General features: G+C 60.4%; 46 protein-coding genes and 1 pseudogene (1 of these 47 cut by a window edge). 23 read left to right on the forward strand and 24 right to left on the reverse strand.

The annotated features are described in order from the left end of the window. On the forward strand, positions 1–47 hold the final stretch of the coding sequence (locus tag GA0061102_RS09125) for an HD domain-containing protein (protein ID WP_092846113.1). It extends 604 nt beyond the left edge of the window; the window shows 47 of its 651 coding nt (coding positions 605–651); the start codon falls outside the window, past its left edge; its stop codon occupies positions 45–47. Between the two features lie 52 nt (positions 48–99). Here GA0061102_RS09125 and GA0061102_RS09130 read toward each other — a convergent pair whose 3' ends face one another. From GA0061102_RS09130 to GA0061102_RS33865, 3 genes are all read right to left on the reverse strand, one after another. Beyond that, positions 100–1,059 carry a GlxA family transcriptional regulator gene (locus tag GA0061102_RS09130; RefSeq protein WP_092846115.1) on the reverse strand — a complete coding sequence of 320 codons (960 nt, stop codon included), beginning with the start codon at positions 1,057–1,059 and terminating at the stop codon, positions 100–102. Between the two features lie 277 nt (positions 1,060–1,336). Beyond that, entirely contained in the window at positions 1,337–1,603 is a 267-nt protein-coding gene (locus GA0061102_RS33860; RefSeq protein ID WP_208858624.1) for an alpha/beta hydrolase, read from the reverse strand. Then, positions 1,600–1,836: an alpha/beta hydrolase fold domain-containing protein gene (locus GA0061102_RS33865; RefSeq protein WP_208858625.1), complete on the reverse strand. Its 237-nt coding sequence runs from the start codon at positions 1,834–1,836 to the stop codon at positions 1,600–1,602. Before GA0061102_RS33865 ends, GA0061102_RS33860 begins: the two co-directional genes overlap by 4 nt. Positions 1,837–2,048: 212 nt before the next feature. On the opposite strand from GA0061102_RS33865, the gene GA0061102_RS09140 reads away from it, so the two are divergent. Together GA0061102_RS09140 and GA0061102_RS09145 are read left to right on the forward strand one after the other, a co-directional pair. Next, positions 2,049–4,469: a glucan 1,4-alpha-glucosidase gene (locus GA0061102_RS09140; protein ID WP_092846117.1), complete on the forward strand. Its 2,421-nt coding sequence runs from the start codon at positions 2,049–2,051 to the stop codon at positions 4,467–4,469. Positions 4,470–4,542: 73 nt separating this feature from the next. Continuing rightward, complete coding sequence (locus GA0061102_RS09145; RefSeq protein ID WP_092846119.1) at positions 4,543–5,229, forward strand: ROK family protein; 687 nt, start codon at positions 4,543–4,545, stop codon at positions 5,227–5,229. A 1-nt stretch (position 5,230) separates the two neighbouring features. Here the strand turns inward: GA0061102_RS09145 and GA0061102_RS09150 are convergent, their stop codons facing one another. The 9 genes from GA0061102_RS09150 to GA0061102_RS09190 form a co-directional block, all read right to left on the reverse strand. After that, positions 5,231–5,704 (reverse strand): hypothetical protein, encoded by a 474-nt coding sequence (locus GA0061102_RS09150; protein WP_092846121.1) that lies wholly within the window; start codon positions 5,702–5,704, stop codon positions 5,231–5,233. Positions 5,705–5,730: 26 nt separating this feature from the next. Further along, a complete protein-coding gene (locus GA0061102_RS09155) occupies positions 5,731–6,333 on the reverse strand; it encodes an alkylhydroperoxidase domain protein (protein WP_092846123.1) in 603 nt (200 codons plus the stop codon). Between the two features lie 19 nt (positions 6,334–6,352). Continuing rightward, positions 6,353–6,976, reverse strand: a complete 624-nt coding sequence (locus GA0061102_RS09160) for a CMD domain protein (protein ID WP_092846125.1) — start codon at positions 6,974–6,976, stop codon at positions 6,353–6,355. 30 nt (positions 6,977–7,006) lie between these two features. Then, positions 7,007–8,056, reverse strand: a complete 1,050-nt coding sequence (locus tag GA0061102_RS09165) for a putative FMN-dependent luciferase-like monooxygenase (protein WP_092846127.1) — start codon at positions 8,054–8,056, stop codon at positions 7,007–7,009. A gap of 4 nt (positions 8,057–8,060) precedes the next feature. Further along, positions 8,061–9,746 carry a dipeptide ABC transporter ATP-binding protein gene (locus GA0061102_RS09170; protein ID WP_092846129.1) on the reverse strand — a complete coding sequence of 562 codons (1,686 nt, stop codon included), beginning with the start codon at positions 9,744–9,746 and terminating at the stop codon, positions 8,061–8,063. Beyond that, positions 9,743–10,654 carry an ABC transporter permease gene (locus tag GA0061102_RS09175; RefSeq protein ID WP_208858626.1) on the reverse strand — a complete coding sequence of 304 codons (912 nt, stop codon included), beginning with the start codon at positions 10,652–10,654 and terminating at the stop codon, positions 9,743–9,745. Before GA0061102_RS09175 ends, GA0061102_RS09170 begins: the two co-directional genes overlap by 4 nt. Then, the gene (locus GA0061102_RS09180; RefSeq protein WP_092846131.1) at positions 10,654–11,595 is read right to left on the reverse strand and encodes an ABC transporter permease; all 942 of its coding nucleotides are present in this window, start codon (positions 11,593–11,595) and stop codon (positions 10,654–10,656) included. The genes GA0061102_RS09175 and GA0061102_RS09180 overlap by 1 nt, the downstream gene beginning before the upstream one ends. A gap of 60 nt (positions 11,596–11,655) precedes the next feature. Continuing rightward, positions 11,656–13,290, reverse strand: coding sequence for a TIGR04028 family ABC transporter substrate-binding protein (locus tag GA0061102_RS09185; RefSeq protein ID WP_092846133.1), 1,635 nt, complete (start codon positions 13,288–13,290; stop codon positions 11,656–11,658). Between the two features lie 380 nt (positions 13,291–13,670). Further along, the gene (locus GA0061102_RS09190; RefSeq protein WP_092846135.1) at positions 13,671–14,438 is read right to left on the reverse strand and encodes a helix-turn-helix domain-containing protein; all 768 of its coding nucleotides are present in this window, start codon (positions 14,436–14,438) and stop codon (positions 13,671–13,673) included. 170 nt (positions 14,439–14,608) lie between these two features. Between GA0061102_RS09190 and GA0061102_RS09195 the strand changes: the two genes are divergently transcribed. After that, entirely contained in the window at positions 14,609–16,873 is a 2,265-nt protein-coding gene (locus tag GA0061102_RS09195; protein WP_092846137.1) for a marine proteobacterial sortase target protein, read from the forward strand. After that, the gene (locus tag GA0061102_RS09200; RefSeq protein WP_092846139.1) at positions 16,870–17,490 is read left to right on the forward strand and encodes a class GN sortase; all 621 of its coding nucleotides are present in this window, start codon (positions 16,870–16,872) and stop codon (positions 17,488–17,490) included. Before GA0061102_RS09195 ends, GA0061102_RS09200 begins: the two co-directional genes overlap by 4 nt. A gap of 86 nt (positions 17,491–17,576) precedes the next feature. On the opposite strand, the gene GA0061102_RS09205 is transcribed toward GA0061102_RS09200, so the two are convergent. Then, a complete protein-coding gene (locus GA0061102_RS09205) occupies positions 17,577–25,205 on the reverse strand; it encodes a beta strand repeat-containing protein (RefSeq protein WP_092846141.1) in 7,629 nt (2,542 codons plus the stop codon). 261 nt (positions 25,206–25,466) lie between these two features. On the opposite strand from GA0061102_RS09205, the gene GA0061102_RS09210 reads away from it, so the two are divergent. Together GA0061102_RS09210 and GA0061102_RS09215 are read left to right on the forward strand one after the other, a co-directional pair. Then, positions 25,467–27,125 (forward strand): winged helix-turn-helix domain-containing tetratricopeptide repeat protein, encoded by a 1,659-nt coding sequence (locus GA0061102_RS09210; protein ID WP_092846143.1) that lies wholly within the window; start codon positions 25,467–25,469, stop codon positions 27,123–27,125. A gap of 552 nt (positions 27,126–27,677) precedes the next feature. Next, positions 27,678–28,204 (forward strand): annotated as a pseudogene (locus GA0061102_RS09215) (dihydrofolate reductase family protein). Positions 28,205–28,293: 89 nt separating this feature from the next. On the opposite strand, the gene GA0061102_RS09220 reads toward GA0061102_RS09215, so the two are convergent. Then, the gene (locus tag GA0061102_RS09220) at positions 28,294–29,286 is read right to left on the reverse strand and encodes a GlxA family transcriptional regulator (RefSeq protein ID WP_092846145.1); all 993 of its coding nucleotides are present in this window, start codon (positions 29,284–29,286) and stop codon (positions 28,294–28,296) included. Between the two features lie 106 nt (positions 29,287–29,392). On the opposite strand from GA0061102_RS09220, the gene bcoG reads away from it, so the two are divergent. From bcoG to GA0061102_RS09265, 9 genes are all read left to right on the forward strand, one after another. Further along, positions 29,393–30,295 (forward strand): 3-dehydrocarnitine:acetyl-CoA trimethylamine transferase BcoG, encoded by a 903-nt coding sequence (gene bcoG / locus GA0061102_RS09225; RefSeq protein ID WP_092846147.1) that lies wholly within the window; start codon positions 29,393–29,395, stop codon positions 30,293–30,295. Between the two features lie 7 nt (positions 30,296–30,302). Then, entirely contained in the window at positions 30,303–31,793 is a 1,491-nt protein-coding gene (locus GA0061102_RS09230) for a carnitine 3-dehydrogenase (protein WP_092846149.1), read from the forward strand. Between the two features lie 12 nt (positions 31,794–31,805). After that, on the forward strand, positions 31,806–32,966 hold the full coding sequence (locus GA0061102_RS09235; RefSeq protein ID WP_092846151.1) for an acyl-CoA dehydrogenase family protein: 1,161 nt from the start codon (positions 31,806–31,808) through the stop codon (positions 32,964–32,966). A gap of 4 nt (positions 32,967–32,970) precedes the next feature. Further along, complete coding sequence (locus tag GA0061102_RS09240) at positions 32,971–35,028, forward strand: acetate--CoA ligase family protein (RefSeq protein ID WP_092846153.1); 2,058 nt, start codon at positions 32,971–32,973, stop codon at positions 35,026–35,028. A 6-nt stretch (positions 35,029–35,034) separates the two neighbouring features. Continuing rightward, positions 35,035–35,817 (forward strand): carnitinyl-CoA dehydratase, encoded by a 783-nt coding sequence (locus GA0061102_RS09245; RefSeq protein WP_092846155.1) that lies wholly within the window; start codon positions 35,035–35,037, stop codon positions 35,815–35,817. Between the two features lie 130 nt (positions 35,818–35,947). Next, a complete protein-coding gene (locus GA0061102_RS09250; RefSeq protein ID WP_092846157.1) occupies positions 35,948–37,537 on the forward strand; it encodes an ABC transporter substrate-binding protein in 1,590 nt (529 codons plus the stop codon). A gap of 96 nt (positions 37,538–37,633) precedes the next feature. Continuing rightward, positions 37,634–38,641 (forward strand): ABC transporter permease, encoded by a 1,008-nt coding sequence (locus GA0061102_RS09255; protein WP_092846294.1) that lies wholly within the window; start codon positions 37,634–37,636, stop codon positions 38,639–38,641. Continuing rightward, positions 38,638–39,465 (forward strand): ABC transporter permease, encoded by an 828-nt coding sequence (locus GA0061102_RS09260; RefSeq protein ID WP_092846159.1) that lies wholly within the window; start codon positions 38,638–38,640, stop codon positions 39,463–39,465. The genes GA0061102_RS09255 and GA0061102_RS09260 overlap by 4 nt, the downstream gene beginning before the upstream one ends. Next, a complete protein-coding gene (locus GA0061102_RS09265) occupies positions 39,458–41,089 on the forward strand; it encodes an ABC transporter ATP-binding protein (RefSeq protein ID WP_092846161.1) in 1,632 nt (543 codons plus the stop codon). The genes GA0061102_RS09260 and GA0061102_RS09265 overlap by 8 nt, the downstream gene beginning before the upstream one ends. 163 nt (positions 41,090–41,252) lie before the next feature. Here the strand turns inward: GA0061102_RS09265 and GA0061102_RS09270 are convergent, their stop codons facing one another. Continuing rightward, entirely contained in the window at positions 41,253–42,362 is a 1,110-nt protein-coding gene (locus GA0061102_RS09270) for a thioesterase domain-containing protein (protein ID WP_092846163.1), read from the reverse strand. Positions 42,363–42,647: 285 nt separating this feature from the next. After that, positions 42,648–43,433, reverse strand: coding sequence for a helix-turn-helix domain-containing protein (locus GA0061102_RS09275; protein ID WP_092846296.1), 786 nt, complete (start codon positions 43,431–43,433; stop codon positions 42,648–42,650). A gap of 123 nt (positions 43,434–43,556) precedes the next feature. Between GA0061102_RS09275 and GA0061102_RS09280 the strand changes: the two genes are divergently transcribed. Both GA0061102_RS09280 and GA0061102_RS09285 read left to right on the forward strand, forming a co-directional pair. Then, entirely contained in the window at positions 43,557–45,137 is a 1,581-nt protein-coding gene (locus GA0061102_RS09280; protein WP_092846165.1) for an ABC transporter substrate-binding protein, read from the forward strand. Positions 45,138–45,158: 21 nt separating this feature from the next. Continuing rightward, complete coding sequence (locus tag GA0061102_RS09285) at positions 45,159–47,162, forward strand: CocE/NonD family hydrolase (RefSeq protein WP_092846298.1); 2,004 nt, start codon at positions 45,159–45,161, stop codon at positions 47,160–47,162. A 1-nt stretch (position 47,163) separates the two neighbouring features. Here the strand turns inward: GA0061102_RS09285 and GA0061102_RS09290 are convergent, their stop codons facing one another. After that, positions 47,164–48,084 carry an alpha/beta hydrolase gene (locus GA0061102_RS09290; RefSeq protein ID WP_092846167.1) on the reverse strand — a complete coding sequence of 307 codons (921 nt, stop codon included), beginning with the start codon at positions 48,082–48,084 and terminating at the stop codon, positions 47,164–47,166. 305 nt (positions 48,085–48,389) lie between these two features. Further along, positions 48,390–49,286, reverse strand: coding sequence for a LysR family transcriptional regulator (locus GA0061102_RS09295; RefSeq protein WP_092846169.1), 897 nt, complete (start codon positions 49,284–49,286; stop codon positions 48,390–48,392). A 156-nt stretch (positions 49,287–49,442) separates the two neighbouring features. Here GA0061102_RS09295 and GA0061102_RS09300 point away from each other — a divergent pair, with 156 nt between their 5' ends. Next, entirely contained in the window at positions 49,443–50,291 is an 849-nt protein-coding gene (locus tag GA0061102_RS09300; protein ID WP_092846171.1) for an alpha/beta fold hydrolase, read from the forward strand. 135 nt (positions 50,292–50,426) lie between these two features. Here the strand turns inward: GA0061102_RS09300 and GA0061102_RS09305 are convergent, their stop codons facing one another. From GA0061102_RS09305 to GA0061102_RS09315, 3 genes are all read right to left on the reverse strand, one after another. Then, a complete protein-coding gene (locus GA0061102_RS09305) occupies positions 50,427–51,011 on the reverse strand; it encodes a DUF4337 domain-containing protein (RefSeq protein WP_092846173.1) in 585 nt (194 codons plus the stop codon). Between the two features lie 284 nt (positions 51,012–51,295). Beyond that, positions 51,296–51,604, reverse strand: coding sequence for a PepSY domain-containing protein (locus GA0061102_RS09310; RefSeq protein ID WP_092846175.1), 309 nt, complete (start codon positions 51,602–51,604; stop codon positions 51,296–51,298). A 127-nt stretch (positions 51,605–51,731) separates the two neighbouring features. Continuing rightward, a complete protein-coding gene (locus GA0061102_RS09315) occupies positions 51,732–52,013 on the reverse strand; it encodes a hypothetical protein (protein WP_092846177.1) in 282 nt (93 codons plus the stop codon). A gap of 714 nt (positions 52,014–52,727) precedes the next feature. Between GA0061102_RS09315 and GA0061102_RS32915 the strand changes: the two genes are divergently transcribed. Beyond that, a complete protein-coding gene (locus tag GA0061102_RS32915) occupies positions 52,728–52,877 on the forward strand; it encodes a hypothetical protein (RefSeq protein WP_159432152.1) in 150 nt (49 codons plus the stop codon). Continuing rightward, entirely contained in the window at positions 52,874–53,212 is a 339-nt protein-coding gene (locus tag GA0061102_RS09320; protein WP_092846179.1) for a hypothetical protein, read from the forward strand. The genes GA0061102_RS32915 and GA0061102_RS09320 overlap by 4 nt, the downstream gene beginning before the upstream one ends. Positions 53,213–53,436: 224 nt before the next feature. On the opposite strand, the gene GA0061102_RS09325 is transcribed toward GA0061102_RS09320, so the two are convergent. From GA0061102_RS09325 to GA0061102_RS09335, 3 genes are all read right to left on the reverse strand, one after another. After that, the gene (locus tag GA0061102_RS09325) at positions 53,437–53,853 is read right to left on the reverse strand and encodes a curlin (RefSeq protein WP_092846181.1); all 417 of its coding nucleotides are present in this window, start codon (positions 53,851–53,853) and stop codon (positions 53,437–53,439) included. Between the two features lie 263 nt (positions 53,854–54,116). Beyond that, entirely contained in the window at positions 54,117–54,521 is a 405-nt protein-coding gene (csgH, locus tag GA0061102_RS09330; protein ID WP_092846183.1) for a curli-like amyloid fiber formation chaperone CsgH, read from the reverse strand. A gap of 69 nt (positions 54,522–54,590) precedes the next feature. Further along, complete coding sequence (locus GA0061102_RS09335; protein WP_092846185.1) at positions 54,591–55,028, reverse strand: curlin; 438 nt, start codon at positions 55,026–55,028, stop codon at positions 54,591–54,593. 268 nt (positions 55,029–55,296) lie between these two features. On the opposite strand from GA0061102_RS09335, the gene GA0061102_RS09340 reads away from it, so the two are divergent. Both GA0061102_RS09340 and GA0061102_RS09345 read left to right on the forward strand, forming a co-directional pair. Next, positions 55,297–56,508 (forward strand): MFS transporter, encoded by a 1,212-nt coding sequence (locus GA0061102_RS09340; protein ID WP_092846300.1) that lies wholly within the window; start codon positions 55,297–55,299, stop codon positions 56,506–56,508. After that, positions 56,501–57,472 carry a GlxA family transcriptional regulator gene (locus GA0061102_RS09345; RefSeq protein ID WP_245297953.1) on the forward strand — a complete coding sequence of 324 codons (972 nt, stop codon included), beginning with the start codon at positions 56,501–56,503 and terminating at the stop codon, positions 57,470–57,472. The genes GA0061102_RS09340 and GA0061102_RS09345 overlap by 8 nt, the downstream gene beginning before the upstream one ends. The last annotated feature ends 199 nt before the right edge of the window (positions 57,473–57,671 follow it).

Below are 57,671 nucleotides of genomic sequence, written 5' to 3' on the forward strand. Positions count from 1 at the left end.
GAGTGGACTTTGCAGAAATGATCATGGGTTCGAAGTGGGATAGCTGAGAACAGCTGCGTCCTGAACGGCGGTCGGAGGCAACACTCCGATCGCCATTTTCTATAAAGGTCTTCTGAAGCTTGCCCGATATTGGCCGGGTGTCACTCCGAGCCTCTTAGCGAAGACCTGCCGCATGCGGTGCGGCGTTCCGAAGCCGCATTGGTAGGCGATCTCCTTCAACGCCAGAGGACTTCCTTCCAGCAAGTTCCTGGCCGCATCCACCCTTGCCTGCTCCACGAAATCGCCGGGCGTCGTCTTTGCCTCCTGCAGAAAGAACCGCGCAAAGTTGCGTCTGCTCATGCCCGCATGGTCCGCCAGCTCGCTGACCGACAGCTTTCCGTTCAGGTTCGACATGACGAACCTATAGATGAGCGCGAGCGGAGAACTATCGTCCGGAGGTGCGGCTATATAAGGGCTGAACTGCGACTGGCCGCCTTGCCGCTGGGCAACCACCACAAGACGCTTGGCGACTGCCAGAGCGACAGCGCTGCCGTGATCCCCGTTGACGATAGCCAGAGCCAGGTCAATCCCGGCCGTGACCCCCGCCGATGTCAGCAGAGCGCCATCTCGAATGTAAATTCGGTCGCGATCGACCTCGGCGAGAGGAAATTGCTGCGCCAGCGCATCGGCATTTTGCCAGTGGGTAGTCACATGTTTTCCATCCAGAAGGCCAGCATGGCCGAGAATGAACGCGCCCGTGCAAATAGAACCGTAGCAAGTCGCAAGCGCAGCCAGCCGCCGCACGCAGGACAAGACTACATCATCAGGCGCTTCACTCGGAAGCGCCGGCCCGCCGGCAACGAGAACCAGATCGAATTTCCGGGTCGCAGCCTCGTAGCTCGTATGCGCGGCCATCGGCATGCCGTTGGATGCGCGGAAAAGCTCCGGTGGTCCTATCAAGGTCACGTCGTAACGACGCTCGGAGGAGACGAACGCATTCGTTTCCTCAAACACATCCATCGGGCCTGACACATCGAGTGCCTGAACATTGGGAAAAACCAAGATCGCGACCGAGGGCATCCGCTACTCCATACGCCAGCCGCCGCCGAACGATTGATATAGGGATGGCACGGGTGACCGCGGATACTAGGGAACGGCCTATGTCTGGTCAAAGCTTTAGATAACCGGAGGCTGACGAACCCCTCTCCGGCAGGTGAACGCGGCACTAAATCTGTCCGCGGACGATCCGCCTGGACGGCATGATCGGCTCTCCCGCTTCCTGACGAGCAAGCCAATATTCGAATAGATCAGGCGCCTCACATTTTGTAAGCTACAACTAACCTAATCCGAGCTGTATCTACATTTTGAGTGAGCGGCGAAGAGCCGCCAGACTGTCCACACGGAATTGCCCCGTCACATCCGCATCCTTCTGGAAATCGAAAGCGTGAAATGCTCCGGGGTAGATATGCAACTCGGTCGGCACTCCCGCCCGGATAAGGCGTCGCGCATATTCCAGATCCTCCTCAAGGAAGAGATCCAGCGTACCGGACATCATGAAGCAGGGTGGAAGCCCTGCCAAATCGCTGGCGAGGGCCGGTGATGCATGGGGCGAAATCTCATTCATCCCGGGGCATGACCCAGAAGAGACGTCCATCCGAAGCGGTTCATCTTTGCCGTCCAGACGAATTCGCCGGTATAGGGATGTGGGTCGGCGGCACCGCAGGTGCGATCGTCGAGCATCGGATAGGCGAGATGCTGAAAAGCAACGGGAACCTGCTTGCGATCGCGGGCGAGCAATGCCAGAGCAGCGGCCAGCCCGCCGCCCGTACCGCCTTGCCTGCCGCAGTTACCTAACATGTTTAATAACATATTATTCTGCCGGCTTGGCTACCGGCTTTATTGGATTGCACCGATGGGAAAGCGGCCTCGAAGTCCTATGCCAGCTACATAAATCAATGGGGCGTCCGCGCCCTTGAACACCGTTGACGCGTAATATCAGCATCGCCGCAGGCAACACTTGCCGAAGCAACTTTGTCGGGGCAGATTGCAACGACAACGGAGATGGACGCATGACACGGGACGATAATTCGGACTTTGGTGCGGGGGGTATCTCTCCGCGTTGGACATCCAGCGCGAAAAGCGGCGTTGGCACGGCACTCTCGCCGGCGTGCCGCATCTGGTTCACGCTAAGCCACGGCATCCTCAACGAAGTCTATTTTCCGCGTGTCGACTGCGCCTGCACGCGCGACATCGGCCTGATCGTCACCGGTCCGGACGGCTACTTCTCCGAAGAAAAGCGCGATACCGAAAGCGTCGTCACGACAATCGAAGATGGCGTTCCGGCCTATCGGCTCATCAATACCGCACTCGACGGACGCTACCGCATCGTCAAGCGCATCATCGTTGACCCAGTGCGCAACAGCTTGCTTCAGCAAATATCGTTCGAAGCCCTGCAAGGGTCTGTTCACGACTATCGGCTCCACATGCTTGCCGCTCCACATCTGGTCAACGCCGGCCGTGGCAATACCGGCTGGGTAGGAGATTACAAGGGCACGCCGATGCTGTTTGCCACGGGATCGCATGGCGTTTCGCTGGCGCTTGCAGTCAGCGGCGGATGGCGGACAGCATCCGCTGGCCATGTCGGCATTTCCGACGGCTGGCGCCAGTTGCAGGATGCCGGCCAGTTGGATCCGCAAGTCTGTCATGCCGCCAACGGTAATGTCGCACTGACGGGCGAAATCGATCTGGCGTCCGGCAGCGACACCGTTCTTCTCTCGCTCGGCTTCGGTAACCGTCCCCAGGAGGCAGGTTACAACGCGCTTGCCAGCCTGCAGGCGGGTTATGAGGAGGCGGAGCGCAGTTATATCAGAGACTGGCAGGCATGGCAGAGTACGCTATTGCCGCTGGACGAACCGAGAGCCCCGCCACCCGAACTCAATCGCTACCGGATATCGACCGCCGTGCTGGCAACGCACCGGCCTCTGTCCTTCGAAGGACCGGCAGTCGCCTCGCTATCCATTCCCTGGGGGTTTGCCAAGGGTGATGAGGATCTTGGAGGCTATCATCTGGTCTGGCCGCGCGATCTTGTCGAGACCGCCGGCGGCTTCCTGGCAGCAGGCGCTCCACAGGATGCGCTGCGCATTCTTGCCTATCTTCGTGCGATCCAGGAGGCGGACGGACACTGGCCGCAGAACGCCTGGCTCGATGGCGAGCCTTACTGGACCGGCATACAGATGGACGAATGCGCCTTTCCGATCCTGCTCGCCGACGCGCTGCGCCGTGAGGGAGCGCTCACCGGCGATGCGCTCCTAGCCTATGTTTCGATGGTCGAGAGAGCGGCGTGCTATGTGGTCGTCAACGGCCCGGTAACGGGTGAGGACCGCTGGGAGGAGGACGGAGGCTTTTCTCCCTTCACCCTCGCCGTGGAGATCGCCGCACTGCTTGCCGCCGCCGATATTCTGGAAATTGCCGGTCACGATCACAACGCCGATTACCTCAGGCAGACGGCCGATGCCTGGAACGATCAGGTCGAGCGCTGGACCTATGTCGACGCCGATGCCGCCACCGCCGATCTTGGTGTGAAAGGCTATTATGTGCGCATCGCACCGCCCGACATCGCCGACGGCGCTTCACCGGCCGATGGCTTCGTGCCGATCAAGAACCGCCCGCCTGCCGACTCATATCTGCCGACGGCCCGCGTCGTCAGCCCGGATGCCCTGGCTCTGGTTCGGTTCGGACTGCGGGCCGCCAATGATCCACGCATCGTCGACACGGTTAGGGTTATCGACGCACAGCTCAAATGCGAGCTGCCGCAAGGCCCGCTCTGGTATCGCTATACGGGTGACGGCTATGGCGAACAGGCCGATGGCGGGCCGTTCGACGGCACCGGCATCGGCCGGCCGTGGCCACTGCTCGCCGGCGAACGAGCCCATTATGAACTCGCTGCCGGAAGGCCGAACATGGCCAACATGTTGCTTGGAGCCCTTGAGGGATCGGCCGGACCAGGCGGGCTGTTGCCGGAACAGGTCTGGGATCAGCCCGATATGCCCGAACGCGGCCTAGTTTTCGGCGAGCCCTCCGGCAGTGCGATGCCGCTCGTCTGGGCGCATGCCGAGCACATCAAACTGCTGCGTTCGCTGCGAGACAATGCCGTTTTCGACATGCCCCCGCAGGGCGTCGAACGCTATGTCAAAAACAAGACCACAGCGCCCTTCCTGCTTTGGCGTTTTAACAACAAGACATTGCAGGTTCCCGCGGGCAAGCGCCTAAGGATCGAAGTAATGGCGAAAGCGATCGTTCGCTGGAGCTCCGATGGCTGGGAAAGCGAAAGCGACGTCGAAACCCGCCAGAACGGCTTCGGCATCGACGTCGTGGAGCTTGCGACGGAGCGGCTGCCCAAGGGCACTGTCATCGCCTTCACCTTCTATTGGCCTGATACCGACCATTGGGAGGGCGTGGACTTCGCGGTAACAGTGACCGACGGCGAGTAGGCGCCATCGGCAGCAGACCTTTCTGGAGGGGAGACGCATCGTGAACGTAAAACCTAAATCTCCTAAGCAGTCGATGTCCACCGCGCGGAAGGATCTCGTCGTAATGGCGATCGATCTTGGCGGCTCGCGCGTCAAAGCGCGTCTGAGTTCGGGCGGCGAGCGGCGAGCGGCTCCGTCCGGCATGACGATGTCGGCGCAGAAGATGGGCGAGACAGTCAAGGAGCTTACCGCCGACTGGCAGTATGACGTCATCGGCATGGGATATCCCGGCCCGGTCATGGACAACAAGCCGGCGGTGGAGCCGCACAATCTGGGACCCGGCTGGAAGGACTTCGATTTTTCAGCCGCCTTCGGCAAGCCGGTCAGGCTCGTTAATGATGCCGTGATGCAGGCGATCGGCAGCTATAAGGGCGGCAATATGCTGTTTCTGGGGCTTGGCACCGGGCTGGGTTCGACAATGATCGTCCATCACGTCTGCTTGCCCATGGAACTTGCACACCTGCCCTACAAGAAGGATGGCACGTTCGAGGATTACGTCGGTGAACGTGGCCTCGAAAAATATGGCAAGAAGAAATGGCGCAAGTCGGTCGAGAAGGTCGTCGACAAATTGCAGGCGGCGCTGCTGCCGCATGAAATTGTCATTGGCGGAGGCAATGTCGACAAGCTGGAAAAGCTCCCCGATGGCTGCCGCGCCGGCGACAACGAGAATGCTTTTCTCGGTGGCTTTCGCCTTTGGAAAGACGAAGACTTGCGGTTCTAGGTCAGTAACGGAAAAGGCGGCCCTCGACGGCCCATCCCGGCCCGCCAGCTATTTTTGATTCAGATAACACGCCGGGGGAAAGTCCCGTCGGCGGGCCTACCGCCGACGGAAAGCCCATAACTGATGTTGATTGGACTTTCGCCTGTAGGTCGACGCCAGCGACGAAGCAGGGAACGTGATAGGCCGCCAAACACGGTTGATGCCAAGCGGGCAAGGCTTGACGCCAGCGGGGGATGAAGATCGAGCCGAAGCTGGTGATCGTACGGCATTCCCCCTCGATGTCGATATAGATTTCCGCGCCCAGATCGCGCGGATTGTCGAGGTCGCTGCCGGTCCAGATCAGGATCTCGTCATAATCGTGGATGTGTTCGGAAACCCAATGGATCGGCTGTTCGGTTTCCGCGATCCAGATATGCGTCATATGGATCGGAGACTTCGGCTGCACGAGGCTGCCGACAAGTTCGAACTTGCACACCGGCATTTCAGGCGAACGTAACCGGCTCATTGGGCCGGCAGCGGCTCGCCGAGCGACAGCATGAGCCGGTTCGCCCAGTTGAAGAAGGCGGCCCCATGGATGACGTCGGCGATCTCCAGATCGCTCAAGCCTTCGTCCCGCAGCTTTCCGATCTCTTCCACTCCGAATTTAGACGGCGTCTCCGTCAGCGCGACGGAAGACGATACGATCGCATTCCAGCGACTGCCGAGATCCGTGCCGGTGCCCTCATCGAGCAGACGCTGGACATCGTCGCTGCGCTTCGAATGATGCGAGGCAAAGCGGGAATGAACGGAAGCGCAGAATATGCAGCCGTTGGTGCGTGACGCGGCGGTTGCGGCAAGCTCGCGTTCGGCGCGCGGCAGCCCGGCCTCGACACTGTAGAAGATATCCTTGTCGGTTTTCGTCCGCGCCTCGAGAATCTCCGGATCGCGGGCCAGAAGCATGAAGTAGGGCGACTTGGCGCGCGACGCATCGACGAGCCCTCGCCAGTGACGCTCGGTCAGTTCTTCCTCGGGAAGCGGGCTCAGCCAGGGTGTCCAGCCGATTTCCTTCTGGGTGAAAACATTGGGCCGGTCTTCGATGGCGGGATGAATGACGGTGTCGGTCATAAGAACTATCCTTCTACAATTAGGCCGAAACAGCCTGCTCGATGCTGGCGGTGCTCAATGCGCTCAGACCGGCGACCACCCGAATTTGGAACGAAAGAAAGGCAACGATTTGCGATAGCGTCACGACGCCCGTCGTCGTCCAGCCGGCATTCAAAAGCCGCTGCAACGCCTCAGCACTCGCTTCGCGTGGGCGATAGACGAGAAGATGGGCATGTTCGAATGCTGCGGAGAGTTTGCTGCCGAGAGCCAAGCGCGTCGCTTCCGACACATGGTAGACAAGCCCCTCACGATCCTCTGCAGAAAGCGGTCCCGCAGGATAGTGCCCATAGGGGCCGACAGTGCGGCCACCATCCGCTTCCGCCTTGACGGCATCGATCAGCGCGCGCGAGCTTTCCGCCTTCTCCAACGCAGCCAGATAAAACCGGCTCACATTATCAGCCACATGCAGACCGGCGACGAACGATGCCAGAGCAAAGCGTTCGCTGCGACTTACATCGCCCTCATGGGCAGGCTCGAAGAGAGCTTCGTAGCTCTTTTGAGCATTATCCCGCGTTTGCGGCCTTGCCGTTCTCAAGGCATGTAGCGAGGATCCCTCGCGGATGCCTGCCAGCAGATCGATGACGTCAGTTGTCGACGAGGTCATGGATATACCTTCTCTTTATTGGTTCGTGTTTCACGCGGAGGCCGCAAGTTGCGGACCTTTGTTGGCGAATATCTGCGGCAACCAGCCGAGGGCGGGCGCAACCTTCTGCGAAATCAGCTCGAGGGAGCGAAGGATGTAATCGTGCGGCGGATCGATGGAATGCACCTGGAAGACCAGATCCGTGACGCGTTCAAGGGCAGTATCTGCACGCAAGGAGGCGATAACATCCTCGGGCGTGCCGACATGCACATCGAATGCCTTGATGAGATCAGCCGTCGTTTCGCCGCGAACCTTGAAACCGCTGGCGGCAAAGCGCTCGGCACTCCGGCGCAGGCCGATATCGGCAAGGCGAAGCGCTTCCTTGCGATCATCGGCGACGAAGAGGCTGCGTGATCCCAGTATCCGCGGTGCTCGACCCTTCGGCAGAGCCGCGAAATAGGCATCGATAATGGGATTTTGCAGATCCCAAAGCTCGGCATCCGGCGTCTCGTCCGGGCGCGGCTGCGTGCGAGACAGCATCAGGCCGTCACCATCTTTGCCAGCCCGCTCGCCGCCGCCGACGGAAAAGGTTGCCTGCCAAACCCTGTCTATGAGATGCGGCGCAACCGGATAGAGATGGTTGCCACCGGCAAGCTCCTGCCCGGCCCACGCATCGCGAATGAGCGTCAGATACTTGCCGTAGATCGGCCCGCGATCAGCGCTTTCGATTCCAAAGGGGAGAAATGCCTGTGGCGTGCCACCCGTGCCAAAGCCGACCTCCAGACGCCCTTGCAGCAGAAGGTCGAGCACGGCGGTGTCTTCCGCAACGCGGACGGGATTTTCCATCGGCAGCGTGATGACGCCCGTCCCCAACCGGATGCGCGACGTGCGCGAGGCAAGACCGGCCAGGAAAACCAGCGGCGCCGGTAGACCGCCCTCTTCGCCATTGAAGTGATGCTGCGCCACCCAGGCACTGTCAAAGCCCTGCGCTTCCGCATGAATGATCTGCTCGCTCACGAGCCGATAGCGCTCGGCAGCATCAGCCTGATCGAGGACGCGGCTGAAAAAGCCCAGTCGTTTGGGAGAAACTGGCGTGCTCATGACATTATCCTGCATTGCTTTGGGGCTGGTGAAGAGCGATCGAGTATTTCTTGCCGGGAATGGCCTCGATCAGCTCGCGGGTATAGTCGCTACGAGGATTGCCGAAGACCTCTTCTACAAGGCCGTCTTCGACCAGCTTACCGTTGTGAAGAACCGAGACCGTGTCGGCGATCTGACGCACCACGGCGAGATCGTGCGAAACGAAGAGATAGGTCAGACCAAGCTCGCGCTGAAGACCATCGAGCAGTGAAAGGATCTGCGCCTGAACCGTCACGTCGAGCGCGGAGACCGCTTCGTCCAGCACCAGGATCTGCGGATCCAGCACCAGCGCGCGGGCGATGGCGACACGCTGACGCTGACCGCCGGAAAGCGCATGCGGCCGCCGCTGCAAGACATCCGCCGGCAAGCCGACCTTCTCGATGACGGCCGCGACCTTTTCCAATCGCTGCGCCCTCGGCAGCGGGTCGAAGTTCAACAACGGCTCTTCGACAATTGCGGAAATCGTCTGGCGTGGATCAAGCGAGCCGAAAGGATTTTGATAAACGAGCTGGATCTTCTTGCGGAAGAGCCGCAATGTTTCGCCGCGCAACGACGCCAGATCAAGCCCGTCGATAATGACCCTTCCGGCCGTCGGGCGCTGGAATGCGGAAACGATGCGAATGGTCGTCGTCTTGCCGGAACCGGACTCTCCGACGATCGCATGGGTCGTGCCGCACTTGACGCGAAAAGATAAATCATCGACCGCCTTTAGGCCGCCATCCTTGCCGCCGATGCCGAACTCCTGCACCAGCCCTTCGACCACGACGATGTCATCGCCCCGCCCGGCCTTCGCCTCGACGGAATTCGCGGGAGAATGTGATTGAGCGACATTCAGCGAAGGTGCATCGGCCAGCAGCCGACGCGTATAGGCGCTTTGCGGGTTCTTCAGAAGCTCGGCGGTCGGCCCCTGCTCCTGAATACGGCCATTCTGCAGGACAACGAGCCTGTCGGAGCGATCGGCTGCGACGCCGAGATCGTGCGTGACCAGCAGAACGGCTGCCCCATATTCACGTCTGAGATCGTCGATCAGGTCGAGGATGTGCCTCTGCACAGTCACGTCAAGCGCGCTGGTCGGCTCGTCGGCGATGATCAGCGACGGCTTGAGGGCAATGGCGATGGCGATCAGCACGCGCTGCCGCATTCCGCCCGAGAGTTCATGCGGATATTGGCGCGCACGAAGCTCAGGGTGGCTGAGGCCGACACGATCCAGCAGCTCGATAGCCTGCAGATAGGCAGCGACGCGAGGCGCCCTGCGATGAATGACCAGAACTTCGGCAACCTGCTCGCCGATCGTCCTGACGGGATTGAGGGAATTGCCGGGGTCCTGCGGCACCAGGCTGATGACGGAACCGCGGATCGCATCGAGCCGCTTTTGCGGCCAGCCGGCAATATCCTGGCCATTGAGCCTGATCCGACCGCCCTCGAGATGGCCGTTCTGCGGCAGCAAGCCAATGATGGCTTGAGCCGTCGAGCTCTTGCCTGAACCGGATTCACCGACCAGCGCAACGACCTCGCCGGCATTCACGGTGAAGTCGATGCCATGAACCGCCGTGCGAGAGCCGCTGCGATCGCGATAGGCGATCTTCAGGCCGGAAACATCCAGCACCGGCACGGCAGACTCATTTGTTTTGTCGGATGTCTTATGGCTCATCTGCCAATCTCCGCGATCGAACGGCTGATACGATTGATCGAGATCACCACGAGCACGACGACGAGGCCAGGCGCCGTCGTCAGCCACCAGGCGGTTGCGATGTAATTGCGCCCTTCCGCGATCAAGAGCCCCCATTCCGGCGTTGGCGGCGGCGCCCCATAGCCAAGAAATCCGAGTGTCGACAGCTGGAGGATGGCCCAGCCGGATTGGAGTGCGGCGAAGGCGATCACTGACGTCAGCGAGTTCGGAAGAATATGGCGCCACAGCACGCGGACAAACGTGCCGCCGCTGCCGAATGCAGCCTCGACATAGTCGCTTCGCCGAACCGTGACGACTTCCGAGCGAACCAGGCGCGCAAACTTGGCAATCAACGTGCAACCGACAGCGATCGCGGCATTGACGGTCCCGAAACCAAGGAGAACGATGATGCTGAGCGACAGCAACAGGTCGGGGATCGACAGCATCACATCGACGATGCGCATGATCACCGTTTCGATCCGTCCGCCGAGCGATCCCGCCAGTACGCCCAGCACCGTACCGACGACGAGCGCGATGCCGACAGCGGCAAGCGCTCCCGACAGAGAGTGGATCGAGCCATAGACGATGCGGGCGTAAAGATCACGGCCGAGCGCGTCCGTGCCGAGAATATGAGCGGCGTTTGGCGCCTTCAGGTGCTGGCCGGGCAACCCTTCCACCGGGTTGTAGCTCGTAAAGACGCCGGGAAAAAGCGCCCACAGGACGGCCACGGTCAATATGAATATGGCAAGAAGCAAGCTCGGCCGGAAAGGAAGCGAAAAGCGGCGCGCAAGCGGCCTGCCGTCTTCGCGGGCCGGCTGCGCCGACAGGCTTTCCGGAGCATCGGCATGTTCGAGCGGGCGATGGAGATCCGCTGTATAGAAATTCGACATCAGTTGGCTCCAAGCCTTGCTTTGAGGCGCGGATCGAGGATCGGATAGAGCAGGTCGACGATCAGGTTGATCGTGACGAAGGCGGCCGCCGAAATCACGACGATCGCCTGCAGCACAGCGACGTCCTGTGCATCGACCGCATGTTTCGTCAGATTGCCGATGCCGTTCAGCCCGAACACCGTTTCGGTAACGACCGCCCCGGCGATCAGCTCGCCGAACAGGAGGCCCGCAACCGTCAGCACCGGAAGCAGCGTATTCTTGGCGACGTGGCGCCAGAGGACCTGTCCGTGCGAAGCGCCCTTGGCACGAGCCACCGAAATGAAGGGACGCGTCAAGACCTCATCGATGTTTCGCAAAATGATCTGCGCGAGTGGCGCCGAAATCGGAATGGCAACCGTCAGGATCGGCAGGACCAACCCCTGCCACGGACCGGGATCGATGACCGGCACCAGCCGCAGCCGAAACGAGAAGATCTGGATGAACATGATGCCGAGCCAGAAGGTCGGCACGGATATGAACAGCGATGGCAGCGACTGCATGAAACCACGCAACCAGCCAAAACCGGATAGATTGGCCAGGATGGCGATGACGACGGCGAGGATCGCGGCAAGCAGGAAGCTGAAGCCGGCGAGAAGCAAGGTCGACGGCAGGCTGACGGCAAGCTGCGAGCTCACGGCGACACCTGCCTGCAGCGAATAGCCGAAATTGCCGGACAGGAAGCTCCATACCGTATGGATATATTGCTGCAGCACCGATCCATCGGCCCCATAGGCGGCTCTGATATCGGCAAGCTGCTCCGGGCTCAGCCCGTAATCGGGGCTCTGGAACTTGATGAGGATCGCATCGCCCGGCATCGATTGCAGCAGCACGAACGAAACGGTGAAGGCGGCCCAAAGAACAAGCAGGGCCTGTCCGATCCTCGTTAAGATGTATTTCGTCATGGCGAATGGCCTGTCGTTATGAAAATGCAGCCCGGCCTACGGACGGGCTGCAGGAGATGCTCAGTGCGCGGCAAGCCAGACGCTGTAGAAGGAGGGCCGGCCGACAGCTTCGAAGGCCACGCCCTTGACGTAGGCAGCTCCCGCAAAAACCTGCGGCTCCTCGAAGAAGGGAATGACGTAGGCGGCATCAAGCAGATAATCCTGGGCAGCCTTTGCCGCCGCCAAGCGCTTGTCGCGATCCGTCTCCGAAGCGATGGCTTCCAGAAGGCCGTTCAACTTGTCGTCCGAGAAGGTTGCCTTGGCATTGAGACCACCCTTCTGGAGAAGCGCGTCGCGGTTCTTCGGATAGAACTGGCTCTTGATGACGTCGGGATCGGCGCGGCCTACTTCGGCGACAACCAGCGGCGTCTTTGCCGGATCAACATTGTCGGTGACCAGATTTCCGGAGGTGCCGGCAAGCACCTGAAGCTTGACGCCGATCTTGGCCCATTGCTGGGCGACAAGCTGCAAGACCGCCTTGTTCTGCGGCTGCGGCAGAGATTCATAAACGGCGAGCGACAACGGCTTGCCGTCCTTCTGGCGTACACCGCCCGTACCCTTCTTCCAGCCGGCCTCATCGAGCAGCCTTTCGGCAAGCGCCTGATCGTGGGTGAGCTTCGAAGACAGATCGTCGTACCCGGCCGCCGCCGACGAAATCACCGACTTTGCCTGCGGATAATTCACCGAAAACAGCGTGTCGACGATCTCCTTGCTGTCAGTCGCATGCAGCAGCGCCTGACGCACCTTGAGATCGGCGACAAGCGGGTTATCCGGCCGGAAGGCAACGCTGTCGTTCACCCCGCGCGTCGGCGCGGCATAGATCGCAAAACTCTGATCGCTCACCTGCTTTTCGTCATAGGCCTGAAGCTGGCGAATGAAATCGGCCTGCCCCGAAAGCAGCGCGCCGATACGTACGCTGTCTTCGCCGGTGATGATGTACTTGATGCCGTCGAGATAGGCGCGGCCCTGATGCTCGAACTTGGCCGGACCCCAAATGTAGTCGGAACGTACCTTCAGCGAGAGCTGCTTGCCGAGCGTCTCGCTCTCGACGACAAAGGGGCCGGAGCCGATGATTTTCGTCGCATCGCCCAGCTGGTCAAAAGACAAAGCGAGCGTCTTCAGCGAGACGAGGCCGGAACCGATCACCGACGTCCCCTGAAGGAAGCCGGGCGACGGCTTCTTGAAGTAGAACTTGACGGTATGGGGATCGACGACCTCGCTGTGATCGTAATTGTTGATCACCTCGGAGGCCGGCTGCTTAAGCTCCTTGTTGCCGAGGCCGAACGTGTCGTAATTCTTGGCAACGGCGTTGGCATCAACAGGTGTTCCGTCGGAGAAGGTCACGCCCCTGCGGATCTTGAAGGTGTATTCCGTGGCCTTGTCGTTGACCGTCCAGGATTCGGCAATCCAGGGCTCGATCTGCAGCGTCTTCGGGTTCTGATATGTCAGCTTGTCGGTGATCTGGTTCAGAATGCCGCCGTTCGGGTAGAAGCCGCCGGCCGGCGGATAAAGATTGGTATGGGCCTGCTGCTCCAGGTAAATCAGCGTGCCGCCCTGTACGGGCTTGCCCTCATCGGCGGCGAATGCGACCGATGAAGCAAGCAACGATAGGCCGGCAGCCAGAGTAAATGCCTTGAAATTGGCTGCGATCGTCATTGAAATCCCTCGAAAACTGAATGCTCACCGAGGGTATAGGAGGCATTTGACTAATCCAATATAGTCCATGGAATTAGTCTTCTATTTTTCGCAAGACCGTTGAAATAACATCCGCCAAGTTTCCGTTCATCTGCAACTTGCTGTCTCGTCGGCCTGATGACGGGTGCGATCGCCTCGCCGTTCGATGGGCAGCGCAGCACCCTCGAGTTATGACGGTCAGACCAAGGGGACGCCGCCGGCCTGCCATTAAAGGACATCATCCCGACGGGCGGAACGGGCGGCATGCTCTTTGCCCGGTATATGAGCACCTTTCCTCGCACCCGAACACCGCCACAGCCTTGCCCGCCCGGCTAGCCGCCCCAAACGAGAAACGTGGCGGTTCAGCCCAATCCAACAAATCCGGCATAGTTCTCCGCAATCGCCTTGCTGAGGATCGAAGAATAGGCTGCGTGGTTTTCGTCGTTGGCCGTAACGCGCCCATAGGAGGGCTTCTCGAAGCTCGTGATCGGCAACAGGGCCAGTGGCGTCGAGACCGGTGTGAGGTGCGAACCCTGCCCGGCGCGCAACGTCGTCAGCAGACCGAACATCTCACCGGTAATGCTGGGACGGGACAAAATCGTCATCCGATATTGCCCGGATGAATTCGTCACGAGATAGATATGCCCCGACAGATGCGGAACCGATACCGAACCCTGTTGTGAAAACGAGGCGTCGCTGCGCTCGCGTTCCATAAAATTCAGGCGCGTGCTTTCTCCATTCCAGGCGATCTCCGTGCAATAGGCAAAAATCGCCTTCGGATCCCCGAAGGATGGCCGAAGCGTCAGATAGGCGCCCTCAAGCCATGAAACCGAAGCGCGGGAATAGGCGCCCAGTTCTTCCGGGGCATGACCGGGCCTGTCGTTGACCGGCGTCGATTGCGCCCCTCCCGCTTCGCGCAGGACAACCCCCATCGCCTGCTCCAGACGAATGATGGTCGCAAGCGTGAAGGGGCGATGTCCGGAAAGAGCCTTCTCCAGCGTCGAAAGGCTGATGCGCGCATCATTGGCGAGACGCTGCCGGGAAATGCGCCGCCGAGCAATCTCTTCGCGAACCAGCTCTGCCACCGCAGTATTCTGATGATCGGATAGATACGGGTCGCCCTGAACCATGCACTCGTTTCCTGATTGCGTAATTCTCTTCACAATTCCACACATACCCGCCAGCGACAAGACCGTTTGCGGCAAGATGCGGACGAAACAGGGCAAAGCTTACGCTGGCGAGAAAATAGCCTTTGTTGACAATGGCTTCAGTCATTCTCCAACGAATAAAGGAGCCTGTCATGTCCGCCTCGCCAAGCATCTCACGCCACCAACACCGGCGAACCGTCCTCACAAGATTCGGCCTGTTACTATGGTTCAGCAACGCGATCCTGCTACCGGTGCTTGCCGTCATTTTCGCGCTGCTTCACCCCCTGGAATCGCACGCCCAGCCGGCAGCCTTCGTCACGCCGAACGAGATGGGCGCCGGCAGCCTTCTCCTGCAGACGACACAGGAGGGCAGATATATCGAGGCCCCACGCCTTGCGACCGATGTCGACATCGACGTCAACGGCCCGACGGCACGAGCGGTTCTCACCCAAGCCTTCGAGAACTCGACCGACAAATGGGTCGAAGCTCTCTATGTTTTCCCTCTGCCGGAAGACAGCGCCGTCTATTCCCTGAAGATGATCGTCGGCAACCGGGTCATTGTCGCCGACATCAAGGAGAAGCAGGCCGCGCGCGCCATCTACGAGCAAGCTCGCAAACAGGGGAAGAGAGCCACTCTGGTGGAGCAGCAGCGACCGAATGTCTTCACCAATGCGGTCGCCAATATAGGCCCGCATGAAAAGATCGTCGTGCAGATCGAATATCAGCAGGCGGTACGCCTGGCGGATGGCCGCTTTTCCCTGCGAGTTCCGTTGGTCGTCGCACCGCGCTACAGCCCGCAGGGTGCATCGCCGATCACGCAGCAAGCCGACCTGAAGGCCGGCTGGGGACGAACCCAGGACCGCAAGTCTCGGAAGGCCGGCGACAAGCCCGTCTCCGCCCCCCTGATGGCGCCGGGCAGTGATCGCACCAACCCTGTAACGCTGAAGGTCAATCTCAATGCCGGCTTTCCGCTCGACGATATCAAAAGTCTTTATCACACGGTCAAGATTGACAGGTTGAACGACAGCGCACGGCGGATCGTTCTGGACGGTGACGCGACGGCCGACCGCGACTTTGTGTTCGAATGGAACGCAGTCGCCAGCAATGTGCCAAGCGTCGGCCTGTTCCGCGAGCATGTCGGCAAGGATGACTACGTGCTTGCCTATGTGACGCCGCCGGCAGTGGCGACGCCGCAAAAGGCCGATCGCGAAATCGTCTTCGTCATCGACAATTCCGGCTCCATGGGCGGCACGTCGATCCAACAGGCAAGGGCGAGTCTCGATTATGCTCTTTCCCGGCTCGAGCCGAGCGATCGCTTCAATGTTATTCGCTTCGACAACACCATGACCAAATTCTTCCCGGATTCGGTCTTGGCAACGGCTGACAATATCGCCTCGGCCCGCCGCTTCGTCACCGGCCTGGAGGCTGCCGGTGGAACGGAAATGCTGCCGCCGCTCAACGCAGCGCTCGACGACAGCCATCAGGCCAATGGACTGCGTCAGGTCGTTTTCCTCACCGACGGCGAAGTCAACAATGAGCAGCAGCTTCTCGATGCAATCGCAAGGTCACGCGGACGCTCGCGCATCTTCATGGTCGGTATCGGTTCGGCGCCAAACACCTATCTGATGAGCCGTGCCGCCGAGCTCGGCCGCGGCAGCTTCACCCATATCGGTTCGGTTGCCGAAGTGAACGAACGCATGCGCACCCTCTTCGACAAGCTGGAAAATCCAGCCGTCACCGATGTCGCGGCTGTCTTTTCGGAAAAGAACGTCAGCCTGTCGCCCAACCTCCTGCCCGACCTCTATCATGGCGAACCGCTGGTCCTGGCTGCCCGCATGGGCAAAGCCGCCGGCACCCTGACCGTCAGCGGAATGATCGGCGACCGGCCGTGGACGATCTCGCTGCCGCTCGATCAGGCAAGCAATGCCAGAGGCATCTCCAAGATCTGGGCACGCCGGCAGATCGACGATGCCGAGGTCAATCACACCCTGGGCAAGATCACGCAGACGGAAGCGGACAAGCGCATTCTTCAACTGGCGCTCGATCACCATCTGGTCACGCGCCTGACCAGTCTTGTCGCCGTCGATGCCAAGCGCCCGCGCCCTGCAAACGCGCCGCTGACTGAAGCTGACATTCCCCTGCAGCTGCCCGCCGGCTGGGATTACAAGACGCTCCTTGGCGTCGGCGCCACTCGCGACCCAAAGGTAGACGGCAAGCGGCATCAGACGGGCGATAGGTCTCAAGGTGTCGACGGCGACGCGGAGATGCAGGTCGAGCCAATCTCCGCACCGCCTGCGCCGAACCTTCCCCTGCCGCAGACTGCAACACCTGGGCAGCTCTTCATTCTTCAGGGATTGCTTGCTCTCTTGCTCGGGGCATCGCTTCTGGCCTGCGCATCGCGGAGTAGCAAGCCATGATCGCCGCCGATCGCATCCAAACCACGGGGAGCGCGCCGGCGCGCTCCCTTCTCATCGCCGCCGCCGGCATTTTGATTGCGATCGGTCTATTCGTCGCCGCACAGGGAGGATGGATTTATGCCAAAGCGGCCGTTGCGCAGGTTCTATTGGAGCGAGCCTTCGCACAAAGCATGACGACTGGTTTGCCGGTCAAGCCCTGGAGCTGGGCCGATACCTGGCCGGTGGCGCGCATCGAGGTTCCGCGCCTTGGCGTTTCCGCCGTAGCGCTCAAGGGCGCAAGCGGCCAGGCGCTCGCCTTCGGTCCGGGACATCTCGACAATACACCACAGGCGGGCGAGGAAGGTACGGCAGTCTATGCCGCGCACCGCGATACGCACTTCGCTTTCCTCAAAGATATCAAGGAAAACGACCAGATCCGCATCACGCGCCGCGATGGCCGATCCGTTATGTTCCGCGTAACACACATGGCCGTAGCGCGCTGGGACGAGGCCGAGATCGATCCGAACGCGCGCGGCGTTCACCTCGTTCTGGCGACGTGCTTTCCCTTCGATGCCGTGACATCGGGTCCGCTTCGCTATCTGGTCTACGCCGATCTCGACGAAAGCGTCGCGCTGTGACAAAGCGCGAGCCAATTACCTGCCGCCGATGAGAACGGTTTGAAGGTGGTTCGGAATGTCCAAGTTAGCGTTGCATCAATTCCGTCTCATGGCGCCGGTTGCACGACACAGGCCGCGCCATCGCCGAGGCAGACGACGGTACCGTCGAAGCGCGGATCAACGATATAAGGGCTGCCATCATTGCCTGTCCCATCGCCGGCGAAGGTCGGGACGCCGTCTTGCCCCTGGACCGGCGGCAGCGGCGGCGTATCGGGGGCGAAGCTGCGCGGCGTGTTGATGCTTGCCAGCTCCGTCGTCGGGCTTGTGGCGGTCACCGTCAGTACGCCGCCGATGAAGCTGAGATCGTAGTTGGCCGAGGCTGTCAGCGTTCCTTGGCTGATGGCATAGCTGCCCGGTCCGGAAACTCGGTCGGCCGCGGTCGCCAGCTGACCGAAGAGGCGGTCGCCATTGACGAGGCCGGCAGCGCCGATCGTGTAGGTGAAGAGCGGATTGGCGACGCCGCTGAACCGGCTGGCGTTGTTGGCGGTCACCGTGATGGCGCGCGGCGTCACCGTCAGATTGCTGCCGGTGTAGCCGATGGCGTAGTTGGCATTGCCGAGCGTACCGAGACCGATCGCATAGGTGCCGATGCCGGAGCCGGTCGCAGCCGAGCTTGCAAGACTGCCCGTCAGCGTGTCGCCATTGATGAGGCCCGAGACGGTGTAGCCGAAGACCGGATTGGCATCACCATAGATGCGGCTTGCATTGCTCGCGGCGACGGTGAGCGCGCGCGGGGTGATCAGAAGATTGCCATCAACGAAGGTCAGGTCATAATTGCCGGAGGCGGCAAGCGAGCCCTGGGTGATCGCATGGTTGCCGACATTGGAGGTGGCGGTGGCCGCCGTGGTCAGGCCGCCGGCAAGGCTGTCATTGTTGACGAGACCTGCGCCGCCGATCGTGTAGCTCAGCGCCGGATTGGCATCGCCATAGGCACGGCTGGCATTGTTGGCCGCAACCGTGATCGCCCGCTTGCTGATCGTCAGGTCCGCAGCGGTGAAGCTCAGATCGTAATTGCCGGAGGCGGCAAGCGTCCCCTGCGAAATGGCATAGATACCGACATCGGAGGCAGCCGTCGCCAAGGTCGTCAGGCCGCCGGTGAGGCTGTCATTGTTGACGAGACCTGCGCCACCGATCGTGTAGCTCAGCGCCGGATTGGCATCGCCATAGGCACGGTTCTGATTGTTGGCCGCAACCGTGATCGCCCGCTTGTTGATCGTCAGGTCCGCAACGGTGAAGCTCAGATCGTAGTTGCCGGAGGCGGCAAGCGTCCTCTGCGAGATAGCATAGACGCCGATACCGGAAGCAGCCGTCGCCACGGTCGCCAGGCTGCCGGTGAGGCTGTCATTGTTGACGAGACCTGCGCCACCGATCGTATAGCTCAGCGCCGGATTGGCATCGCCATAGGCACGGCTTTGATTGTTGGCCGCAACCGTGATTGCCCGCTTGTTGATTGTCAGGTCTGCACCGGTGAAGGTGATGGCGTAGTTTGTGTTCGCCAGCGATCCTTGCGTGATGGCATAGGCACCGACATTCGAATATAGCGCCGCCGCGGTCGACAGCGAGCCGGAGAGCACGTCATTGTTGACCAGGCCCGCACCGCCAACCGTGTAGGTCAACGTTGGATTGGCGTCACCATAGGCTTTCGACAGCGCATCCGCCGTCACCGTCAGTGCCCGCGGGTTCACGGTGAGGTTCGCCCCGGTATAGGTGATGGCGTAGTTTGCGTTCGCGAGCGAGCCCTGCGCGATCGCATAGGCACCGACATTCGAATACTGCCCCGCTGTCGTCGACAGCGAACCGGAGAGCATGTCGTTGTTGACCAGGCCCGCACCGCCAACCGTGTAGGTCAACGTCGGATTGGCGTCACCATAGGCTTTCGACAGTGCATCCGCCGTCACCGTCAACGCTCGCGGAGTGATTGTCAGGTCGGCGCCATGATAAGTGATCGCGTAATTGGCATTGCCGAGGCTGCCGAGAGTGATGCCGTAGCCACCCACATTCGAATACTGTCCCGCCGAGGTCGAGAGCGAGCCGGAGAGCGTATCGTTGTTGACGAGGCCCGAGCTTGCGTAGGTCAGCGTCGGGTTGGTATCGCCATAGGCCTTCGACCGGGCATCCGCAGTCACCGTCAGCGCCCGCGGGTTGATGGTCAGGTCGGCGCCGTTATAGGTGATCGCGTAATTGGCATTGCCGAGGCTGCCGAGAGTGATGCCGTAGCTGCCCACATTCGAATACTGCCCCGCCGCGGTCGAGAGCGAGCCCGAGAGTGTGTCGCTATTGACGAGGCTACCGCTGGTAATGTTGTAAGTCAGCGCGGGATTGGTGTCGCCATAGGCTTTCGACAGTGCATCCGCCGTCACCGTCAAGGCTCGCGGGTTCACGGTGAGGTCCGCCGCGACATAGGTCAGGGCGTAGTTGCCGGACGCTGCGAGCGTCCCCTGGCTGATCGTGTAGGCACCGACATTGGAATACTGCGCCGCCGAGGTCGAGAGCGAGCCGGTGAGCATGTCATTGTTGACAAGACCTGCGCCCCCGACGGTGTAGGTCAACGTCGGATTGGCATCGCCATAGGTTTTCGAGCGTGCATCCGCCGTCACCGTCAGCGCTCGCGGATTCACAGTGAGATTGTCCCCGACATAGGTCAGGGCATAGTTACTGGAAGCCGCGAGCGTCCCCTGGCTGATCGCATAGCTACCGACATTGGAATATTGGCCTGCTGTGGTCACCTGCGAGCCGGAGAGCGCGTCGTTGTTGACAAGGCCCGCACCCCCGACCGTGTACGTCAAAGCCGGATTGGCGTCGCCATAAGCCTTCGACTGCGCGTCCGCCGTTACCGTGATCGGCCGCGCCGTGACGGTTTCCGTCCCAGGGAGATAGACGAAGCTGTATGTTCTGCCGCCGGCGCTCGTCACAGCCGTGTTGCTGACAGTCGCGCCGTAGTTGCCGACACCCGAGGTGCCGTCGGCGCTGGAGACGACCGTGGCGGGAGTGGTGACAAAATCGCCAGGCTTCACGCCGTAATAAGTCGAGATCTGCGTCCCGCCGGCGTCGCCGTAGACGCGGCTGGAGGTGGCCTTGACTGCGATCACGTCCGAGGCGCCATAAAGCCTGGCATAGGAACCTGAGCCGGCCGGCGCCCAGACGGAAGCCAAGTCCCAGCCCAGGGCGGTAGCGCGGGCGTTGAAGGCGGTACTGTCCGGCGGCGCGCCCCCATCGCTGTCGATAGAAATTGAGGCCGTGATCGTGCCGCTAGGGGCGTTAATTGCAACGAGATTGCCAAGGTTGGCGTTCCAGTAGGTGCTTAACGCAGCGCCGGTGGCATAGGTTTGGTTGATTGCGCCGCCATTGAAGGCGACGAGACCGCCGACGTAATAGCCGCTGCCCGAGGCGCTGCCGGTGGCATAGGCCTGGCTGATTGTACCACCATTGATGGCGGCGAGGCCGCCGACGTAGAAGCTGCCCGAAACGCTGCCGGCGGAATAGCTCTGACTGATAATGCCGTCATTGATGCCGACGAGCCCGCCCGCGCGGTCGCCAGCCGTAACGCTGCCGGCCGCAGAGACATAGGCCTGACTGATCGTACCTGCGTTGCCACCGACAAGACCACCCGCAGTGTAGCCGGAGACGCTGGCCTCAGCCCAGGCTTGGCTGATTGCGCCTTGGTTGATGCCGACGAGCCCGCCGGCACCATGGTCCTCGTCGTTGCTCCAAACGCTGCCGGTGGCGGAGGCCCGGCTGATCGTGCCATCGTTCCGGCCGGCGAGCGTGCCGACGTAACCGAAGCCCGAAACGCTCGCACCGACCAGACTAAGATTGGTGACGCTGCCGGTCGAGCCGATATAACCGAACAGGCCAACAAAATCAGTGCTTGGTCGATTGATGGTCAATCCGGTGATCGTATGGCCGGCGCCGTCGAGACTGCCGGTGAAGGTGGTGCCGTAGGTGCCGATAGGCACCCAGCCGCTGGTGGAGAAGATGTCGGCGGCGTTGGCACCGGATGTTGCGCTGGCATCGATATTACCCGCGAGCTTGTAGCCGCCGGCGAGGTTCGCGCCAGCCAGCACGAGTTGGTGCAGGTTGGAGATGCTGATGATACCGTTTAGATCCGCAGTGGCCGCTTCCGACCGCAGGATCGGCCGAAGGTCGCTGGACTGGTACCAGACATTGGCAAAATCCCACCCGAAATAGCTCGACGCACTGCGCGCCTGTGTCGTGGTCAGGCCGGTGACGCCGGCAGTGCTGGGGGTGTAGCTGACACCGTAGGGCTGTCCGGTCGTGCCCATATCGAAATACGAGGCCGTGATCGTGCCGCCGATGGTGGAGCCGACGAGGCCGCCGACGTAATGGTCACCCGAAACACTGCCAGAGGCCCAGGTCTCGCTGATCGTGCCGGCGTTATAGCCGACCAGGCCGCCCGCAGAGTTGCCGGCGACGCTGCCGGCAGCATAGGCTTGGCTGATCGTGCTGAAAGAGGAATTGGCGCCGACGAAATTGCTGCCCGAGACGCTGGTTGTGGCATAGGCCTGCCTGATCGTCCCGTCGTTCTGGCCGACGAGCCCGCCGACAATGTGGCCGTTGGCGACGACGCTACCCGAGGCATAGGCTTGGCTGATTGTGCCTAGATTATCGCCGGCGAGGCTGCCAACATAGTTGGATCCCGTGACACTGGCACCGAGCAAACCAAGATTGGTAACGCTGCCGCCTTGGCCGATCATGCCGAACAGGCCGACATAGTCAGTGCTTGGATTGTTAATGGTCAGCCCGGAGATAGTGTGCCCCGCGCTGTCGAAGCTGCCGGTGAAGGCGGCGCTGCCGTTGCCGATGGGCACCCAGCCGCTTGTGGAGAAAATGCCCGCGGTGTTGGCGCCGGATGTGGCGCTGGCGTCGATATCGCCCGCGAGCTTGTAGCGGCCAGCGAGGTTCGCACCCGCGAGCACAAGCTGGTGGAGGTTGGAGATGGTGGCGCCGCCGTCTGCATCCGGCGCTGCCGCTTCCCAGCGACCGATCGGGCGCAGATCGCCGGACTGGTACCAGTCGGTGGAAAAATTCCAGCTCGAGTAGCTCGACGCGCTGCGCGCCTGCGCTGTGGTCAGGCCGGTGACGCCGGCGGAGCCAGAGTTCGTGCCGACGCCGGATGACTGGCCGCTCGTGCCGGTATCGAAATAGGAAGCCGTAATCGTGCCCAAATTCCGCCCGGCAAAACCGCCGACGGACAAGCCACTGCCCGAGACGGCACCTGTTGCACAGGCTTGGCTGATGTCACCATAGCTATCTCCGGTGAGGCCGCCGACGAAATTGCTGCCCGAAATGCTGCCGGTAGCATAGGCTTGGCTGATCGCACCATTGTTATAACCAGTGAGACCACCAACGAAACTGCTGCTCGAAACGTTACCGGTGGCATAGGCTTGGGTAATCGTGCCGTCATTGTAGCCCACGAGCCCGCCGAAATACACGCCGTTACCCGAGACGCGGCTAGTGGTATAGGCTTGGCTGATCTCACCCTTGTTCAGGCCAGTAAGCCCGCCAGCGTACCAGCCGGAGCTCGAGATGGTGCCGGTGGCGTAGGTCTGGCTGATCGCGCCGTAGTTCTGGCCTGCGAGCGCACCGATATAGGTTCGCGCCGAGACGCTTGCGTCGACCAGGCCGAGACCGGTGACGCTGCCATTTGAGCCGATGTAACCGAACAGGCCGGCAGCGTTCATGTTCGGCCGGTTGATGGCCAGGCCGGTGATCGTGTGACTACGGCCGTCGAAGGCGGCGTTGTAGCCATTATGGTCGTTGAGGATCGTCCAAGAGGCATCCACGCCGATGGGACTGAAACCGCTTCCTCCGTTCCAGGTCGCAGTGCCGGAGGCGTCAATGTCCCGCGTCAGCGCCCAGCTGGCGTTGAGATAAGACGACAATGAACCAATGCCTTGCAGCCCGTAAACGTCCTGCAACAGGTAGGGCGAGGTACTGCTGCCATCACCGCCGGTGACGCGCAGGAACGAGCCGCCTCCGATCATAAAGCTCGCCGTCGCGAAATTGGGTAGTACTGCAGCGTTCTGCACCCAGTTGCCCGAGGTCAGGTTGAACCGGGCGACCGAGACCGCCGCGGGCGCCGAGATCGTACCGCCGGAGGCGAGCGTCAAGCCGCCGGCTGCAGCACCGATCGCAGCATTGATGTTGATATTGTTGGCCGCCGACAGCGTTAGCGTAGCGCTCGAGTTCCACGCGATAGGAGCCGTGACCGTGATATTGCCGTCTTGTGCGCCAGACGAACCCGTCGTCACCGTGACATTGGCCGTCTGCAGCGCATTGGTGAGCGTGTTGACATTGATGACGCTGTCATTGCCGCTGGCTGTGAAGCCGGAGGAGTTGCTGTCCGTCGCCGTCGAGATCGTCACATTGTAGGGATCAAGCAGCAGATTGCCGACGGAACCATGCGCCGCCGTCAGATCGGTCAGACCGGCATAGGAGAGAAGCGCCTTGCCCGAGACCTCCACTTCGCCGCCATTGCCGGAGAGCGCCCCGCCCCTGGCCGTGATCGTGCCGGCAAAGCCCGTCAGATCATCCGACCACAGCACGACATTGCCGCCATGGCCGGTGGTGATCGCATCGGCACGGATGACCGTATCGGCATCGACCGTCAGCGTCTCCGCATGCTGCAGCGTGCCCTTACCCTGACGCTCGCCACCGACATTGACCGTGCCGCCGCCGGTCTTGCCAGAGGCATTGATCTTCGCACCGGCCAGCGTGATCTTGCGGCCCGTCACCTGCACCTTGCCGCCCGAGCCGTGCCTGCTGCTCGCATCGATCTTGCCGGTAACAGCAACCTCGCCATCGCCGCCAGACAGCACGATATCGCCGCTTCGCCCCGACACACCCCTCGCCTCGATCGTCCCCGACATGTTGACCGCCTGCCGCGCCATGTCCTTGGCCGCTGCCGCCGTCAGCTGCACCGTGCCGCCCCTCGCCGAGATCTTGCCGCTGTTCTCGACCAGCGCCCCACTGCCGCCCGCCTTGGTCGGTACTGCCACCTGCAGAAAACCGTCGCCGGACAGATCGAGCGTTGCCTGTTCGCCGGATCCGAGGGCCGCTTTGCCCATCGGTACGGTGATGACACCGCTATTGGCGACCGTGCCGCCGATCAGCGCCATGTAGCCGCCGCGGTTGATGGTGATCGCACCGGCATTCGTCACCGGCGCCGAGGCGCCATTGCCGGTGAAGCTTCGCTTGCCGGCCATGAAGTCGTCGTCGGAGATGCCGAGCGTCGAGGCGACGAAGGCCCCGGCCTTGATCGTCCCGGTCTTGGTAATGGCAATGCCGTTCGGATTGATCAGGTAGACCTGGCCATTGGCGTTGATCTGACCGGCGATGGTCGAGCTTGTCTCACCGGTGACGCGATTGAGGATGGCGGCATTGGCATCGGGCTGGACGAAGGTGACGCGGTTGCCCTTGCCGACATCGAAGCTCTGCCAGTTGACGACGACGCTGCCGCTCGTCTGGTTGATCGTCAGTGCCCCTGCCGACGGTGTCCCGATGGTCGCACTGCCGGCCGCCACCTGCCCGCCCGTCGGCAGCGACTGCGCCAGCACCGCCGTCGAATGCACCAGCGCCGTCGAGGCCAGAAGCCCGGCCTGGAACAGACCGCTCCTGAAGCCACGCGCGGATTTCGAGAACACTCGTGCAGACATAAATTCCCCCGGCCCGAAATTGCAGAGTTCGGGTTCACGGCGATCAGAAGCCGCTTGCCATTCTCGTGATTCCGTATTTGTTGTCGTCCATGCGCTTTTTGGCAGCACCAGCCGGGAGACGTCCTGATTGGCCGTGGCGGAAGCCCTGAAATTTTGCTGAAATTCCGCTGAAACCCACGAATATTCATGGTTTTTGGCTGACTTACGTGATTAGTGGCACTGTGCCGGAATATGGAACTATCGCAGGAGAGAGGGGGATCGGTGCTCCAATTTGCCGGCTTTGAACTCGATGAGAAGCGCTCCGAATTGCGCAGGCTCGATGGTGAAACTATCAAGCTGAGGCCGAAGTCTTTCGATTTGCTGCGCCTGTTTGCGACCAGACCCGGCAGGGTCCTCAGCAAGCACGAATTGATGACGGCGATCTGGCCGGACGTTCACGTCGGCGAGGACAATCTGTTTCAGTGCATTCGGGAAATTCGCGCAGCACTAGGCGACGAGAAGCGCGAATTGATACGCGCGATCGCGGGGCGTGGCTACCTGTTTGAGGCCGAGGTGTCGGGTTCGACCGACGCCAACCCACAGCAAGCAGTCCTCTCGAAAATCGGATCTCAAACCGAAAGCGAGCTGACGGTAGGTTGGCGCAGCAGCAAGGTGCGGCGCCGCGCCGTACTGATCGCTATGGCAGCGGTCGGCGTGACGGCTTTGACAATTCCAGCAATGATGCTTCCCAATATTTTCGCAGCTTCGCCACCAAATGTGGCAATATTGCCCATGGCAATGGCGAGCAGCGATCCGGCGGTCGCTCGAATGGCGGCCGGCGTCATTAGTGACCTGACAGACGGGTTGGCAAAAATCGAGACCATCCGCGTGGTGGTTCCGCCTGGCGCGGCCATAAAGAAAGCCGATCTTGTCTTAAACAGCGAATTGGAAAAGACCGAAACGACATGGAGCCTGCGCGCCCATATGATCGAACCGGCAACCGGCGCGGTCAAGTGGTCGACATCCCTATCGGTTAACCTGACAGACATTGATCCTCAGCTCCAGCGAACGCGCCTGACCGCCGCTATCGGCGACGCTCTCGCCCAGCGGATCAACGCGCTTCTGACGTCAGGCAATGGTTCAGTGGATGGCGGGCCGACGGGCACCGCCAAAGCCACTATCGAACAGGCAACCGCCTCGATCAATCACACGACGTTGGAGCGCTTTCGCACCGCTGAGGCGATGCTGGAAAAGGCTCTTGCGGACGACGCCGACAATGTCGATCTGCGAGTTGCGCTTGCGGCCTTCAAATTACGCGGGATTCAGTTGTCGTGGTTTCCCGACACGGAGCGCCAGGCGGTCGTCAATGGTGTCGGCGTAATCATGGAGCGCGCATTGCACACGCATCCCAACTACATCCCGGTGCTCGCAACACATTGCCGGTATCTGTCGGCGACGAACCGGTTCGCCGAGAGCCTGGTGGCATGCGGAAAGGCGCTCGCTCTAGACCCCTGGGACGGCAGCGCGCTCTACCTCACCGGCCTCGCACAGATCTTTTTGGGGCGCTTCGATGATGCGCTTGCGACGTTCAAGCAAGCGGACCGTTTCGATACGCCCCAAGTCGCGCGCTGGACATGGGGGATCGGAGCGGGCTGGGCTTGCATGCTTATGGGCCGCGCCGACGAAGCGCTGCCCTGGCTGGAGCGATCGATCAAGATCACGCCGGCCAGCGGGCGCATCTATTTTCTGATGGCGGCAGCCTATCAGCAACTGGGCCGAATAGCCGAAGCAAAGGTCGCCGTTGCAAAAGGGATGGAGCTTAGACCAGGTTCGACAGCGCTAAATGCACCGCCGCCCAGCAACAACACAAGCCCTGTTTTTCTCAAGGCCCAGGAGCGCATTATGAGACTCATAGTTGAGGCCGGGTTGCCCGAGAAGTGATGATCCAGCGGCAAAGGTGAAGCGTCGAGTTTTGGCAAAGATTGAGTATCGCGCTTACCGCCAGACATGGCCGAGAACGCGAGTGGCCAGGTGCAAAATTGCTCGCTCTGAGGAGATATGCCGGTTGGTTTGAGGCGGGCCGAAGGCTGCGTCTCGGCATGAATCCACAGCGATATAGCCACATGCCGGCAACACCATGAACTGTGGCGAACGAAGCTATAAAATCAATCGTAATGCACCGAACAAAGACGGTACCATTGGAATGGAACCCGCCCATTCAGCCCCTAGCGACTGAAGGAATGCCCTATGGAAAGCGAGCAGATAAGCCCTGTCACCTGAGGTTACTCAGGTGACAGGGCGGGCCGCCGACACGAGCGATGCTAGTGTCAGCAACCGGGGGCGAAATGGCAATAACCCAAATCAAACGCTTAGAACATTGGACCTTAGTCTGATCACACGCCTGATACGAAACTTCCTCGAAAAATAATCCAATTCATCAAGCGCAATGTCGGTAGAAATTGATTCAACACCATCACAACCAGCCTGCATGGGATGATCGTCTCCGAGCACGACGGTCTTGAGTGGCTGTACCAGTATGGTGACCTGGATCTCGGCGAACACGATTACGGCGTTTTCCTGTAGGGCATTCGCACCGTCGTCATGGGGCGTGGCACGTATGATTTCATCGCGAAGGCGCCGTCGCCTTGGGCTACGCCGACCAATGCGTCATCGTGGTCACCTCCCGACCGATCGATGATCCAAAGGCACCTCTCATTGTTCGTAGCGATGTCGATACTCTCATCGCGGAGCTGCGTGCACTCAATGACGGTGACGTCTGGATGCCTGCTGGCGGACAACTGCAGATGGCTTTCATGGAGCGTGGCGCTCTGGATGAGATCGAAATCTATGTAATGCCGGAACTACTCGGCGGTGGCCTTCCGCTCTTTCCGCTCACCGGTTTTCGTGCAAGTCCTAAGCTCGTAAGCGCCAAAGCGCTCGACAAGAGCTGCGTCCGGCTGCATTACCGAATGGAGCCTAAGAATGCCGCTGAGGTTAGTTTTGCTGGTAGCGTCGAGTAGTATACTCGTGATCCGCAGCACGGCGAAAACGCAAACTGAGCTGTCAATCAGCTCGTCCTCAAGCCCTTCGCTACCAAGCTTACAATAGCCTATGTCGGCTCTGCCGCAGCCGTAGCGCGGCCACGCAGCCTGCGGCGCGTACCGGACGGGCTTTCGGAAAAGCTTGCCCTGTAGCTGCGGGAAAATGCCGAGGCGGAATTGAAGCCGGTCGCGGCGGCTATATCGGCAAAAGAATCTTTGGTTTCGATGACCTTGCGTCGTGCGGCATTCAGTCGGAGTGCCAGATAGTGCACATGCGGTGGCGCGCCGATGCTATCTTGAAAGAGCGCCTGCAGGTGGCGGGCGCTGACGCCGACGCGCCGCGCCAGGCGCGCCAAAAGCAATGGCTGTTCGATATGGTCTTCCATCAAGCGGATGGCCTGAGCGACGCGGGGATCGCGCATGCGCAGACCGGCGGTCGACGGTGAGAGTTCCACCGCATTTTGGCCGGATGCCGGCTCGTAGATGAACAAACGGCTGACCTCGAGCGCCAGCGAATAGCCCTGCCGCCGGCGGATGATTTCCAGCATGAGATCGACCGTCGGCAACGAACCGGCCGTGGTAATGCGCTTGCCGTCGATCACGAAACGGTCCTTGACGGCCCTCACCTGCGGATAGGCAAGCGCGAAATCGTCGAAATCCTCCCAGTGCACAGCGGCCGAAACATTGTCGAGCAGGCTCGCTTCGGCAAGCAGCCAGGTGCCGGACTCGATGCCGGCAACCATCGAACGGTGGCGTGCGGTTTGCGACAGTTGCATTTTCAACGCCTGCGTCGCGCTGCGCTGCCAATTGTAGCTGGCGAGCACGAAGAGCGGCGCCGTATCCGAAGTCGACCGGAAACCGGACGATGCGGGCACAGGGATCTGGCTGGTCGTTTCCGCCGGCGAACCATCCGGCGTGAAGAGCCGCCAGCGATAAAGCTCCGCCCCGGAAATACGGTTGGCCCCGCGCAATGGCTCGATGACCGAAGCGATCAAAATCAGGTTCGTCTCCGGGAGGATCAGAAGGTCGATGTCGAGCGTCTCATTGGCTGATGTCAGCATTCAGCATTCCTTTGATCGTTCCGAAACTGTATCGAATACTTCTGATAATGCAAAGCAAGAAGGCGTCTCATGGCTCGTAATGTCCTCAATACGAGGGAGAACAAAAATGCCTCTTGCGATGAATCGCGACGTCTTCATCACCTGTGCCGTGACCGGTGCCGGCGACACGGTTTCCAAATCCAGCCATGTTCCGATCACTCCCAAGCAGATTGCGGAATCCGCGATCGATGCCGCCAAGGCCGGGGCAGCGGTGGTTCACTGCCATGTCCGCGATCCGGAGACGGGTGCTGCCAGCCGCCGCAACGATCTCTACAAGGAGGTCACGGACCGCATCCGTTCGGCCGATGTCGATGTCGTGCTGAACCTGACGGCCGGCATGGGCGGAGACCTGATTTTCGGCGATGTCGAAAGCCCATTGCCGTTGAATGCCAGGGGCACGGACATGGCGGGCGCCACCGAGCGTGTCAGCCATGTCGCCGAATGCCTGCCGGAAATCTGCACGCTCGATTGCGGTACGATGAATTTCAGTCTCGGCGACTATGTCATGACCAATACGCCCTCGATGCTGAGGGCCATGGCGAAGAAGATGACCGATCTCGGTGTTCGTCCTGAGATCGAGGCCTTCGATACCGGTCATCTCTGGTTTGCCAAGCAGCTTGCCGAGGAGGGTCTCATTGAGGACCCGGTTCTCATCCAGCTCTGCATGGGCATCCCCTGGGGGGCGCCCGACGACCTGAACACCTTCATGGCGATGGTCAATAACGTTCCCAAAAGCTGGACCTTCTCGGCCTTTTCCATCGGTCGCAACGCCATGGCCTATCCGGCGGCTGCAATCCTTGCCGGCGGCAATGTCCGCGTCGGGCTTGAAGACAATCTCTATGCCGGAAAGGGCATGCTCGGGACCAACGCGCAGCTCGTCGAAAAGGCCGTGCAGGTGGTCGAGGGCATGGGCGCGCGCATCATCGGCCCCGAAGATGTCCGCAAGAAACTGAAACTGACGAAGCGCTGAGGCCGGCATGACCAAGATCAACAAGGCTGCCTGCATCGGCGGCGGCGTCATCGGCGGCGGATGGATCGCCCGCTTCCTGCTGGCGGGCATCGATGTCGATGTCTACGATCCGCATCCAGAGGCGAAACGCATCGTCGGCGAAGTGCTTGCCAATGCTGAAAAAGTCTATGCGATGCTGACCGGCGCACCGCTTCCGCCGCGCGGCAAGCTCACATTCCGGGACACGCTGGAAGCGGCCGTAGACGGTGCCGACTGGATCCAGGAAAGCGTGCCCGAGCGGCTTGATCTCAAGCGCAACGTGTTGACACAGATCGATGCGGCCGCACGGCCGGATGCCTTGATCGGCTCGTCCACTTCCGGGCTGCTGCCGACCGATCTGCAGCGCGACATGCGCCATCCCGAACGGCTCTTCGTCGCTCATCCCTACAATCCGGTCTATCTCCTACCGCTCGTCGAGATCGTCGGCGGCGAAAAGACCAGTGCTGCGACAATCCAGGCCGCCATGGACAGGCTGCCGCCGATCGGCATGAAGGGCGTGCATATCGCCAAGGAGATCGAGGCTTTTGTCGGCGACCGCCTGCTGGAAGCGCTCTGGCGCGAGGCGTTGTGGCTGATCAAGGACGATATCTGCACCGTCGAGACGCTGGACGATGTCATCCGCTATTCCTTCGGCCTGCGTTGGGCACAGATGGGGCTGTTCCAGACCTATCGCATCGCCGGCGGCGAAGCGGGCATGCGTCACTTCCTGGCGCAGTTCGGCCCCGCATTGCAGTGGAACTGGACAAAGCTGATGGACGTCGTCGATCTCGATGATGCCCTCGTCGAAAAGATCGGCCGGCAGTCGGACGAGCAGGCCGATGGCCTGTCGATCCGCGAACTGGAGCGCATCCGCGACGAAAACCTCGTTGGCATCCTCCAAAGCCTGAAGGGAAGCCACGGCGGCAAGGGCTGGGGCGCCGGCAAGCTGCTCAAGGATTTCGAGCAGCATCTTTGGTCGGCAGGCGGCGGCGAGAAGCAGGGCTTGGACATCGCAAAGCCGCTGCGTCTGATCGACACCAAGGTCAGCCCGGCCTGGGTCGACTACAATGGCCATATGACCGAGCATCGCTATCTGCAGGTGTTCGGCGACACCTCGGACGCGCTGCTGCGCCTGATCGGCGTCGATATGGACTATGTCGAGCGCGGCCACAGCTACTATACGGTGGAGACCCATATCCGGCATCTCGGCGAGGCCAAGCTTGGTCAGGCCATCCATTCGACTGCGCAGATCCTCGCGTCTGATGAAAAGCGGCTGCATGTTTTCCATGCGCTGCACGACACAGTGAGCGGCGATGTCGTCGCCACCGCCGAACAGATGCTGCTGCATGTCGATGCCAAGGCGGGCAAGGCCACGGCCGCACCGGAGGAGGTGCTGGCCAAACTAAGGCCGATCGTTGCGGCGCATGCCGCTTTACCGATGCCGGAGGGAGCCGGCCGTCATGTGGGACAAAAACGCTAGGGGGAAGCGATCGTGAATTTCGGACTCAGCGAAGAACAGGAAATGATCGTCAAGACGGTCCGGGACTTCGTGGAGACGGAGATCTATCCGCACGAGAACGAGGTCGAACGCACCGGTATTGTGCCGCCGGATCTTGGGCAGGACATCAAGCGCAAATGCATCGAACTCGGCTTCTATGCCTGCGGCTTTCCTGAGGAGATCGGCGGCGCTGGCCTCGATCATCTGACCTTCACGCTTGTGGAGCGGGAACTCGGCCGGGGCTCGATGGCACTGACAGTCTTCTTCGGCCGCCCCTCAGGCATTCTGATGGCCTGCGAAGGCGAGCAGCGCGAGCGTTATCTCCTGCCGGCCGTGCATGGCGAACGCATAGACGCGCTTGCCATCACCGAACCGGACGCCGGCTCCGACATGCGCGGCATGAAATGCGCGGCACGGCAGGATGGCGATGACTTCGTGCTCAACGGCGCGAAGCATTTCATCTCGCATGCCGATGTCGCCGATTTCGTCATCGTCTTTGCCGCAACCGGCGAGGAAGACACTCACAGGGGTGTCAAGAAGAAGATCACCGCCTTCCTGGTCGATCGCGGCACGCCGGGGTTCGAGATCCTGAAGGGCTATGACTCGGTCTCCCATCGCGGCTATCACAACTGCATCCTGAACTTCACCGATTGCCGCCTGCCGAAGTCGCAGGTGCTTGGCGAGGTGCATCGCGGCTTCGATCTTGCCAATCAATGGCTCTACGGAACGCGGCTGACCGTCGCTGCGACCTGCGTCGGGCGAGCCCGCAGGGTCTTCGACCTTGCGCTGCCCTATGCCGCCGAGCGCAAGCAATTCGGCAAACCGATCGGTGCCAATCAGGGCGTGTCGTTCAAGCTTGCCGACATGATCACCGAAATTGACGCCGCCGACCTCCTGACATTATCAGCGGCCTGGAAACTGGATGCCGGCATCCCGGCCAACCGCGAGATTGCGTCGGCCAAGCTCTATGCCTCGGAAATGCTTGCCCGCGTCACCGACGAAGCGATCCAGATCTTCGGCGGCATGGGATTGATGGACGACCTGCCGCTGGCCCGCTTCTGGCGTGACGCTCGCGTCGAGCGCATCTGGGACGGCACCTCGGAAATCCAGCGGCACATCATCAGCCGCGACCTGCTTCGGCCGTTCGGAGCATGAGCCCATGACGCAGCGCTCGCTCGACCGTCTCATCCGACCCAGAACGATCGCCGTCTTCGGCGGCCGCGAGGCGCGACGCGTCATCGAGCAATGCGATCTCATGGGATTTGCCGGCGAGATCTGGCCGGTGCATCCGACACAGGAAAGTGTCCTCGGCCGCCGTTGCTACCGGTCGGTCGCCGAACTGCCTGACGCGCCTGACGCCGCCTTCGTCGGCGTCAACAGGACGCTCACCGTCGATATCGTGCGCAATCTCTCCGAAAGGGGTGCCGGTGGTGCGGTCTGCTATGCCTCTGGCTTCAGCGAGGCGGTTGCGGAACTTGCGGATGGGGCGGATCTGCAGCGGGTTCTCGTCGAAGCCGCCGGCTCCATGCCGATCGTCGGGCCGAACTGCTACGGCATGATCAACGGTCTCGACGGCGCGCTGCTGTGGCCGGATCAGCATGGCATTGTGCGCAGCGAGCGCGGCGTTGCGATCCTCACCCAATCTTCGAATATCGCCATCAATCTCAGCATGCAGAGGCGCGGCCTGCCCATCAGCTATCTGATGACCGCGGGCAACCAGGCGCAGACCGGCCTGTCGGATCTCGCCCAAGCCGTTCTCGCGGATCCTCGCGTCACAGCGGTCGGCCTGCATATCGAAGGTTTCGGCGATATCAGGGCGCTGGAAGCTCTCGCAATGCGCGCCAGGGATTTGAAGAAACCCGTCGTCGCGCTGAAGGTCGGAAAATCCGAACAGGCGCAGCGCGCCACCGTTTCGCATACGGCCTCGCTCGCCGGCAGCGATGCGGTTGCAGACGCCGTTCTCAATCGCCTCGGCATCGGCCGTGTCACGACGCTGCCGGAGCTGATCGAGACGTTGAAACTTCTGCATGTCGCAGGCCCGCTTGAGAGCAACGCCATTTCCTCGATGAGCTGTTCGGGCGGCGAGGCCTCGCTGATGGCCGATGCCGCAGTCGGTCTCAATGTCGAGTTCCGCGCCCTGAAGGCCGAACAGCTGCCAGCGCTTCGCGCGAGCCTCGGCCAGATGGTGACGCTTTCCAATCCGCTCGACTACCACACCTTCGTCTGGGGCGATCTTGAGCGGCAGACGGAAGCCTTTAGCGCCATGTTCGCCGGCGGCTATGCCCTCAATCTCCTCGTTCTCGACTTTCCGCGCGAGGATCGCTGCGACGGCGCGGACTGGATGATCACCGTTTCGGCCGTCGCCGCCGCCGCAAGGCAAACAGGTTCCCGCGCCGGCATTCTGGCGACGCTGCCCGAAAACATGCCGGAAGCCATCGCCCAGCAATTGATCGAAGCCGGCATCGTGCCGCTCTGCGGCATCAGCGAGGCCTTGGCGGCAGCAGACATTGCCAGCGGGATCGCCGACGCCTGGGAGAGACCGCAACCATTGCCGCTCCTCAGCACGCGGACCGAAGCGGGCGAAATGGAAACGCTGAGCGAGGCTGCGGCCAAGGCCGAGCTCGCAGCCGCAGGCCTTATAGTCCCGCGTGGCAAGACCGCCGCTACGGCGAGCGAGGCGGCCGACTGCGCAGAGCAGCTCGGCTTCCCGGTCGCGCTCAAGGCGCTCGGTGTCGAGCACAAGTCCGATGTCGGTGCCGTCAAACTCAACCTATGGGATAGGAATGGCGTCCGAGATGCGGCGGAGAGCATGAGCCATGTCGCTCGCGGATTTCTCGTCGAACGCATGGTCGATCGCCCTCTTGCGGAATTGATCGTCGGAGCGGTCCGCGATCCGGTCGTCGGCTTGACCCTGACGGTCGGTGCAGGCGGAATCCTCGTGGAATTGCTTGAAGATTCCGTCGTTTTGCCGCTTCCGGTCACGAAAGCCGAGGTCATGGACCGGATTTCGCGGCTCAAAGTCCGTAAGCTGATAGAAGGTTATCGCGGCAATGCGGGAAGCAGTCTTGAAATGGTTGCCGATGCCGTCGTATCAACGGCAGAATATGTCGTAAAGAATGCCGCACGGCTAGAGGAACTGGACATTAATCCATTGATGGTTCTACCAGAATCCCGCGGCGTCGTGGCCGCGGATGCTCTCATCCGGCGAAGGAGGTAGCAGAAGTTGCAAGACCCCATTCGCACCCGAAGCGACAACGGTATTCTTGAGGTCATCATTAACAGGCCGAAGGCGAATGCCATCGACTTGGCGACGAGCCGCAATATGGGGCTGATCTTTCGCGACTTCCGCGACAACCCGGATCTGCGTGTCGCCATCATCACCGGTGCGGGCGAGAAATTCTTTTCCGCCGGCTGGGATTTGAAGGCTGCGGCAGCCGGCGACGCGGTTGACGGCGATTACGGTGTTGGCGGCTTTGGCGGTCTGCAGGAGTTGCGCGATCTCAACAAGCCTGTCATCTGCGCCGTCAACGGCATCTGTTGCGGTGGCGGCCTGGAGATTGCGCTTTCCACCGATCTGATTATCGCCGCCCCGCACGCCACCTTCGCGCTGCCGGAAATCCGCTCCGGTACGGTGGCAGATGCTGCGTCGATCAAATTGCCGAAGCGCATCCCCTATCACATTGCGATGGACATGCTGCTGACCGGTCGCTGGCTTAATGTCGAGGAGGCGCATCGCTGGGGCTTCGTCAACGAGATCGTCGTGGCCGACAAGCTGATGGACAGGGCGTGGGAACTGGCCCGCCTGCTCGCCAGCGGCCCGCCGCTCGTCTACGCTGCCATCAAGGAAATCGTCAGGGAAGCGGAGGGAACGACGTTTCAGACTGCCATGAACAAGATCACCAAACGGCAGTTTGCGACAGTCGATGTCCTCTATTCGAGCGAAGATCAATTGGAAGGCGCGCGGGCATTCGCCGAAAAGCGTGCCCCAATCTGGAAAGGAAAGTGAGAGGCGGCGGCAACCGCTGCATTTTCCCGCATGGTCGCGGGCATCAGGCTTCAGGCGGAAGAGGAAACCGCTTCTTGAAGCACGCTGCCCGAGAATTCTGTCAACATGACAAAAAAGAAGGAACAGGGGAATGAACGACTACACGAAATATCTGGCAAGCCGTGTGACTTCGGGCGGGCTTAGCCGCCGCGAATTCATGGGACGCGCAATGGCAGCCGGCGTGACTTTGGCACTCGCCGACAAACTCTTTACCGAAAGCGCAATGGCGGCCGAGCCGAAGCGCGGCGGGCATCTGAAGCTTGGCCTCGAAGGCGGTGCTGCGACCGACTCCAAGGACCCGGCGAAATTCCTGTCTCAGGTCATGTTCTGCATCGGCCGCTGCTGGGGCGACATGCTGGTGGAATCCCATCCGCTGACCGGTGCCGCCGTTCCTGCATTGGCCGAATCCTGGGAACCGTCGAAGGATGCCGCCACTTGGACCTTCAAGATCCGCAAGGGCGTCAAATTCCACAACGGCAAGGAGCTGACGATCGACGACGTCGTCGCCACGCTCAAGCGCCACACAGATACAAAATCGGAATCCGGCGCGCTCGGCGTCATGAAGTCGATCAAGGACATCAAGGCTGATGGCGGCAATCTCGTCCTGACGCTGACCGAAGGCAACGCCGACATGCCGTTGCTCCTGACCGACTATCACCTCGTCATCCAGCCGAATGGCGGCTATGACGATCCGCTCGCGTCGATCGGCACCGGCCCCTACAAGATGGTCAGCTTCGAGCCTGGCGTGCGCGCCACGCTCGAGCGCAACAAGGACGACTGGCGCACCGATCGCGGCTTTGTCGACAGCGTCGAAATCATCTGCATGAACGATGCGACGGCTCGTATCGCCGCCCTGTCGTCCGGCCAAGTCCACTACATCAACCGCGTCGATCCGAAGACCGTCGATCTTCTGAAACGCGCGCCGACTGTCGAGATCCTGTCCACCGCCGGCCGCGGCCACTACGTCTTCATCATGCATTGCGACAAGGCGCCCTTCGACAACAACGATCTGCGCCTGGCCCTCAAATACGCCATGGACCGCGAGACCATGGTCAAGAAGATCCTCGGCGGCTACGGCAAGGTCGGCAACGATTTCCCGATCAACAGCACCTACGCACTCTTCCCCGAAGGCATCGAGCAGCGCACCTACGATCCGGACAAAGCCTCCTTCCACTACAAGAAATCAGGTCATAGCGGATCGGTATTGCTTCGCACCTCCGAAGTCGCCTTCCCCGGCGCCGTCGATGCGGCCGTTCTCTATCAGGAAAGCTGCAAAAAGGCGGGGATCACCATCGAGGTCAAGCGCGAGCCGGGTGACGGCTACTGGACCAACGTCTGGAACGTCCAGCCCTTCTCCACATCCTACTGGGGCGGGCGGCCGACGCAGGATCAGATGTATTCCACCGCCTATCTGTCGACGGCGGACTGGAACGACACGCGCTTCAAGCGCCCGGACTTCGATAAGCTTCTGCTACAGGCCCGTTCAGAACTGGACGAAGCCAAGCGCAAGGAGCTTTACCGCGCCATGGCGATGATGGTGCGCGACGAAGGCGGCGTCATCCTGCCGATGTTCAACGATTTCGTGAACGCCTCCACCAAGCAGGTGAAGGGCTACGTCCACGATATCGGCAACGACATGTCGAACGGCTACGTCGCGACCCGCGTCTGGCTGGACGCCTGATGCCCGAACCGGGCGAATAGGCCCTCATCTCAGAGGAAGCCGGGACCGCGGATGAATTTCGCGGTCCTCCTGACGTTTAAGCGCGAGGCATCGGCCATGTCCAATTCACCCCCCGGAACCGTTTTGCCCGGGCTGAGGTTCAAGCAGCGTTTTCCGCTGCTGTCCCTCATCATCGAGCGTTGCCTGCTCAGCATCGTCCTGCTGTTTGCAGTCTCCATCCTGATCTTCGGCGGGCTCGAGGCCCTGCCCGGCGATTTTGCCACCACCTATCTTGGCCAGTCGGCCACTCCACAGGCGGTCGCCAATATCCGTCAAGAGCTCGGCCTCAACCGCCCCGTCGTCACCCGCTATGTGGAATGGCTCGGTCACGCGGTGCAAGGCGATTTCGGCACCTCGTGGGCCAGCAAGAATTCCGTCAGCGAGCAGATCGGCAAGCGGCTCGGCAATTCGCTGTTTCTGGCCGGCTTTGCCGCCTTGATCTCGGTGCCGCTGGCCGTCTGCCTGGGCATGCTGGCCGTCCATTTCAGGAACCGCATGCCGGACAAGATCATCAACGTTATCTCGCTGGCCGCGATCTCCCTGCCGGAATTTTTTATCGGTTATCTCCTCATCATGTTCTTTTCCGTCAAACTCGGAGTCGCGACCTTTCCCGCGACGGTCTTCGACGGCATGGGCTTCCTCGATCGGTTGAAGGCGATCGCGCTGCCGACGGCCACCCTGGTTCTGGTCGTGCTTGCACATATGATGCGCATGACGCGGGCGGCCATTCTTTCCGTCATGTCGTCGGCCTATATGGAAACGGCTGAACTGAAGGGGCTGTCCGCCTTCCGCGCCATCGTCAAGCATGCCGCGCCCAATGCGCTGGCGCCGATCATCAACGTCATCGCGCTGAACCTTGCCTATCTCATCGTCGGCGTCGTCGTCGTCGAAGTGGTCTTCGTCTATCCCGGCATGGGCCAGTACATGGTCGATGCGGTAACGGTTCGCGACATGCCTGTCGTCCAGGCCTGCGGTCTGATCTTCGCCGCCGTTTACATCTTCCTCAACATGACGGCCGATATTCTCGCCATCGTCGCCAACCCGCGTCTGAGGCATCCACGATGAGATTAAGAGATATCCCCATCGCCGCCTGGATCGGCATCATCGGCATCCTGCTCGCCTTCATCTGCGCGATCTTCGCCCCCTGGATCGCCCCCTTTGGCGAAACCGAGGTTGTCGGCAATGTCTGGCAGCCCGCCGACGCGCAATACTTCTTCGGCCTCGACAATCTCGGCCGCGATATCCTGTCGCGTCTCATCTACGGCACCCGCACGACTCTGTTCGTCGCGCTAACGGCAACGATCATTTCCTTCTCGCTCGGCATTATCCTGAGCTTTACCGCCGCCGTCTCGCGCGGGTTGATAGACACTGTCTTTTCGCGCTTCAACGATTTGATGATGTCGATCCCGACGCTGATCTTCGCGCTCGTCGTGCTCGCCGTCCTGCCGCAGAACCTGATTGTGCTGATCCTCGTCATGGCCATACTCGACTCCACCCGCGTCTATCGCCTCGGCCGCGCCGTGGCGCTCGATGTCGCGGTCATGGAATTCGTCGAGGCCGCCAAGCTTCGCGGCGAAGGCAAGATCTGGATCATCTTTCGCGAGATCCTGCCGAATACGCTGTCGCCATTGCTGGCAGAATTCGGGCTGCGCTTTGCCTTCTCGATCCTGTTTCTCTCCACCTTGTCGTTCCTCGGTCTCGGCATCCAGCCGCCGTCGGCCGACTGGGGCGGCATGGTCAAGGACAACAAGGACGGCATCATCTTCGGCATTTCCGCCGCACTCGTGCCGGGTTCCGCCATCGCGGCGCTGGCGATCTGTGTCAATCTGGTGGTCGACTGGCTTTTAAGGCGCACCTCCAGCCTCAAGGGAGGGCGTGGCGATGCCTGAGCTTCTTTCCGTTCGCGATCTCAAGATCGAAGCAACCAGCTATCCGCCCGGCGAGCCGCCGAAACGCGTCACCATCGTCGATGGGGTCTCCTTCGACCTTCAGAAGGGCAAGGTGCTCGGCTTGATCGGCGAGTCGGGCGCCGGCAAATCCACCATCGGCCTGTCCGCACTCGCCTATGGCCGCGGCGGCGCCGAGATTACCGGCGGCCAGGTGCTGCTTGACGGCAAGGACATCCTGCCGCTCGGCAAATCCGGCATCCGCAGGATCCGCGGGGCGCGGGTCTGCTACGTCGCGCAATCGGCCGCCGCTGCCTTCAATCCGGCGCATCGGCTGGGCGATCAGGTGGTCGAAGCCACCGTGAAGCACGGCCTGATGACCAAGGAGGAGGCCAGGAAGCGGGCGCTCTATCTCTTCCGGGTGCTTGGCCTGCCCAATCCGGAAACATTCGGCGAGCGCTATCCGCACCAAGTCTCGGGCGGCCAGCTGCAGCGCGCCATGACCGCCATGGCTCTCTGCTCCAATCCCGAACTGATCGTCTTCGACGAGCCGACGACCGCGCTCGACGTGACGACGCAGATCGATGTGCTGGCGGCGATCAAGCACGCTATCGAGGAGACGCATACGGCGGCGCTTTATATCACCCACGACCTCGCCGTCGTCGCCCAGATCTCCGACGACATCATGGTGCTGAGACACGGCAAAATGGTCGAATATGGCAGTGTCCAGCAGATCATCGAAGAGCCGAGGCAGGATTACACTCGCGCCCTCGTCAACGTTCGCCAGGAGGCAAGAGCCGAAGCCAGCGACCAATCGAGTGCGCTTCTGAAAGTAGAAAATATCAGCGCGCAATATTCGAATGGCTTCAAAGTATTGCACGATGTTTCCCTGCATGTTCCCAAGGGGCAGACGCTGGCCGTGGTCGGCGAGTCCGGCTCCGGAAAATCGACGCTTGCCCGCGTCATCACCGGCCTGCTGCCGCCGAGCGACGGTCGGATTTCGTTCGACGGTAAGCCGCTCACACCGGCTTTGAAAAGCCGCTCGCGTGAGGAATTGCGGCGCATCCAGCTGATATACCAGATGGCTGATACCGCCATGAATCCGCGCCAGACGGTACGCGATATCATCGGCCGGCCACTGACCTTCTACGACGGCCTGCATGGTGCTGCAAAGACGGTGCGGGTGAAGGAACTGCTCGATCAGATCGAGATGGGCAACGGCTTCATCGACCGCTATCCGGCCGAGCTTTCCGGCGGCCAGAAGCAGCGCGTCGCGATCGCCCGTGCGCTCGCGGCCAAGCCGGAGCTCATCCTCTGCGATGAGCCGACATCGGCGCTCGATCCGCTGGTTGCCGAAGGCATTCTGAAATTGCTGCTCAAGCTGCAGGAGGAGGCCCATCTCTCCTACGTCTTTATCACCCATGATATCGCCATCGTGCGCGCCATCGCCGACAGTGTCGCCGTCATGCATCGCGGTAAGCTTGTTCGCTTCGGCCCGAAATCCCAAGCGCTATCGCCGCCTTTCGATGACTACACCGACCTGCTGTTGAAATCCGTGCCTGAAATGGAGATCGGCTGGCTGGAGCGCGTGCTGACGACGCGGAAGATGGAGAGCGCCGGAAATTGAAGGCTCGACATCTTCAACACCAGAGCGGTTCAGTTTTTCACGGAATCTCAGAGCCGCTCCAACTTATTGTTTTTACGCAATTCCGGACGGAAAACCGCTACGCGCTTTTCCTGGAATTGCTCGAGCGGTTCAGCATTTGCTCGCTTTCATGTCGATAGAGAGCTCAGCGGATAAGGCGTTCGCTGAGTTCGTGAGCCAATGCGCTGGCATTACGCCCAACGATCATACTCTGGTGATTACCGGAGACGTCCACCCAATCCGCATGAACAAGAAGGTGCCCCCATATAGATTTCGGATCGCAATCGACCGGAGAGCCTTGCAGACTGCGATAGAAAGTTAGCTCCCCGTCGTAGCGGCTCGGCTTGTAAAGACCTTTCATGCGCAGGAGTTGTCTGGCAGCTGCATCATAGCGCGGGGGATACTCCCCCATCCATTGCGGCGCCAGTTCCGGATAATAGGCTGTACGTGGGTCAGCGTAGCGGAAAGAGAGCGGCTTCAACTTTTTCGCGAGGTATTCTCGTAGTTCGATAGCCGGCCGGCTAGGCGTTGTCGGCTCCTGGCCGCATGCGCGTTGATCGGTTTTCGTTAAGTTCCTCTTTCTGCTCCGGGCTCTCCTCCAGCGTTGCCGCATGAACTTGCCCCAGATCATCAGCGGCCATTCCTGTTCGCCCAGCGGGGTATCGAGCATCCCGAGGAATGCAATCTCTTGCTTCTGCCTCCTCAAGGCACGAGCGAGCTCCAAAGCAAAAGCACCGCCAAAGGAATAGCCCAGCAATCGATAAGGCTCTCCTATCCCCGCTGCTTGTAACGCTCTCAGTGTGCTTTCAATCTCATCCTGCACCGTTGCCGGATATTGAGGACCGCGGCTGAAGTCCGTCAACGCGATGCCCAGGATCGGCCCGGGAAAGCGAATTGCCTTAATGAGGTGTTGCATTTCTAGAAAACAGCTTGCTCCGCCGGCGAATACCAGCAACGGCGCGGCGCCTTCCCCACCTCGGAGTTCTATGATTTTTGGTGAGGCTGAGAGGTCTTTATGATTGGAAATTGCAAAGCTAAGCGCTTCAAGGGTGCGATGACGATAGAATACATTGACATCCATCTCCTCTCCGGTTTCGCTCCACAAGCGCTTTATGAAATTCAATGCTCGATTGACTGAAACAGTATCGGGAATGTCTGTGTCGCGACCCAAACTGATCTTCGCCTCTTCGCGAAACAGATCGCTCAGGTAAGTACCCGGGCTGGAATCTAAACCCGCTCCCGCAGAGAAAAACATCTAGGCGCCCCCGAATGTCAAAGTATGCGTCACCAAACGCTATGATAGATAGCATTCTTATAAAGCAATCATCAATATATCCCGTAAAAGCATAGCTTCTTCTCTGGCTTTAAGAGGTTTGACCGTCGAGCAACCGAAAGGTCAGCCAGCGTTGTTCCCGGCCTGGCCGGCGGCGAGCTCTTCCGCGACCAACGCCAAGCCCACTTTCAGGCCGACTTGCGCCATCACATTCCGGAGCCAGATACATAGCCGGATTTGAGGACCTCGTTGCGAAAATTGGCGTCATCAATATTCTGCCGGCACCGCATAGACCTCGGCGGATGGATCGGCGAGAAACGCGCGTACCGTCGGTGGCAGCTGGCGTGACGATAGCGGTAGAGGTCCGCAGCGCGACAGAAGTTCACGCAGGTCAGGCTCGGCGCCGACATGCCGCCAGATCATCCGCGAAGCATAGGGGAGGTTTTCCTTTCGCCAGGAGACCCCCATTGTCGTTCCACGCAAATAGACGCGCTGGTGCTCGTCGAACGGCAAAAGGATCGTCTGCGACAACATGGAGTTCGGGCCGACGACACGCTCCGTGATGAAAACACGGTTCCTATGAAACGCCGCTAAACCCACATATTTTGAAAACTGTTGAATGCCGTTTCCAGGGTCACGGAGACGCTCCATCGACTTGACGTGCACCAACCCACCCTGCTCGGTAAGGCGGCTGCATGAACACACGACCATTCCCGGCCACGACGGCGAGCGGTGATAGGTCTGGTAGTAGCCGATATGACGCCTCAAGGCAGTCAGATTTCCCGGGAACGCCTTTAAGAGTTCCGAACTTTCATTGAGGCCGAGCGTCGGTCCCCGAAGCCGTTCGCGAAAGAGCTTCGGAGCGAGGAAAAAGTCCCCTGCTTCGAGATCGAAATATTTGGCAATGCGCGCTAGATTATGGGCAGAGGGTCTCGTCTGGCCATTTATGTATCGGTTGAATTGTTGCCGATTGAGATCAACCGCGCGGCAGATATGCGAAATGGAACGCTGCGTGGCACAGGCAATTTTGAGGTTCTCGACTAGGTGAGGCATCGGCGGCTCCATCTGGCGATATCAAGCGTAAACTCGCTTAAACATGCGTCAAGTCGCGAAATTGCGCGAGCCGGCCTGACCTCTACGTTTCCCTCTTAGAAAACTGAAAAAGAGGGAACTGTAATGACGCGTCAAAAGGATCAACTTTCGCCCCTGAAAATCGGCCGCCGCCACTTCCTCGGCGGTGCCGTCGCCTTGGGTGCGTTGCCGAGCCTTACCGCAAGCTTGCTGATGCCGCGTGACGCTCGCGCTCAGGAAAGGAAACAGGGCGGCCATCTGAAGCTCGGACTCAAGGGCGGCGCCACCAGCGATGCGCTCGATCCGGCAACATATAGTGCCTCCGTGCTGTTCGTCGTTGGCCGCCTCTGGGGCGATACGCTTGTCGAATCCGAACCCAAGACCGGCGCGCCCTTGCCGTCGCTGGCCTCCTCCTGGACGCCATCAGCGGACGCATCCGTCTGGACTTTCAAGATCAGGAACGACGTGCAGTTTCACGACGGCAGCAAGATGACCGTCGCCGACATCGTCGCGACGCTGAAGCGGCATGCAGACAAGAATTCGCAGTCAGGTGCCCTCGGGCTATTGGCCTCAATCACCAGCATCGAAGAAAAGGCCGGCGATCTCGTCCTGACGCTCGCGGAAGGCAATGCGGATCTGCCTCTCCTTCTCACCGACTACCACCTGATCATCCAACCGAAGGGTGGCGTCGAAAAGCCTGCGGCCGCCATCGGCACCGGTCCTTACATTCTGAAAAACTTTGAGCCCGGCGTTCGCGCGGCGTTTGAGAAGAACCCCAAAGATTGGCGTACCGACCGCGGCTTTGTCGACAGCGTGGAAATACTCGTCATCAACGACAACACTGCCCGCATCGCCGCCCTGGCGTCCGGTCAGGTCCATTTCGTCAACAACGTCGACCCAAAGACCGTTGCGATGCTGAAGCGCGCACCGAATGTCGATATCGTCCGGAGTGCGGGCAAAGGCTTCTACAGTTTTCTGATGCATTGCGACACCGCACCTTTCGACAACAACGACCTTCGTCTCGCGCTGAAATATGCCGTCGACCGCCAGTCGATCCTGGACAAGGTGCTGGGCGGCTACGGAACGATCGGCAACGACTATCCGGTCAACGCAAATTACGCTCTCGCACCGACCGATATTGAGCAGCGGCCGTATGATCCCGACAAGGCCGCCTTCCACTTCAAGAAATCGGGTGTCGACCACCCAATTCTGTTGCGCACATCCGACGCGGCCTTTGCTGGTGCCGTGGATGCGGCGATCCTGTTTCAGCAGAGCGCGCGCAAGGCAGGGATCACAATCGACGTCAAGCGCGAACCCGAAGACGGCTACTGGACCAATGTCTGGAACAAGCAGCCCTTCTGCGCCTCCTTCTGGGGCGGTCGCCCGACGCAGGATTCGCGCTATTCCACATCCTATCTATCGACCGCCGAATGGAACGACACGCATTTCAAGCGCCCTGAGTTCGACAAGATGGTGCTACAGGCTAGGTCCGAACTCGATGAGACCAAGCGCAAGGAACTTTATCGGCATCTGGCCCTGATGGTGCGGGATGAGGGTGGCCTGATCCTGCCCGTCTTCAACGACTATCTCATGGCCGCCACGAAAACGCTGAAGGGATATGTCGACGACATCGGCAACGACATGTCCAACGGCTACATCGGCAGCCGTGTGTGGTTTAATGCTTAAACTTCTTCGAGATATATGACCATGACTGAGCGCAGCTACACCACCATCGAGAATCACTGGATCACCCTCAAGGACGGCACGCGCCTCGCCGCGCGCATCTGGATGCCGGACGGCGCGGAGAGTGATCCCGTGCCGGCGGTCTTCGAGTTCCTGCCTTACCGCAAGCGTGACGGAACGAGTCCGCGCGATGAATCCACCTATCCGGTCTTTGCCGCAGCCGGCATCGCCGGCGTGCGCGTCGATATCCGTGGCTCCGGGGAGTCCGGCGGCATCATCGACGGCGAGTATACCGAGCTCGAGCTTGCCAATGCCTGCGAGCTGATTGCGTGGATTGCAGCACAACCCTGGTCGAACGGCTCGGTCGGCATGATGGGCATTTCCTGGGGCGGCTTCAACTGCCTGCAGGTCGCGGCCCTGAAGCCGCCGGCACTGAAAGCAGTCATTTCGATCGCCTCCACGGTCGATCGCTACAATGACGACATCCACTACAAGAACGGCTGCCACCTCTCCGCCCAGCTTTCCTGGGCGGCGACCATGCTCGGCTACCAATCGCGTTCACCCGATCCGGCCATTGTCGGAAACGACTGGCGGGATATGTGGCTGCAGCGCCTCGAGCAGGAACCCTTCTTCATGGAAGAGTGGCTTCAGCACCAGCGCCGCGACGACTTCTGGCGCCACGGCTCGATCTGCGAGGATTTCGCGGGTTTCGATATTCCCGCCATCGTCGTCGCCGGCTGGGCGGACGGCTATCGCAATACGCCGCTGCTGGCCGTGGAAGGGCTCGGGGATACGGCAAAGGCGCTGATCGGCCCATGGGTTCACAAATATCCGCATTTCGCCTGGCCGAAGCCACGCGCCGATTTCCACGGCGAAGCCATCGCCTGGTGGAACCGCTGGCTGCGTGGTGAGCGCAATGGTGCGGAGACCATGCCATCCGTGCGCGCCTATATTCTCGATTCGATAAAACCCGCGACGCGTCGTGATTTTGACCCCGGCTTCTGGATCGCCAAGCGAGAATGGCATCCGCCCGAAATGCAGTGCTTCTATGTCGAGCAGTTCGGCACGTTGATGGAAGGCATGCCGATCCCGCATGCGCCGGAACATCCCGTCTATCTGCGTTCGCCGCTCGACACAGGAACCGCTTCAGGCGAATGGTTTACCCTGAAGCCGGACGCGGAAATGGCAATCGATCAGCGCGTCGACGACGCCGGCTCCCTTACTTTCCAGACCGCGCCGCTGACGGTGGATCACGACTATCTCGGCCGCCCGGTCATCACATTGACGCTGCGATGCGACGCCGAGACCGCCAATCTCTGCGTAAGGCTTGTCGACATCCATCCGGACGGCACGGCGACGCGTGTCTCCTTCGGCGTGCTCAATCTCGCTCATCGCAACGGCAATGCCGCGCCCGAGCCGCTGGCCAAGGGTGAGCGGACTACGATTACCCTGACGCTGGATGCCTGCGGCTATCGGTTCCGTAAGGGGCACCGCATTCGCCTGTCGCTATCGACTGCCTACTGGCCGATGGTCCTGCCGCCCCCCGAGGACCCGGGCTTGACGATCGACATCGCCTCCATCGGCCTCGCCCTGCCGCTGCTCGGTGCGCATGAGCTTATCGACGTGAAGCAGCCTGACAATCTCGATCCGTTGCCTAAATATATCGAACATGCGCCTGCTTCGACGAAGCGCCAGGTGGTTCGCGATCTCTCGGCAGGCCGTACCCGCTATGAAATCCATGAGGATACCGGCCTTTCCGAGCACCCCGGCACCGGACTTTCGACGCGGCAGCTGCGCGAGGAAGTGTGGTCGATCGCAACGGGCGACCCGCTGTCGATGACGGGCATCTCGACCTGGACCTGCGACATGCAACGTCCGGGCTGGTTCGTTCGCACGGTCGCGACATCGTCCATATCCTGCTCGGCAACGGACTGGATCGTCAGCGCCTCGGTCATCGCCTATGAAGGAGAAACCGAGATTTTCCGGAAGATATTTGCGGAGAGGCGTATCGCGCGCGACCTAATGTAGGTTAGTTCGAACCAGCAAATCGGCTTGCCGCCGCGCATATGGCGGCAAAGCCGGCACGCGCGCCCTCACTCATATGTCGCGCCCGCAGCCAGGCATGTACCATCTGAGGCTCTTCGCGGAACCAGACTTCGACACCCGCCTGAGCAAGACGCGCCGCATAATTGCGGCCGTCGTCGCGCAGCGGATCGAAATGCGCCACGGTAATAAAGGCCGGCGGAAGACCGGCTACGGAAGGTGAAGCAAGCGGCCCGGAGACCGGGTCACCTTCGGGCGCCTGCAGAATGCTCCGGTAATAGCTGACATCCGCCGTCGTCAGCCCCGGCGCATCGGCCATCTCCTCATAGGAGCCGGAGACAAGGTCGCCGCCCAGCGCGGGATAGATCAAAATCTGGCCGACAACTCCCGAAAGCCGCTCTGCTTTCGCCCGCACCGCCAGCCCTGCCGCAAGATTGCCGCCGGCACTATCACCGATCAGCACGACCGACTTCTTCTCCGCGAGCAGCTGTCTGAGGACACTGAAACAATCGTCCGTCTGTGCCGGCCAGCGATGCTCCGGCGCAAGCCGATAATCGACGGAAATCAGCTCGGCTCCGGCATGATCGGCGATCTCGGCGCAGATGGCATGATGGCTCTCGAGCGAGCCGACGACGAAACCGCCGCCGTGGAGATAGAGCAAGATCGTCTCCGTGCGGATATTGGCTGGATGGTATCGCCTGACCGGGATGCTCCCCGAGACAATATCGTCCCGCGTGTGCAAGCCCTTCGGCAACGGGCGATCGAAACGGGCGCACAGGGCATCATACCATTGGCGTTGCTGCGCGATGGATGCCGACACCGCATCCGGAGGATAGAAGGAATCGCAAATCGCCATGAATTCGAGGATTGCCGCTTCTGTCGGCATGGGACGCTGCAGAGAACTCATCGGAAACCCTCAACATTGGCAGGAGGCTATTGTAGCCGCTTCTACAATCAATACGCCTATCTGCTTACGGCCAAGATCGTCACAGTGACGACATTGTGACTGGCACAATCGCAACGCCTGCGCGCTGTCCGTGGAGGGCGCGTGGCCATGTCCGGATGGCGCATCGGAAACCGTTGAGCCCATGCTTTAGAGAGCGGCGCTTGCCCGCTCCGTCACATCCGCAAATGGCAGCGCGCCTATCCGATCTCCACAGCTCGATGAGCTGACCACGCCATTGGGCTGGCCGCTAAAAGAACGAGGCCGTCTTATCCGCAAATCGGGGCGTGCGCTTTGATGTAGTCCCAAAGACGGTTGGCGACCGGCCCGTGCGGGCGGTCGCGGCGTCGCGCCGCCACGAGTGCGATATCCATGCCCGGGAAATGCCGCCCCGCTATGGAGAGCAGGCGCCCGTCGCGCAATTCCTCCTCGATCATGAAGCGAGGCAGATGTCCCCAGGCCATGCCGCGAAGGACGATCTCCTTCTTCATCGCATGATCGGCGACCGTACATTGCGGTGCGCCCTCCACCACGTAGAAATTGGTTTTCGGCGTATCCCGGGCCGTGTCGCGAATGATGCACTGGGTCAGTCCGCGCATCTGTTCGGGCGAGATCAGATGCGAGGGGGCAAACGGCAGAAAGTCAGGGGCGACCACCGGCACGAAGGAGATCGTGCCGAGATCGATCCATTCGAGGCGCGGATCGGACTTGTCGATCCAATGGAGGATCAGATCGGCCTCGTCTTCGAAAAGCCGTTCGGACGGACCGCCGATCGTCTCGAAATGCAGATCGAGCCGCGTGTTCGGGCAGCGGGGGAAAAAGCCGCCCAGCAATTGCAGGCCGTTATGCAACGGACAGGTATCGCCGAGGATCACGCGCAAATGTGTCTCCTCTCCCATTGCGAGCTGGCGGGCGTGCACCCGCAGCGCCTCCATTTCGCCGAGCAGGGCCTGCGCCTTGCGATAAAAGGAGCGGCCAGCCTCAGTGAGGTCTACCCGGTAGCCGCTGCGATCGAGCAGGGCGACGCCGAGGTTAGCCTCGAGCTTGGCGATGGCGGCAAACACGGCCGTATGCGACCGATTCAGCGCGTAAGCGGCGGCTTGAAAGCCGCCTTCGCGGACGACCGCGTCGAAGCACTGGATTTCCTGAAGTGTGAATGGTTGCATTGTAGATAATGATTACAATGACTTTCCAATCTTTTCAATTTTTATTGAAGCTGGAGGAAAGTAGCGTCTAACCGTTCTCGACAATGCGCACCGCTTCCCCGGGACCAAATCCCCGCGGCAAGGCGGAAAGCGCCAACAGCAAGAGAAGGACCAGTCATGACGAATAATTCCGCCCAGCTCGCCACGCTCAATCACCAGGAGCCGGCCGCCTTGTCGTTCTTCACCGCCGGCGACGGTGTCAGGATCGCCTACAGGATCGATGGAGCGGACGACCGCCCGGCGCTCATCCTCGCCAATTCCATCGCGACCACCTTGCATATGTGGGACCTCCAGATCCCGAAATTGGCCGGGCACTTTCGGGTTGTCCGCTATGATTACCGCGGCCATGGCGGCTCGGATGTGCCGGCTGGCGCCTATTCGGACGGGCGGCTCGGCCGCGACGTCTTGGAATTGATGGACTGGCTCGGGATCGAGAGGGCGCATTTCCTTGGCCTGTCCCTTGGCGGCTGGGTCGGCCAATGGCTTGCCATCCACGCACCGGAACGCATCGACCGCCTGATCCTCAGCAATACCTCCTCCTATCTCGGCCCTGCCGAAACCTTCGACCGGTCGATAGCCGCGACGCTGGCCGCGCCGGACATGAAGGAAGCTGCCGAAACTTTTCTCGGCAATTGGTTCCCGAAGGCGATGATCGCGGCGAATGGACCTGTCATTGAGCAGTTCCGGGATATGTTGCTGAATACATCGCGCCCAGGCCTTGCCGGCCTGTTTGCCGCCGTCCGTGACGCCGACATGCGCCGCACCATCGCCCTCATCCAAAGGCCAACGCTAGTGATCGCCGGCCAGTTCGATACCGTGACATCGCATGCCATGGGCAAAGCAATCGCCAGCACGATCCCCGGGGCGAGGCTGAAAACCTTTGCTGCCGTGCACTTCTCCAATATCGAGTTTGCGCAGGCGTTCAACGAGGAGGTCCTGGCATTCCTCGATGCGCAACCGGCCTGACGGCGGGTTTGCTGGTACATGATGCCCGATGTAGAGCCGTAAGCTTCGCCTCACGACTCTGCATCGGGCGCCACTTAATATGCGACATGCCAGAAAGTTAAGGCGTTATCGTTCACCCGAGTCGCCGAGCCCGGTTTATCCTGCAGCCCAAGTCCCCAGACAGAGCAGGGCTCCCAGAAGACCCAGGGCCGAAGAGCCCCACCAGACAGGGCGCTTTCGGGTGAGCGCGGCCACCGCCCCTAAGGCGATCGATATTTGCAGCATAGCGACGGAATATGCGTAGAAGTGATGACGATGAATGAGCTCATTGGCTTCATCATCCTTCTGGTCTCTCACTTTCTCAAGTTCCTGTGCTTGAGCGCCAGCGGCCTTCTGCTCGTCCGCATATCGTTGGATCGTTTTATCAAGATCAGGAGGTGCTGACTTGCCGTCAGATGCTAGAAGCTGCTTCTGCGTTTCAACGATCGCTGCCTTGATGCCTTTTGCCTGATAATAGGCCCACTGGTCGGAGGCCTGAGCCTGCTTCTGCGTTGCTTCGGTCTTAAGGGCCAGCGCCTCGTTGATGGTCCCCCCCGCCAGAAGCGAACCAAGAGCCGCAAGGGCAGCGAAGAACGCCGTCGTCAAAGCGATCAAGCGTAGCAGCGAGGCGGACTCTTTCTCGATCTCCTCGTCGATCGCTTCCCGCAATTTGTCGGTATCGACCTCAATCTCCTCAGGCATCGTGCAGCTCCGAAATTTAAACAGAAGGCCGGCATTGCTGCACGGATCATTTAGCGATCATGGCGTAGCCGAATTGCGATCTCAATAGCAGGTTTGTCTTCGAGATGTCTTTCGAACACAATGTTGCTCGCCGTCATCCTCTCAAAAGGATGAGTTCCTGGGTGAGAGACTGGCCGGACCGCGCAGCGCAACGCGTTGCCCCGACACTGTAGCTAACACGGAAAGCGGGCGACTGAGCGTCGCCCTAGTGTTTGCTGCTCATCGATTCGTATGCGGCAGGATGCTTATTCAACCGAAACAACTTCACCCGTGCGCCGATCAATCACAACCTTCAGGTCGTCGCCATCTCGGTCCGAACCTTCGACGATGAAGACATTTCGTCTGCGGGCAACGTCATCCACCTCCCGCATGCCTTCACCCCGTGCGATACGAATGGCCTGACGTTCGCTAATACCCATGTCAACGGGCGGCGGCTCCATGCCGGGATTGACCCGTACGCCGCCAGGGCCGATCTCAATGCTTTGTGAGAACGATGGTGTTGCTGACATGATGGTCACTACTGCAATCGCCGCTATGGCAAGACTCTTGAACATGGGGGGTATCCAGAAAATTATGGGAATCGTGTCGTCAAATTTTCTCTCGCTGTTTCATGGCAAATAATCAAGAGCCGGATTTACTCCTGATAGTCTTCGACGCCGACTTTGCGAGAAATTTACCCGATCATCGCGCCAGGACGGTCGCCGCTCTGCTCGTGTGAGACTGTGGAAATCGGATGCCCTTTGAGGAGGATGTAAACTTATATTCTGCAGCCCGCAGAAGATCATCGATCAGTTTCATGAGATCCGTGTCCCGCAGGCCCGGGAAAGCCAGAGCGGCCTCGCCCATAAGCGTGGAGAGAATGACTGCCGGTGGATAGCTTGCGGTGACCAGAGCCGTAAGACTGTCAGCCAGGTCGTTCATTGCTTTGAGTGCGCCGCCAACCACATCATGTGTTTGTCGCATTTGGGATTTCTCGTTGTTGATCCAACGAAATCCCGGTAGCAGCCCGCGTCTTGCGCAATGGTATAGATAACCGGCTGCATTTTAACGATCTGCCGCTGGGTAGGCATGCCGGCAAACCATCCAACCTGTGACTTGATCCGGGGATTGCAGGTCAAATAAGTGCCGGTTGACCGAGCTTATGATAAAGGCAGCCCGCCATGACATCATCCTCAATCACGGCGGCGCCTGGCTGAGGGGGAGGTGATTTTTCGTCCGGATGGTGCCGATCTGAAGTGCCATCTGTGATTGTGAATCAGACTATGGTCTGAATGCCCAAGGCATAGGTCCAATGGCTGTGGAAAGGTGAAATTTCGGCGATATTGTAGTGCGCGATGATTTGCCGGAACGACCGCGGCCGTGGTGACGGACGTTTTGTGAAGGAGGTGCGCAGAATGTCCGCTCTGTCATTGATACTGCCAACGTCGACCCTATGTTAGCCGACGGCGATGCATAACCAGACCGATGACAACGATCGATTTGGCAGCAATGTAAACGATGATGATGCATGCTCGGTCAGAGCAAATAGCTGGAAAAAGAAGAAACAACACGGAAACGCGCAATCATCAGAATATCTTCCGGTTCGGAATAACCAATTGATGGGATAGAAAATTGAAACCAGCCATAAATACTCCCCCAGCAGGCGAGACACCGAAAACGAGATATATGGAGGCATGCATGTTTGCGATCGAGCCTTCCATCGAGAGCTTGTTTACCGCAGCATTGAAAGCTGGTTGGGATCGCGAGTCCATCCTTCTGGCAATCATAAATAGCGCCATAAGCAATGCTGAAAAAATACAGTCACCTTCTCGAATGATGCATTCATGAACGATAGCTTGTTGAGCAAACCCATGTCAGACAGAACAGTACACCTAACCCAAACAATGCAGTTTTATTTCGCATTCAAGGGTGAGATGAAAAGGCTGAAGGAAGTCTTGGAGCAGGAACGGCGAGTGTGTGGAGAAACAATCGCGACCTTCTATGATGCACGCAGAAATGTACCGTTTGCATTCGAGATCACCCGCTTCGCCGAATGCAGGAAACAGATGGATCGCCTCCTGACAGAGGCTGAGGAAATCGTTGAAGATCTAAATGCTGCTTCAGATACGGTCGCGAATACAAGCTTCGAGACTGCAGGGCCCTCGCGGGCGTCATTGACTTGACGACCTCGGGAAATCGATTGCGCAGGATGGAGCACAATCCGTTGCTCCTATCCGAGATACCGTCGCCATCGATTTTCAGCCAACTTCATCATCCAGACTCAGGCGCAACTGGCTGCATCTCGCACTTGAGCGCCAAACGACATCTGGTTATCGGTTGAACCGAAGCTTGGCGGTAAATCGAATCTCCCACCGTTGATTGCTGCGCGGGTCCCTTGTCCGACCTTTTACCAGCCGAACAGCAGCGCTGCGCCGGTTTGTCCATCGCCGTCCTGCACGATCTGCGTGTCGGTGTTCCTTCCGAATTGGAAGACCCCGTAGGAGTTATCGTTGCCATTCTGCCGCAGCGTGGCGGAATGTCCGTTGCCCCGTTGGTTAACAATGCCGACGTTGTCGCGTCCATTCTGTGCAACGCCGGCATAATTGTCTTGTCCACGTTGACGGATGTCGGCACCGCTCCGCACATGCTTGTAGAAGGAATAGGCTCTCAGGCCGAGGTCCATCATGTCGGCATCCTCTGCGCTCTGGGGTGAGAGATAAAACCCTATCGAACCACCCGCATTGGCAGGGCCGGCCAGCGCCGAGATACCGAGAAATGCTGCAATCGTGGCAGTGCCCAGAGTAGTGGCAAACTTGCGGTTCATGGATGTCTCTCCTTGTTCGGCCATCACCAGCCAATGTCTCACTCTCGCAAAACCAAGCTGAACCGTGCCGGAAGACACCATTCACCTGCCATTTAACTGGCCGGGCAAAGGAGGCTCGCAGACAGGTTGGGAGCTTCCACGCTGCTGCGGTTGCCAAGCAGCGAAAGCCACCCAGCGGTTCCTTGAAACGCTGAGTGGCTCTAAAGTTTGGGCGTATGCAATTCGGACGGAAAAGCCGCCGCGCAGTTTTCCTGTGATGACATTCAGAACGTACCAGTCGCCTGCTTGCTGCAGCTCACATTCGTTCCGTCCAGCTTCAGCCTAAGCTTTACATCGTAGGAAGCACGGGCTGCGCTGACGCTCATTCGGCCGAGCGATGCCGTGCGACCCGCCAATACCGAAAAATCGCCGCTCTGCTGGATGTTCGAGGAGCCCCCGTCGCCGCCGCCGGAGACGCTGACGCTGTAAGTGCCGCTCACGTCCTTGTCGGAATGCACGAGAGGCTCGAGAAATACCGTATCGCCGTCAGTTCTGTCGCGGATTTCGCAGCGAACCGGCCCGGTCTGCGACCGATCGGCATCGAGCACGGCAGCGCTCGCCCCGACGGCAACCAATCCGGCAAGTGTAACCGCCACGACGACGGAAATGCGTCTGTCGGAACTAACCATAGATCGTCTCCTTGTCATAGTGTGGGGAGCGGCCGGGAATGAGGCACCCCGGCCCTCGCCAAGCCGAGGTTAAGGGCAGGTCTGAACAAATGCGGCGACATTGCCGCCACCGCCCTGGCTTACATTGGCGCTGCAACCGTGGCCAACCTGGACGCCTGCCGTGATGTTGTCGTTGCCGTCCTGCGTCAAGATTGCTGTGTGGTTCGAGCCGAACTGGCCAATGCCAGCCACGTTGCGGCTGCCATATTGATAGGTCGCGCCGTAGTTATCGTTGCCCTCTTGCCCAATGGCCGACAGGTTGCGATGGCCATATTGTTGCCCGATGGCATTGTTGTAGCGCCCCTCCTGGTAGAAGCGGACACGGTTGCTGTGGCCGTTCTGCGCGCCACCGGCAGAATTATGCCAGCCGTACTGTTCGATACGTACGTCGTTTGCCAAAGCAGGGGTAATTACAGTGCCGCCGATGGCAGTGGCAACAAGGATGCTGATAATCGACGTGCGGATCATTTTGGCTCTCCTACTGTGCGGATATGACCGCTGTTGAACGACTCCTTGATAAAACTCTGATCTGGAACAGATGCTGAAGGGAGCGTTCATCGAAAATTCATGGCGATAGCCTTCAGGCGGCGATGTGCATGGGTTGGGTGCTGCGCACTCATAGGTACGTCAAACGTCTCAGAGATAGGCATTTGGCAGAAATTGAATGCTGATTGTCATTGCTGCCAGCTTGCGCTCATCGATAATCTCCGGCGCACAGCCAATCGGAGTTTCTTTGATGACCTCTTTGGATACCGGAAGACGCAACGCCTGGATTCTTGCCGTCTGCCAGGCCTTCTATATCTGCGCCATTTCCGTCGATCTGACGCTGACCGGCATCACTGGTTATCAGCTCGCGCCGGACAAATTTCTCGCTACATTGCCCTTCGCGCTGATCACCGTCGGTGCCGCCATTGTGACGGTCTTTGCCGCCTTCATCCTGCAGAAGCTGGGACGGCGTTTTGGCTTCGCACTCGGCGCGCTCTGCGGTGCAGTCGGCGGCCTTGTCTCCGTCTGGTCGATCCTGCATGCCGATTTCTGGCTGTTCTGCCTTGGCACCGCTGGCGTTGGCGCCTTTCAGGGGTTCGCTCAGTTCTATGCGATCGCCGCCGCAGACTCGGTCGGCGCGAGCTACAAGAGCCATGCCATTTCCACCGTTCTTGCCGGAGGTATCTTGGCGGCGCTGATCGGTCCGATGCTGGCGACGACGACAAAGGATCTGCTCTTCGGCATCGCCTTTGCCGGCGCCTATCTTCTTGTGGCGGCGCTTTCCCTGCTTTCGGCTATCGTTTTCCTGGTTTTCTTCCGCGATGTCGGCATCGTCAGTAGCTCGGAGGCGGGGACCGCGCTTCCACCGCGGCGCCTTGGCGAGATCGCCAGCCAGCCGATCTTCATCGCCGGCGTCGCCACGACCATGGCGGGTTCCTCGGCCATGCTGTTCGTCATGACCGCATCGCCGCTGGCCGCAGTCGCATGCGGCTTCAGCATCGAGGATGGCGCGCACATCATCCAATGGCACTTGCTCGGCATGTTTGCGCCGTCTTTTTTCGCGGGCCGCCTTGTCAGCCGCTTCGGCGTCGCTCCGATGCTATCCGCCGGCATGGCGCTGATGGCAACCTGTGTGGCGATCGCCACCATCTCGACCACGCTCACCGCATTCTATCTCGCGCTCGCCGCCCTCGGCCTTGGTTGGAACGTACTTGTGGTCTGTGGAACGACATTGGTATCGCAATCTTATCGCCCGTCCGAGCGCGGCAAGGCGCAGGCACTGTCCGGATTGCTCGGAAATCTCTCGGCGACCGTCGCCACCCTGTCGGCGGGCGCGGTGCTGGAGAGATACGGCTGGTCGACAATCAATCTGCTGACTCTGCCCGTGCTTGCCGTCGCTCTGCTGCTCGTGCTGAGATGGCGCGGCATCAACCGCTCAACGGTGGGAGAAGGACTTGCCTGATCGCCTAATTGTTATGATCGCTTATGATGGCGTCAATCTGATTGATATTGCCGGGCCGCTTCAGGCCTTCGAGTCCGCAACGTTGCAAGCGAAGGATACGGCGTCAGGCTATCGGATGGTAACGGCCTCGGAACGCGGCGGTGCCATCCGTACCGCCCCTGGCCTGATGGTAGAGACCCGGCCGCTCGATGAACTGATCGCCTCCGACATCGACACGCTCATTGTCCCGGGGGGACTTCCCGCCGACGGCGTCTTCGGGCTCGACCGGCTTGTTGCTTGGCTTGCGGTGACCGGTCCTTCCGTGCGCCGGCTCTGCTCCGTCTGCACAGGCGCCTTCCTGCTCGGCGACGCCGGCCTACTCAACGGAAAGCGTGCCACCACGCATTGGTCACGGTCGGCAGAACTGAGCCAGCGCCATCCGGCGATCCGCATGGAGGCCGACTGCATTTTCGTCAATGATGGCCAAGTCTGGACCTCTGGCGGTGTGACCGCCGGTATCGATCTGGCATTGGCACTGATCGAGGCCGACCTGGGCCATGCCATTGCCGCCGCGACGGCGCGCCAGCTGGTAGTTTTCGTCAAGCGGCCTGGCGGCCAGAACCAGTTCAGGACGCCGCTTGCGCAGCAGCATCGTTCGCCTACAACCTTCACGCCACTGCATACCTGGATGGCAGAGCACCTGCACGAGGATCTCCGTGTCGAAAAGCTGGCGGAGAAGGCAGGCAAGAGTCCTCGCAACTTTGCCCGCCTCTATGCCGCCGAGGTGGGATGCACACCGGCGCGGGTCGTAGAATTGATGCGACTGGAGGCGGCGTGCCGTGCACTCGAAGAAACCGGCCGGCCTTTCAAGGCGATTGCGGCCGATGTCGGCCTCGGCAACGAGCAAAATCTGCGGCGCGTCATGCAGCGCCAGTTCGGTATAGGCCCTTCGGACTACCGGGCGCGCTTCAGCGGGCGACTGTAGCTTCGCTTTTGGTCGTTGTGAAAACGTGCTCCCGTGGCAGGGCTCCGATACGCCATAGCGTGGCCAGGATGCCAAGAGCCGAGCGTTTCTTATGTCGCGCGGCGTCGAAGCCCGCGTCTTAAACGGTTTGATCGGCAATCGCCCGGCAACCCCGGTGTCGTGGCATGTCCGACGACAATGATTGAGGCATGCTATCGTC

This window comes from Martinezella miluonensis (genome assembly GCF_900094545.1).
Lineage (GTDB): Bacteria > Pseudomonadota > Alphaproteobacteria > Rhizobiales > Rhizobiaceae > Rhizobium > Rhizobium miluonense.

What these genes read in the sequence shown, in the direction of transcription:
- GA0061102_RS09280 (WP_092846165.1), top strand. Translation starts at nt 43,557, where the DNA reads ATGACGCGTCAAAAGGATCAACTTTCGCCCCTGAAAATCGGCCGCCGC.
- GA0061102_RS09315 (WP_092846177.1), bottom strand. Translation starts at nt 52,013, where the DNA reads ATGCGACAAACACATGATGTGGTTGGCGGCGCACTCAAAGCAATGAAC.
- GA0061102_RS09295 (WP_092846169.1), bottom strand. Translation starts at nt 49,286, where the DNA reads ATGCAACCATTCACACTTCAGGAAATCCAGTGCTTCGACGCGGTCGTC.
- GA0061102_RS09290 (WP_092846167.1), bottom strand. Translation starts at nt 48,084, where the DNA reads ATGAGTTCTCTGCAGCGTCCCATGCCGACAGAAGCGGCAATCCTCGAA.
- GA0061102_RS33865 (WP_208858625.1), bottom strand. Translation starts at nt 1,836, where the DNA reads ATGTTAGGTAACTGCGGCAGGCAAGGCGGTACGGGCGGCGGGCTGGCC.
- GA0061102_RS09170 (WP_092846129.1), bottom strand. Translation starts at nt 9,746, where the DNA reads ATGAGCCATAAGACATCCGACAAAACAAATGAGTCTGCCGTGCCGGTG.
- GA0061102_RS09145 (WP_092846119.1), top strand. Translation starts at nt 4,543, where the DNA reads ATGTCCACCGCGCGGAAGGATCTCGTCGTAATGGCGATCGATCTTGGC.
- GA0061102_RS09130 (WP_092846115.1), bottom strand. Translation starts at nt 1,059, where the DNA reads ATGCCCTCGGTCGCGATCTTGGTTTTTCCCAATGTTCAGGCACTCGAT.
- GA0061102_RS09200 (WP_092846139.1), top strand. Translation starts at nt 16,870, where the DNA reads ATGATCGCCGCCGATCGCATCCAAACCACGGGGAGCGCGCCGGCGCGC.
- GA0061102_RS09265 (WP_092846161.1), top strand. Translation starts at nt 39,458, where the DNA reads ATGCCTGAGCTTCTTTCCGTTCGCGATCTCAAGATCGAAGCAACCAGC.
- GA0061102_RS09250 (WP_092846157.1), top strand. Translation starts at nt 35,948, where the DNA reads ATGAACGACTACACGAAATATCTGGCAAGCCGTGTGACTTCGGGCGGG.
- GA0061102_RS09220 (WP_092846145.1), bottom strand. Translation starts at nt 29,286, where the DNA reads ATGCTGACATCAGCCAATGAGACGCTCGACATCGACCTTCTGATCCTC.
- GA0061102_RS09285 (WP_092846298.1), top strand. Translation starts at nt 45,159, where the DNA reads ATGACTGAGCGCAGCTACACCACCATCGAGAATCACTGGATCACCCTC.
- GA0061102_RS09190 (WP_092846135.1), bottom strand. Translation starts at nt 14,438, where the DNA reads ATGGTTCAGGGCGACCCGTATCTATCCGATCATCAGAATACTGCGGTG.
- GA0061102_RS09260 (WP_092846159.1), top strand. Translation starts at nt 38,638, where the DNA reads ATGAGATTAAGAGATATCCCCATCGCCGCCTGGATCGGCATCATCGGC.
- csgH (WP_092846183.1), bottom strand. Translation starts at nt 54,521, where the DNA reads ATGGTTAGTTCCGACAGACGCATTTCCGTCGTCGTGGCGGTTACACTT.
- GA0061102_RS09155 (WP_092846123.1), bottom strand. Translation starts at nt 6,333, where the DNA reads ATGACCGACACCGTCATTCATCCCGCCATCGAAGACCGGCCCAATGTT.
- GA0061102_RS09270 (WP_092846163.1), bottom strand. Translation starts at nt 42,362, where the DNA reads ATGTTTTTCTCTGCGGGAGCGGGTTTAGATTCCAGCCCGGGTACTTAC.
- bcoG (WP_092846147.1), top strand. Translation starts at nt 29,393, where the DNA reads ATGCCTCTTGCGATGAATCGCGACGTCTTCATCACCTGTGCCGTGACC.
- GA0061102_RS09335 (WP_092846185.1), bottom strand. Translation starts at nt 55,028, where the DNA reads ATGATCCGCACGTCGATTATCAGCATCCTTGTTGCCACTGCCATCGGC.
- GA0061102_RS09325 (WP_092846181.1), bottom strand. Translation starts at nt 53,853, where the DNA reads ATGAACCGCAAGTTTGCCACTACTCTGGGCACTGCCACGATTGCAGCA.
- GA0061102_RS09340 (WP_092846300.1), top strand. Translation starts at nt 55,297, where the DNA reads ATGACCTCTTTGGATACCGGAAGACGCAACGCCTGGATTCTTGCCGTC.
- GA0061102_RS09305 (WP_092846173.1), bottom strand. Translation starts at nt 51,011, where the DNA reads ATGCCTGAGGAGATTGAGGTCGATACCGACAAATTGCGGGAAGCGATC.
- GA0061102_RS09160 (WP_092846125.1), bottom strand. Translation starts at nt 6,976, where the DNA reads ATGACCTCGTCGACAACTGACGTCATCGATCTGCTGGCAGGCATCCGC.
- GA0061102_RS09300 (WP_092846171.1), top strand. Translation starts at nt 49,443, where the DNA reads ATGACGAATAATTCCGCCCAGCTCGCCACGCTCAATCACCAGGAGCCG.
- GA0061102_RS09185 (WP_092846133.1), bottom strand. Translation starts at nt 13,290, where the DNA reads ATGACGATCGCAGCCAATTTCAAGGCATTTACTCTGGCTGCCGGCCTA.
- GA0061102_RS09275 (WP_092846296.1), bottom strand. Translation starts at nt 43,433, where the DNA reads ATGCCTCACCTAGTCGAGAACCTCAAAATTGCCTGTGCCACGCAGCGT.
- GA0061102_RS09140 (WP_092846117.1), top strand. Translation starts at nt 2,049, where the DNA reads ATGACACGGGACGATAATTCGGACTTTGGTGCGGGGGGTATCTCTCCG.
- GA0061102_RS33860 (WP_208858624.1), bottom strand. Translation starts at nt 1,603, where the DNA reads ATGAATGAGATTTCGCCCCATGCATCACCGGCCCTCGCCAGCGATTTG.
- GA0061102_RS09320 (WP_092846179.1), top strand. Translation starts at nt 52,874, where the DNA reads ATGAACGATAGCTTGTTGAGCAAACCCATGTCAGACAGAACAGTACAC.
- GA0061102_RS09175 (WP_208858626.1), bottom strand. Translation starts at nt 10,654, where the DNA reads ATGTCGAATTTCTATACAGCGGATCTCCATCGCCCGCTCGAACATGCC.
- GA0061102_RS09195 (WP_092846137.1), top strand. Translation starts at nt 14,609, where the DNA reads ATGTCCGCCTCGCCAAGCATCTCACGCCACCAACACCGGCGAACCGTC.
- GA0061102_RS09310 (WP_092846175.1), bottom strand. Translation starts at nt 51,604, where the DNA reads ATGTTCAAGAGTCTTGCCATAGCGGCGATTGCAGTAGTGACCATCATG.
- GA0061102_RS09165 (WP_092846127.1), bottom strand. Translation starts at nt 8,056, where the DNA reads ATGAGCACGCCAGTTTCTCCCAAACGACTGGGCTTTTTCAGCCGCGTC.
- GA0061102_RS09240 (WP_092846153.1), top strand. Translation starts at nt 32,971, where the DNA reads ATGACGCAGCGCTCGCTCGACCGTCTCATCCGACCCAGAACGATCGCC.
- GA0061102_RS09205 (WP_092846141.1), bottom strand. Translation starts at nt 25,205, where the DNA reads ATGTCTGCACGAGTGTTCTCGAAATCCGCGCGTGGCTTCAGGAGCGGT.
- GA0061102_RS09180 (WP_092846131.1), bottom strand. Translation starts at nt 11,595, where the DNA reads ATGACGAAATACATCTTAACGAGGATCGGACAGGCCCTGCTTGTTCTT.
- GA0061102_RS32915 (WP_159432152.1), top strand. Translation starts at nt 52,728, where the DNA reads ATGTTTGCGATCGAGCCTTCCATCGAGAGCTTGTTTACCGCAGCATTG.
- GA0061102_RS09230 (WP_092846149.1), top strand. Translation starts at nt 30,303, where the DNA reads ATGACCAAGATCAACAAGGCTGCCTGCATCGGCGGCGGCGTCATCGGC.
- GA0061102_RS09255 (WP_092846294.1), top strand. Translation starts at nt 37,634, where the DNA reads ATGTCCAATTCACCCCCCGGAACCGTTTTGCCCGGGCTGAGGTTCAAG.